Origin of the sequence: Sunxiuqinia indica (assembly GCF_009847015.1) — a bacterium.
GTDB lineage: Bacteria > Bacteroidota > Bacteroidia > Bacteroidales > Prolixibacteraceae > Sunxiuqinia > Sunxiuqinia indica.
This window is the reverse complement of record NZ_WVEM01000004.1, coordinates 288,358-346,028: the sequence shown is the minus strand read 5'-3', so window position 1 is coordinate 346,028 and position 57,671 is coordinate 288,358. Positions and strand designations below refer to the sequence as shown.

Here is a 57,671-nt window from a genome sequence, read left to right as displayed (position 1 = left end):
GTGTTCAATTCGGCCTGAAGCATTCAGGCGTGGTCCAATTTTAAAAACAATATCGCTCACCGAAATGTCTTGCCCCACAAGACCCGACATTTGGATGATGGTTTTCAATCCGAGGCTGGGGTTCGAATTTAACTTGCGAAGCCCGTAATAGGCCAAAACCCTGTTTTCTCCAACTACCGGAACAATATCGGAAGCAATACTGACAACGACAAGATCAAGTAAATCGTAGAGCTCAACAATCGGGACATCATTTTTTTGCGTGTAGGCCTGAAGCAGTTTAAAGCCAACTCCGCATCCGGAAAGCTCTTTGAACGGATAGTTGCAATCCGGGCGCTTGGCATCAAGCACTGCAACTGCCTCGGGAATGACATCATCAGGGTTGTGATGATCGCAAATGATAAAGTCAATACCGCGATCTTTGGCATTTTTTATTTTTTCAACCGCTTTAATTCCACAATCCAAAACAATAATAAGCGAAATCTTTTCTTCCTCTGCAAAGTCAATGCTTCTTGGCGAGATACCGTAACCTTCCGAGTAACGATCAGGAATATAATAGTCCAGATTTTTAATCCGGCTGCGTAAAAACTGGTACATCAAAGCGACCGAGGTTGTTCCGTCAACATCATAGTCGCCATAAATCAATACTTTTTCTTCGTTTTCAATGGCGCGTTCAAGTCGTTCAACAGCTTTGTCCATGTCCTTCATCAGGAATGGATCATGTAAATCGGAAAGGCGTGGTCGGAAAAAAGATTTTGCTTCGGCGTAAGTTGAAATTCCTCGTTGTGCTAACAGGTTTCCAATAACCATATTTACGTTGAGGGCAGCAGATAAATGCTTGATAACATTGGCATCGCCTTGAGTTTTAATGTTCCAGATTTTATCCATTCTTGCTGATTACTTCTTCCTCGTTTTGGGTGCACAAATTTAATTTGTCAAAGATAAGCAATGCTTGGCGATCTGGAAAACGAAAGCACGCCATATCGTTGACATTCTGTTAACAATAAAGCGATATTCGAATCTAAATTTCACCCATTCAAATCATTAGACTCGTTATAAAATTATCAATAGTAAGGTAATAGTCTCAAAATGTTGATTATGTTATATTTAGTTTGAGGTGGACTTTGGAATGTAATCAGCATTTCTTTGTTATATTTGCACCTGATTTTTTTAAGAAATATTTCAAACTGAAAAGTACCCATGAGTATAGCAGAGCTTAGCGAGCAAGAGGTGATCCGCAGAAATTCATTGGCCAGATTGCGCGAGTTGGGAATTGAACCCTACCCGGCAGAGCAGTATCCGGTGAATACGAAAGCAAAAGAGATAAAAGACAATTTTGACCCTGAGAAGGAGAATTATCAGGAGGTTGTATTAGCGGGGCGGATTATGAGTCGCCGAATTATGGGGAAAGCTTCATTTGCTGAATTGCAGGACGATTCAGGTCGTATTCAGATGTATTTTAACCGGGATGAAATTTGTCCGGGGGATGACAAAACCTTGTACAATGAGGTTTTCAAAAAGCTGTTGGATATTGGTGACATCATTGGCGTGAAAGGATTTGCGTTTACCACACAGGTAGGAGAGAAATCCGTTCATGTTAAAGAGTTTACGGTATTAGGGAAATCACTTCGTCCGCTTCCGATTGTAAAGGAAAAAGAAGGAAAAACCTACGATGCATTTACGGATCCGGAACAACGTTACCGTCAGCGGTATGTCGATTTGGTGGTTAATCCACAGGTGAAAGATGCATTTATCAAGCGCACAAAAATCATTAACACCATGCGTGAGATGTTTAACGAGTGCGGTTATTTGGAGGTGGAAACACCAATTTTGCAGGCCATTCCCGGAGGTGCAGCTGCGCGTCCGTTTATTACCCATCACAATAGTTTAAATATTCCGCTGTATTTGCGAATTGCCAATGAGCTTTACTTGAAGCGTTTGATTGTTGGTGGTTTTGAGGGTGTGTATGAATTTGCCAAAGACTTTCGTAATGAAGGAATGGACCGGACTCATAACCCGGAATTTACAGCCATGGAAATCTATGTCGCGTACAAAGATTATAAGTGGATGATGGATTTTACGGAAGAAATGGTGGAGCGTGTGGCTTTGGCACTTCATGGAAAAACCGAGATTCCTGTCGGCGATAAAATGATCGATTTTAAGCGTCCTTATCCTCGCGTGACCATGCGAGAAGCTATTTTGGAGCACACAGGACATGATATCGACGGAAAATCGGAAGCCGAACTTCGTGAAATTTGTAAAGCATTAGATATTGAAACTGACCCAAGCATGGGAAAGGGAAAATTGATTGATGAACTTTTTGGTGAAAAATGTGAGCACAATTACATTCAGCCAACCTTCATTATCGACTACCCGATTGAAATGTCGCCACTCACCAAGAAGCACCGTGACAACCCGGAGCTGACCGAGCGTTTTGAGTTGATGGTAAATGGAAAAGAATTGGCCAATGCCTACTCGGAGTTGAATGATCCGATCGATCAGCGCGAGCGTTTTGAAGATCAGATGAAGCTTTCGGAAAAAGGAGATGATGAGGCCATGTTTATCGATCAGGACTTCCTGCGTGCCTTGGAATATGGTATGCCTCCAACATCGGGAATGGGAATTGGAATTGACCGACTGACCATGTTTATGACCAATAACATGTCAATTCAGGATGTATTATTCTTCCCACAAATGAGACCGGAGAAAAAAGCTGCCGTTGACACGGACGAAATGTTCGTAGAAATGGGTATTCCTGCCGAATGGGTTGAAGTTGTTCGCAAACTTGGATTTCAAAAAACGGAGGCTTTGAAAGAAGCGAAACCAGGAAAATTTTTCAATGACCTTTGTGGTTTCAATAAAAAAAACAAACTTGGGCTAACAAACCCTTCAATGGATGATGTAAAGCAATGGCTGGCATAGCCGGAGCTACTGATTATGTATGTAGAACCCAAAATAGCGATTATCGGAGGTGGAAGCTGGGCAACAGCTTTGGCAAAAATATTACTGAACAATGTTGAAAGCATTAATTGGTATCTCCGAAGTAGTGAGAATATTGAGCAATTCAAACGGTATAGGCACAATCCAAACTATTTAAGAGGGGTTGAATTTGATATTGATCAAATCGTTTTCTTTAATGACATCAATCAAATTATTGAAGACTCAGATGTGTTGGTGTTAACGATTCCTTCGGCTTTTTTACATGATTCACTTAAGGATCTGACAGCCGATATCAGTAATAAATTCATCGTGTCAGCCATTAAAGGAATTGTTCCTGAAACCAACCAGATTATTGCAACCTATTTAAAAGAAAGCTATAAAGTTCCGTACGACCGGATTGGTGTGATTGCCGGGCCCTGTCATGCAGAGGAAGTGGCACTCGAACGTTTGTCGTACCTGACAATTGCCTGTCCGGATATCAAGCGGGCTCGCGATTTTGCATCCAGATTAGAATGCCCTTATATCCGTTCGCATGTTTCCGACGATATCTTTGGAACAGAGTACGCATCGGTATTAAAAAATATTATCGCCATTGCCTCGGGCATTGTGCATGGTTTGCGCTATGGTGACAATTTTCAGGCAGTACTTGTAGCCAATGCCATTCAGGAAATTAAACGTTTTGTCGATAAGGTACATCCGATAACCCGCGATATTAAGAGCTCTGCCTATCTGGGCGATTTACTGGTAACTGCTTATTCTCAGTTTTCGAGAAATCGCACGTTTGGTGCAATGATTGGAAAAGGATACACCACCCGAACCGCTCAGATTGAGATGCACATGGTGGCTGAAGGCTATTATGCTACCAAGTCAATTCATGAGATTAATGAGGAATTCAAGGTGAAAATGCCTATTTGTGAGGCGGTGTACAATATCCTTTATGAAAATGTTCCACCCTCAATTGAGATCAGAGAATTGACCGGAAAATTGAGATAAACTGCGGAGAATATTGTCTGCTGGTTTTCCTGTTACATGCCATTCGGTTTATCATTAAAATAGTTCACCCTAAGCCTCTACACGTCAACCCATAAAAAAGAGGTACTCCATCTGGAATACCTCTTCATTAATCAGATCAAAATTTCGTTATCGCATTTCTTTATATGCATTGATCAATCCATTGGTTGATGCATCGTGTGTCGAAACAGATTCTTCATTTGTTAATTCAGGAAGAATATTGTTGGCCAGCTGTTTCCCCAGTTCGACACCCCACTGATCGAAACTGTAGATGTTCCAGATAATCCCCTGAACAAATATTTTGTGTTCGTACATGGCAACCAAAGCACCCAGTGTATGTGGTGTTAGTTTTTTAAATAGAATGGAGTTGGTGGGGATATTTCCCTGGAAGATTTTAAAATTCTTTAATGCCTGAATTTCTTCGTCCGATTTTCCGGCCGCTTTAAACTCGGCCACGACCTGAGCTTCCGTTTTTCCGACCATCATCGCCTCGGTTTGTGCAAAAAAGTTCGCTAACAACTTCGGATGATGATCACCAAGTTGATTGTGGCTAATCGCCGGAGCCAGGAAGTCGCAAGGAATTAACTTGGTTCCCTGGTGGATCAGTTGATAAAAGGCATGCTGACCATTGGTACCCGGTTCGCCCCAAATAATCGGGCCGGTTTGATAGTTCACGGGCTCTCCGTTACGATCGACATATTTTCCGTTGCTTTCCATGTTTCCTTGCTGAAAATAAGCCGAGAAACGATGCATGTACTGGTCGTAAGGAAGGATTGCTTCCGTTTCGGCACCATAGAAGTTGTTATACCAAACGCCAATTAAAGCTAATATGACCGGAATGTTTTGATCAAAATCAGTTGTTTTAAAGTGATTGTCCATGGCATGTGCTCCTTCAAGAAACTCGACGTATTTATCGAAACCAATAGCACAAGCTACTGATAAGCCGATGGCCGACCAAACCGAATAACGACCACCTACCCAATCCCAAAAGCGGAACATGTTTTTGGTGTCAATACCAAAGGCAGAAACCGCTTCGGCATTTGTAGACAATGCTGCAAAATGATTTTTTACAAATGACTCATCGTTAGCAGCATTCAAAAACCAACTTTTAGCACTGTTGGCGTTGGTCATGGTTTCTTGCGTGGTAAAGGTTTTGGATGCGACAATAAATAAAGTGGTCTCAGGATTAACCAACTTTAAGGTTTCAGCAATGTGTGTGCCATCTACATTCGATACAAAATGCAGATTTATATTTTCCTTTTTGTATGATTTTAAGGCCTCAATGACCATCAATGGACCCAGGTCGGAACCTCCAATGCCAATATTTACAATATCGGTAATGGCTTTGCCGGTATATCCTTTCCAATCACCTGAAATGATGCTTTCGGAAAAGTTTTTCATTTGCTCCAATACCTCATTAACTTCAGGCATTACATCTTTGCCATCAACCAAAATGGGCGTATTGCTGCGGTTACGCAAAGCTACATGAAGCACCGCGCGATCCTCAGTGACATTGATTCGTTGACCCGAAAACTCGCTGGTGATGGCTTCTTTCAAACCACACTCTTCAGCCAACTGTAACAACAACGACAACGCTTTGTCATCCAATCGGTTTTTAGAGAAATCCAACAGGATATCTTCAAACTTTAATGAGTATTTCTCAAAACGTGAAACATCATTGGTAAACAGGTCTTTTATTTGAGTGTTTTTAAACGAAGCATAATGCTCCTCCAGAGCCTTCCATGCTTTTGTTGTTGTGGGATTTATTTTTGGTAGCATATTGAGTGATTTTAGTTGTTATTTAATACAATAGTAGATGTCTGTTTTGCGAGCGATTACAAAGATAAAAAAAGCATTTTAGATTCAGCCCATTCTGTTTGGGCGATCAGCGATTCAGCATTTAATTTACCCTGATAGATGTTTTAATGTATGGCGATTTTTTTGAATCGCTGGTTCTTTTTGCTGTTGTTGGGGCGTTGCCCCAAACCCCCCCATTACTTTTTTGCCTTGATACCAAAAAGTAATCAAAAAAGATCAAGTCAAAGTTATCCTTCCTCGCTCGTCAGGATTTTTTCTTTCCGGCGCACTGCCCGGGATACCCGCCAAAAATCCTTCCCTCCTTCGCCGGCCCGGGCTACTTTGACAGGCCGTCGCCTTTTCACCTTTCGGTGAAGCGGGGGACTTGGCTGACCCAAGCTATGTGCTGGTCATCCTGAACTCGTTTCAGGATCTTTCAGCGGGTTACGATATCTTGACTCTTGGTTCTAATATCTAATATCTTGTTCTCTTTGCTTATGTTGGGGCGTTGCCCCAAACCCCAAATACTTTTTTGTCTTGATACCAAAAAGTATTCAAAAAAAATCAAGTCAAAGTTATCCTTCCACGCGCGTCAGGATTTTTTCTTTCCGGCGCACTGCCCGGGATACCCGCCAAAAATCCTTCCCTTCATCGCCGGCCCGGGCTACTTTGACAGGCCGTCGCCTTTTCGCCTAATGGCGAAGTTGGGGACTTTGCTATCCTTAGCAGAAGTGAAATCCGCAATACTTATGGTTGAGTAGCAGCAGGATCGTATCTGTGGTCAGCCAGCTCAAACAGTTCGGTAACTATTCATTACGAACAACAAAATCGACCTTTTGCTCATTTATTTACAAGGCGCTATTGTTTATTTAGTTCAATAGCGTTATCTTGGTTCACGATTCAGGTTCAGCACCCCATAATCAATAGCACAGGCGAGGAATACCGATAACAACCGAAGAACCGGGGCAGGGTTGAGCAGAATCATCGGTTAACAGCTACCGGAAAAGAGAACGCTATTGACAAACAAGTCGGCATGGCCGGGCAAAAAATAAAAACAGATCTACTCAACCATTGCTGCGGTAGTGGTTATGCCGGAGAATTATCCGACAATTAATAAGAAGGCCGCCTGTGCCGTGGAAAGCTTTCAGGCGACCCCCTGTGATAACAAATTACCAATTATCAACATTCAAAGTTATGAGTTTAAATGAATCAAAAAAACGCGATTTTGTTTCCCAGTTAATTGTTGTTCTGGATCAAAACGCACAGTTACTAACCGACAAGGGCTTCGACCCAACGGCGAAAATCGATCAGCTAAAAGCAGAGCTGACTGCGGCTGATGATGCCGAAGGAAAACAACTTGAAGCAGCTGCAGCTGCCAAAGATGCCACCAAATTAGCGAATGAAACGCTTGACACAGCTTACACCGATGGTTCAGCGACAGTAGACCTGATCTCCGGATTACTTGGCAAAAGCGACAACCTGGTTCTCGAAATCAAAAAATTGCGCAGAAGCAACAACTCGAAACCCAAACCGAGCCCAATTCAACCGTAATCCGTGTAAATCCGCTTCAGCGATGAGGCGGATTTTTTATGCTCTAATGCCGGGAAACGATAACCGAAAACCCGGTTCACCGGGGTTCTTGCCAGCTACAAAACAGGCATGAAATACACACGCTGCGCAAGAGCTTCATCGCTCTGCCACACAGAATAGACATGTTGCTCTTTGGGATAATAGACATTCTCGAACGCAGAATGATTATTCCATAGGAAATATCGATGATTCCGAAGAAAATAATCTTGCTGACCTTTGGAATGGTCTTGCTGACCTTTGGAATAGCTTTGCTGCCATACGGAATTATCTTTCTGCGCCGTGTCAGAAGGCCTCTGCGCTATGGAATGAGAGCAATTCCCAACATCAAAAAACAACGGATGGCTTATGGGTAAAGGGTTTTGGAGAAATTGACTCCCGGATGAGTTAAAACGCATACCCGTCAAACGCTTTCACCGCCATACCATTTCCTCCCGAAAAACTGATCCCACCTACTCGTTTCCGCTTCGCTCAAACGAGAGGAAGCTAGGAGTACCGGCGTAGCGAGAGTATCAAATTTGTTTTGTAAATTGGAGCATGATAAAACTGAGAGGAATTGTTTTTTGTATGCTGGTATTTTTAGCGATAGATATGAATGCACAGGATATCAGTTCAGCGAATGAAGTCATCCTTAACGAATGTTTTCAGATGATTGATTTGTTTGAGAAGAAAGATATGCAAGGGGTTGAATCGATGCTCAATGAAAAATATCACATGGGTTATACCGACTCGGAGCTTGACAGCCTATCGAAAAAGTATGATGAAGTGAAGGCGCAATACGGTGCTATTGATGCCGAAAAAGTAAGTGTTGCCGAAAGTCTTGGAGAAGAGGAGCAGGAGGAAATTGAGAAGCGCGTTTCCGTGTTGTTTCATTTTGGTTCGAATGAGAAGAGCAAGTTGAGTTTTGATTATCAACTCAAGGATAGCCACTACTCTTTAAAGTCGATAACGTTTTTTACGGTTGAAAAGGAAACGATGGATCAAACACCTGAAGGATCATGATTTACCGCTGGCCCTCGTTTCCGCTTCGTTCAACCGAGGGGCAGTTTGTGACCCCGGCCCTGGCGGACTCCATTTTAACCGATCGAACGATCTTCCACAGCCGGCCATTCCATCGCCGGGTGTGTTTTAGCGGCTCAGCGTTACGCTCACCTTCTCAATTTGCCCGCCCATTGGAGGGTTCATTTTCGAGATTTTGACCCGCGCATGTTCAATAACGGAAAACCCGGCATACAACTGATTTAAAATACGGGTGGCGACGTTTTCGAGCAAATCAGAAGTGATGGCCATTTCTTGCTTAATCAATTCATACACCTTTTGGTAGTCCAGGGCATCTTCCAATCGATCCGATTTTCCGGCAGCTTCACAGTCGGTTTCGATACTGACATTCACAATAAATTTGTTCCCAACTTCTTTTTCAATCGGATAATGCCCGTGGTAGGCATAAAATTCCAATCCTTCCAGATCAATTTGTCCCATTTTATTCTAAATAGATTTTCAATGTAAATTGTTGGGTGCAAAATTAAGTTTTCTTTGCTACTTTTTCATTTTATAGGCACTAAAAACCATTTGTGCAGAATCATTTTATATTTTTGTTTCTTTAAATTAATTGATGACTTCTATGAGCGAAAAAACTCCTGAAAAAGATGCGGTGGTGAAAAAGAATTTTATCCGCCAGATTATTGAAGAAGAATTGAAAGAAGGGAAGAATGATGGAAGGGTGCATACCCGCTTCCCGCCGGAACCAAACGGATATTTGCATATTGGGCACGCGAAGTCAATTTGTCTGAACTTTGGAACTGCTCAGGAGTATGGAGGAATAACCAATTTGCGATTTGACGATACCAACCCCTCGAAAGAGGAAACCGAATATGTTGAATCGATCAAGAAAGATGTTCGTTGGCTGGGCTTCGATTGGGGAGAACGTGAGTATTTCTCATCGGATTATTTTGATAATTTGTATGCGTTCGCTGTCAAGCTAATAAAAGCGGATAAAGCCTATGTGGATGATCAGGATGCTGAAACCATCAGTGCCCAAAAAGGAACACCAACACGACCAGGATTTGAAAGTCCGCACCGGGAGCGTTCGGTCGAAGAAAATCTGGATCTTTTTGAGCGGATGCGTGGTGGCGAATTCAACGAAGGCGAAAAAGTGTTACGTGCAAAAATAGATATGGCATCGCCCAATATGCACATGCGTGATCCTATTTTGTACCGGATCATGAAAACGCCTCATCATCGCACAGGAGATAAGTGGTGCATTTACCCGATGTATGACTTTGCGCATGGTCAGGGCGACTATTGGGAAGGAATCACTCATTCGATTTGCACCTTGGAATTTGAAGTTCACCGTCCGTTATACAACTGGTTTATCGATCAGTTGAAAGAAGGGGAGTACAGACCCCGTCAGATTGAATTTGCCCGCTTAAACCTCACCTACACGGTGATGAGTAAGCGTAAGCTGCTTGAACTGGTCAAAGAGAACTACGTCAATGGATGGGACGATCCGCGTATGCCGACCATCTCCGGATTGCGACGTCGGGGATATACTCCGGAATCAATCCGCAATTTTGCCGACCGCATTGGTGTTACCAAAGTGGACGGAATGATTGACGTTGCTTTGTTGGAGCACAGTGTGCGTGAAGATTTGAATAAAAAGGCGCAGCGCGTAATGGGTGTACTAAATCCGTTGAAAGTTGTTATCACCAATTATCCCGAAGGTCAGGTTGAAGAGCTGGATGCGGTTAATAACCCCGAAAACCCGGATGCCGGAAAACGCAAAGTGCCTTTCTCGAAGGAAATCTATATTGAGCGCGATGACTTTATGGAAGATCCACCGCGCAAGTTTTTCCGACTGGCTCCCGGGCGTGAGGTGCGCCTTCGGTACGCGTATTACCTTACGTGCAACGAAGTGATAAAAGACGAAAGCGGCGAAATTACAGCCTTACACTGTACCTACGACCCTGAAACCAAAGGCGGTAATTCACCTGATGGACGGAAAGTGAAAGCAACATTGCACTGGGTGTCTGCCAGCAATAATGTTGAGGCTGAAGTTCGCTTGTACGATCGTTTATTTTTAGACGAAGAGCCTGATGGACACAAGGATCGTGATTTTAAAGAATTTCTGAATCCTGATTCGTTAACCGTTTTAAAGAAATGCTACCTGGAGCCATTTGTGAAAGATGCGAAACCATTGGATTCATTCCAGTTCGAGCGATTGGGGTATTTCAATGTTGACCCGGACAGCTCAACGGATCAGTTGGTGTTTAACCGCACGGCTCCTTTGCGGGATAACTGGTCAAAATTTAAAGGGAAATAGTTGATATTGAAATCAAATACAGGCGAGACCATTGAGTTCTCGCCTTTTTAATGATCGAAATTGCTTCTTACCGATTATTCACTTCCATTAACCGATCATCTTTTCTCAGGAATACCTGGAATTGCTAGTTTTACCGTAGAAATTAAAGGTCGTGCATCATGGAAACATATCATCACTGCAGGTCAGAAAGACATCATGCAAGAGAACGAAAGTCACGCGGTTCTTTTCTGGGAACCGTTTTAGTAGTTATCGGAATTCTTTGGATTTTAAAAGAAATCGGCTGGCAACTTGGCTTGCCGGGCTGGCATGTCGTTCAAGATGCCGGAGCCAGCTTCCTGAATATTTTCCACTTTGGAGCTATTTCAGTTACCTGGCCGGTTATTTTGTTGCTCGTTGGTGTTTTACTCATTGTAGGGCGAAGGCTAATTGGTGCACTATTTTTGGTGTTCGCCATTTTGTTTTTGCTACCTCACCTCATCATTCCCGGAATTTTACTGGTACTCTTTTTTCCCCTGATTCTGATTATTTTGGGAATTGTGTTGATTAGCAAACTTTTTTAGCATTTTTGAGCTGAATTTTACTTGTGCGAAGAATTGAATCTGAATTTATTTTCGAAGGATACAAAGGCTGGATATTATGAAGGATAGAGAAAGAGGAAATAAAAGATATTACTTTGGGCTGATACTCATCAGTATAGGAGCAATCCTGATTTTGGAACGATTGAACCTGATTCCCTGGAGTATTGCTGACTTGCTCATATCATGGCAAACGTTGTTAATTGCAATTGGCGTATTCTCCTTGCTTGGAGGTAACCGAACAGGAGGAACCATCATGATTGCCATTGGAGGTATTTTTCTGGTTCCTGAACTTGTTGATATACCTCATGAAATACGCAGGCTTTATTGGCCTTTATTGTTGGTTGGTGCGGGAGTCGCTTTAATTTATCGGCACAAGGGGTGTAAATCGCGGATAGAGCATGGCGTGGGTCAGCAGGACCTGAATCAGTTTGATGATTTTGTGATTTTTGGTGGGCGCGAAGTTTTCATCAATTCGCAGGATCTGAAAGGAGGCCGGTCGACATCGATCTTTGGTGGAATCGAGTATGATTTGAGGCAAGCCACACTTTCGCCTCAAGGTGCTTATATCGATACTATTTCCGTGTTTGGAGGCTGCAGTATAAAGGTGCCGCTGGACTGGAATGTTCGCAATGAGGTCACTACTATTTTTGGTGCTTTTACCGATAAACGAGGCGATACCTTCCGACATTCGCATTACGATCCATCAAAGACACTGGTCATTCGAGGTTTTACAGTTTTTGGAGGTTTTGAAGTGAAGCATGTATAATTGAACCGATGAAGCACCCTTTCATTAATAATAAAATACTGATGCTCTATTATGGGGTGTTTTGGTTGGTTATTGGGGTGAGCAATATTTCAATTCAATACTTTTGGTATGGAACCGATCTGATTAGTTCCAGCTTATCGGCTTTCATTTACTTTGTTATTTACCCGGTTCTGGGAGCCAGTATTTGGTTTATCATCAAATACAACAGTTTAGAAGAAAATGAGCTGACCTGGGTTCTTCTTTATCATTTAATTGGGGCTTCAATCTTAAACGCCATCTGGATTTACCTGGGCTTTATCAGTATTAAGGTCATCGACTCCGGAAACCTCTATTTGCTATATGATACCTTGCCCGGCCGGATCTTTTCGGGTTATGTGATGTACGTTATTTTCGTGCTGTTTTTTCTGGCCATCAACTACTATCAAAGTCTGAAAGAAAAGATCAAGAAGGAAGCAGAGCTGAAATCATTAATCCGCGAAGCTGAGCTAAGTGCCTTGAAATCACAAATCAATCCCCACTTTCTTTTCAATAGCTTGAATTCGATTGCTTCGCTAACGATGAGCTTTCCTGAAAAAGCACATGAAATGGTGATCAACTTATCCCGGTTTATGCGTTATGCTTTGCAGCATGACCAGGACGAAACCGTTTCGTTGAAAGATGAACTGGAGAATATAAAACTGTACCTGAGTATTGAAAAAGTGAGGTTCGGGAAAAAATTAAATCCTGTTTTTGAAGTCGAAGAAAGTTGTCATAACTTTCAGATTCCGAATATGATTTTGCAACCATTATACGAGAATGCCATCAAATATGGGGTGTACGAAGCAACGGAGCCTGTTAGCATAACAACAAGCTGTGCGACCGAAAATGGAAATATGTTGATTGTTATTGAAAATGATTACGATGCGGAGAGCATCAGAAACAGGGGAGAGGGAATCGGCCTTCGGAATATCAGACAACGATTGGAACTTATTTACGGAACCTCTGAACTTATTCGAATTACGGATTTGAAGACAAGCTTTAAAATTGAATTATTACTACCCAAAAAAATACCGGTATGAAACGAGCATGTAAAGGCCATTACACACAGGAGAGTCATTATAAGCGAGTTCCATCGAGTACCGTTGAAAATATTAAATTATAATGAGATGAAAGAAGAACTAACAGCATTAATTATAGAAGACGAAGAATTGGCCAGAAACCTGTTGAAGTCGTATTTAAAAGATCATCCCAAACTCAACTTGATTGGTGAGTGTGAAAATGGCTTTGAAGGCGTGCAAAAAATCAATGAGCTCAAGCCGGATCTTGTTTTTCTAGATATTCAGATGCCGAAAATTACGGGGTTTGAAATGTTGGAGTTGCTCGATCATAAACCTGAAATTATTTTCACAACCGCCTACGACCAATATGCCTTAAAAGCATTTGATTACAGCGCTGTCGACTATTTGCTGAAACCATTTTCGAAAGATCGGATGATGGAAGCCATCGAAAAAGTTGCCGACCGGATTGGGAATAATGAAAGCACCGGTGATAAGCTGGAGCAACTCAGCAGCTATGCGGTTAATGAATACCTGGAGCGAATTGTCGTGAAAGATCGTCATAAAATAAACATCATTCCGGTTGATCAGGTGCGCTACCTCGAGTCGATGGATGATTATGTGTTGATTTACACCTCAGCCGGACGCCATATGAAGCAAAATACGATGAAGTACTTCGAGGCGCACTTGAACCCGAAAGACTTCATCCGAATTCATCGTTCGTACATTGTGCGGGTTGAGTGTATTGCCGAAATTCAGCAATATGAAAAGGAATCGTACATCGTCATTATGAAAGATAAAACCAAATTGAAGGTGAGCAAAACCGGGTATAAAAAAATAAAAGAGGCACTTCATTTTTAAAAGAATTGAGCCGGAATGGTTCATTGGTTTAGTTTTAAATTAGTTTTATTTCAAAGTCCTGTTATAGTTGCAGGACTTTTTTACTTTTACCAGCTTAAAATAACAACATGAAGCGGATTCTCCTGTTTGCGATATTTAGTATTCCTTTCGTCGGTTTTGCTCAAAATGAAGTTAAGCCGGAAGGAGATAAATTGTTGTGGTTTGTTGCTGTTTTCGTTGCAATTCCACTGTTATATATTATTCTGAGTCGGGTCTTTAAGAAACCGAATAAGCTAAAAGGCAAGCCCGTTTCTGTTAAAAATAGTCAATTGAAAATTGAACTGTTGAAAGATCGTAAGTTCAAACCCAATGTGCTGACATTGAAAATCACAAACAACAGTAAAAAGGATATCGATTTGAAGGCGCCAATACTGACGTTTCGGAAAATATGGACGAAACGTAAGTTCAAGTTAAAAGGGATTAACCGATACGTAATTTACCCACTTTTTCTTGAAGCCGGGAAAACGCATGAACTACGCATCGACTTAAGTGTTTTTTATAATCACGATCGAAAGCTAAAACGGTATTTCTGGTCGAAAATTCGGGTGTTCGATACAAACGGGAAAAAATATTCATCTTCCTACATCACCCTTCAAAAAAGTTTATTTTCATAAATGAGAGACTGGACATTTAATCATATCGATTTTTCAATCTACCCTTATTACCGAGGTGATGACTTGGGTGTACTTTATTCACCTGAAGAAATTCTTGTCAAGCTGTGGACTCCGGCAGCAAAGGAAGTCGAGTTCCGGTTGTACGAGAAAAGCTCGGGTGGTAGCCCTTTCCGGATCGAAAAAATGGCTGCAACACCAAACGGGGTTTGGCAGATTCGACTGGATGGCGATTTTAAAGGTCGTTATTTTACCTTCCGGGTAAACGACGGTGAGTGGTTGAATGAAACGCCGGGTGTAGATACAAAGGCTGTTGGCTCAAATGGGAAACGCGGTTTAATCTACGATCCACAGGAAACGAATCCCGAAGGTTGGGAACACGATCAACCGCTCGAACCCAAAAATCCGGTGGATGCCGTTTTGTACGAGTTGCACGTGCGTGATTTTTCAATAGCCCCATCATCAGGAATGAAGCAAAAAGGCAAGTACTTAGCTTTTACTGAAACTGGAACAAAAACACCCCGACAGCTAGCTTCAGGCATTGATCATTTAAAAGAGTTGGGAATTACGCATGTTCATTTGCTTCCGGTATACGATTTTTTTACGGTCGATGAAAATTATCCCTATCTGAAATACAACTGGGGGTATGATCCTCTTAATTACAATGCACCCGAAGGAAGTTATGCCACCAATCCCGACAATATTTCCAGAATCAAGGAGCTGAAACAGTTGGTTCAGGCTTTACACGCTGCCGGTATTGGCGTGGTGATGGATGTTGTATATAACCATACCGGCTATACCCGACGCTCGTGGTTTAATCAAACGGTGCCGGGCTATTATTACCGGCAAAATAAAAACGGGAAGTTTGCCAACGCCAGCGGATGTGGAAACGAAATCGCTTCGGAGCGGGCAATGGTTCGCAGATACATTATCAATTCGCTGAAATACTGGGCTTCGGAATTTCATCTGGACGGTTTCCGTTTTGATTTGATGGGGATTATGGATATTCAGACGATGAATGAAATCCGGTGGCATTTAGATGAGCTTCGCCCCGGCATTCTGTTGTATGGCGAAGGGTGGGCGGCAGACTATAGTCCGATGGATGAACGATACCGGGCCGTGAAACATCACGTGGTCAATTTAAATGGAATAGCCTGCTTTAACGATGATATGCGCGATGCTATAAAAGGAAACAACTTTGATGAGAAAAGTCGTGGTTTTGTAAATGGTCGGACCTTAAACGAAGAAGCAGTCAAGTTTGGGGTTGTTGCGGCTTGTTATCATCCGAGTATTGTTTACGGTTATGTTGAAAGTTCGAAACATGCCTGGGCAAAAGAACCCTGGCAGTGTGTTAACTATGTGTCGTGTCACGATAACTTTACCTTGTACGATAAATTGCGAATGAGCTGCCCCGATGCCACTGTGGAGGAATTGAAGAAAATGCAAAAGCTTGCCGGAGCGCTAATTTTAACGTCGCAAGGCATTCCGTTTTTACATGCCGGAAGTGAATTTTGCAGAAGCAAAAAGGGGAACCACAATTCTTATAAATCACCGGATTCGATTAATCAGATTGACTGGAACTTAAAAGATGAGCACGTTGATGTGTTTAACTATTATAAAAAATTGATTGAATTGCGTAAGAAGATTGGTGTTTTCAGGATGCAGTCGGCTGATGAAATCCGCAAGTATCTGAACTTCTCACAAAACTATCAGCCCGGAGTTTTGGCTTATTCTTTTTTAAATTGTCAGAACGAATTTAACTGGAAAACAATTCAGCTCATCTTCAATGCGAAAAAGGAACCTGCAATAATGGAGCTTGATGAGCACGATTGGCATGTGATTGCCCGTGAAGATGAAATCTGTTACGACGGGATTGATTGCCTGATTGATCGAAAAGCCATTGTTCCGCCTACATCGATGATGATTTTAGTAAAAGGGTATTAGAAAATCGCCAATAGCAGGTCGATATCTTTACTGGCAATATGGAGCTTGTCACCCAAGTCTTTGTTGGTTAAAATACCGTTGTAAATATACACACCTTTTCGGATTCCATTCGACTGCTTAATGTAATTCTGTACACCACCACTTTCGCCAATGGCAATGATAATAGGAGTCAAAACATTACTTAAGGCAATAGAAGCAGTACGAGCCACAATCGAAGCTACATTATGCACACAGTAGTGAATAACGCCGTGTTTGACGTAAGTCGGATTTTTAAGGTCGGTTGCCTTACTGGTTTCAAAGCATCCACCTTGGCTGATATTCAGATCAATAATTACGGAGCCTGGTTTCATACTTTTCACCATTTCTTCAGACACTCTAAAAGAAGGGTTGGAATTGAAAGACATGGCACCTAAAACGACATCAGCCGATTTTAACGCTTTTCGTATTACATTCGGGTACAAGACCGAAGTAAACACCCGTTGTCCCAGCTTCGACTCCAGCTCTTGCAGGTTAAACATATTATCATCGAAAATTTTAACCGTTGCTCCTAAACCAAGGGCTGCACGGGCTGCATATTCGGCAGCTGTGCGGGCTCCCAAAATAACCAGTTCTGTTGGTGAGATTCCGGTTACCCCACCTAAAAGGACTCCTTTCCCATTTCTGGAATTACTGAGGTATTCGCTGGCTAAAGTAATTGATGTTGCTCCCGAAATCTGGCTCATCAGTCGTACAACAGGCAAACATTTGTTTTCGTTTTCCATGTACTCGTAGGCAATGGTTGTCACCTTCTTTTTCATGAGTTTTTGAACCGTTTCCTGGCAATGCGTGCTGAGGTGCATATTTGAGATGAGTGTTTGATGACCTCTCAATAAATCAACTTCCTCGGAACTAAAGGGAGCAACACGAATAATAACGTCGCACTGAAAAACTTCTTCATGTTTATCCACCACAATAGCTCCAGCTTCCCGGTATTCTTCGTCAGAATAACTGGATGCTTTCCCTGCATCAGTTTCAATATAAACTTCGTGGCCGTACGAAACCATCAATTCAACAGCTTCGGGTGTGAGTGGAATACGGTACTCAATTTTTGAAAAATCGGAAGGAATACCGATGGTAATTTTCTTTCCTCGCCTACGAATTTCCAACATCTCTTCTTTGGGTAGAAGCAGAGATTTTATTTCCGGGAGTTGTTTTTTTTCAGTCATTCAGGAGAAATTTGACGTTCAATTTACTCTTTAAAAGTATTTTTTCAAAAAGATTTAGACGATATTAGCTGTAAGCTGCCTTCTTGAAGGGTCAAGAACTTCAATTTTTACTTCAACAATATTTTCGGGCAGCAAGGGCTCAATGTTTTCCGGCCATTCCATCATGCAATATTTACCACTATACAAATAGTCATCAAAGCCAATGTCCAGAGCTTCTTCAATGTCTTTTATCCGGTAAAAATCGAAATGAAAAATCCGCTCGTTTGTCGATGTACTGTACTCGTTTACTAACGCAAAAGTAGGACTGGTTATCGGATCAACCGAACCCAACTGGCGGCACAAGGCTTTGATAAAAGTCGTTTTTCCTGCACCCATTTTGCCATAGAAAGCAAAAATCCGTTCATTTGGAAAATGATTGAGTAAGGATTTTGCAGCTGTTTGAATTTCTTCAACTGAATTAATGTGAATTGAAAACATGCTTTTTCGTTCTAATTGATGCAAATTTAAGTAAAGTTCGTTTTAAAAAAGACAAAGGCTGATCTTTGTTCGATTTATGTTTTGAAAAATTGTGTTACTTTTGATGCAAATACAATTCAATCGATCATTATGAATCTGCCAGAAAACTTAAAGTACACAAAAGAGCACGAATGGGTTCGTGTTGAAAAAGACAGTGTTTATGTTGGTATTACCGACTTTGCTCAAGGAGAATTGGGGGACATTGTTTTTGTTGAAATAGAAACTGAAGGAGAAGATTTGCCAAAAGGTGAAACCTTTGGTACTGTTGAAGCTGTAAAAACTGTTTCAGACCTTTTCATGCCTGTTGGTGGTAAGGTTGTTGAATTTAATGCGGCGTTGGAAGATGAGCCAGAATTGATCAATAAGGATCCATACGAGAAGGGCTGGATGATTAAAATTGAAATGAGCGATACAGCTGATTTGGATGACTTGATGGATGCCGCAGCCTATAAGGCGATGCTGGAAGCTTAATTTTTGATAATTTCGCTGCCTTTTTATTTAAGGAAGGCAATCTTACGATATTAATCCCTGAGGAATTTTTCCTTGGGGATTTTTTTTGTGGTTTGCATTTGACTTTTTTTAGTCGGGAGTAAAAAGCTTTTTGTATTCGACAGTGGCGATTGAAAACAGGCACAAAAAAAATCCGGCACAATGTCCGGATTTTCGTTATTTGAGATTAAATTATTTTCTACAATGATTTGGCAACTTCAATTTCATGGAAGGCTTCAACCATGTCACCTTCTTTAATGTCGTTATATCCTTCAATGTTTAATCCGCATTCGTAACCTTTTTGTACTTCTTTCACATCGTCTTTAAAGCGTTTAAGAGATCCTAAAGTACCAGTGTAAATCACAATACCATCACGAATTAGACGAACTCTGGAAGAGCGCATGAATTTTCCATCGCGAACAATACAACCTGCAATCGTTCCTACTTTCGTAATCTTGAAAGTCTCCAAAATTTCAGCTGTTCCCAGAATTTCTTCTTTAATTTCCGGAGAAAGCATTCCTTCCATGGCCGATTTGATTTCGTTGATCGCATCGTAGATGATTGAATACAAGCGGATGTCGACTTCTTCTTTTTCAGCTAACTTACGAGCTTGCAAACTAGGTCGAACCTGGAATCCAACAACAATTGCATCAGAAGCTGTTGCCAGCATAACATCTGATTCGGAAATGGCACCAACCGCTTTATGAATTACATTCACTTGAATTTCTTCGGTCGATAGCTTAATTAATGAATCAGACAGTGCTTCGATTGATCCATCCACGTCACCTTTAACAATCAGGTTCAGTTCCTGGAAGTTTCCAATAGCAATACGTCGTCCAATTTCATCAAGTGTAATGTGTTTCTGTGTACGTAATCCTTGTTCGCGTGCCAACTGCTCACGTTTGTTTGCAATTTGTCTGGCTTCACGTTCGTTTTCAAACACGTTGAATTTATCTCCTGCCTGTGGAGCTCCATCCAGCCCAAGGATAATTACCGGCTCCGAAGGACCTGCACTTTCGATTCGTTGATTTCGTTCGTTGAACATGGCTTTTATATGGCCATAATATTGACCGGCAAGCATAATATCGCCTTGGTGTAAAGTTCCATTCTGAACCAACACGGTGGCAACATATCCACGTCCTTTATCCAGAGATGATTCAACAATTGTTCCGGTTGCCCGTCTGTCTTTATTCCCTTTCACTTCAAGCATCTCTGCTTCCAGCAGTACTTTCTCAAGAAGCTCGTCGATGTTAACACCGTTTTTGGCCGAGATGTCCTGACTTTGATACTTTCCTCCCCATTCTTCAACAAGGTAGTTCAAGTTAGCCAGTCCTTCTTTTATTTTTTCCGGATTAGATCCTGGTTTGTCAATTTTATTAATCGCAAAAACAATAGGAACGCCTGCTGCTTGCGCGTGATTAATAGCCTCTTTTGTTTGAGGCATGATATCGTCGTCAGCTGCAACAATAATAATTGCAATATCAGTAACCTGTGCACCACGGGCACGCATTGCTGTAAATGCTTCGTGACCGGGGGTATCCAGAAACGTAATCATACGTCCGTCTTCCAGACTTACGTGGTAAGCTCCGATGTGTTGGGTAATCCCTCCGGCCTCACCGGCAATTACGTTGGCATTTCGGATGTAGTCAAGCAAAGACGTTTTACCGTGGTCAACGTGTCCCATCACCGTTACGATTGGAGCACGTGGGTGGACTTCATCCGGTTCGTCATCCTCTTCAACACCGTCTAAAATATCGGCACTGACAAACTCAACGTCGTAACCAAATTCTTCTGCTACAATTTGCATGGTCTCTGCATCGAGGCGTTGGTTGATTGAAACAAACAGGCCAAGGCTCATACATGATGAGATAATTTCGGTAACTGTAACATCCATCATGGTTGCCAATTCCGAAACTGACACAAATTCAGTAACTTTTAATATATTTTTTTCCGCACTTTGCTTTTCGACTTCAGCAGCTGCTTTATCACTTGCAGCTTGTCGTTTATCGCGGCGGTATTTTGCACCTTTTGATTTTTGTTTGCCTGAAGTAAGACGCGCTAACGTATCTTTAATTTGCTTTTGTACATCTTCTTCAGTAACCTCTTTTTTGATGACTCGGCGCTTGCCCTTTGCTCCTCCGGGCGCTTGTTGCCCGCGGCCACGTTTTTCAACATTTATACGAGGTCCGGCACCGGGGTCTTTTTGAATCCGGCGACGTTTTTTCTTGTTTGCTTGAGCATTGTTGTCGCTGGAAGAAGCAACGGGTTTTTTCTTAATGTCGATTTTTCCAACCACGTTCGGGCCCGAAAGTTTCTGGACATTTGTTTTGTGGTCTTTTCCTTTTTCTTGCTGCCCCTGACGTTTTTGTTTTTCGCGCTCTTTACGCTCGTCCTCTTTTTGTTTTTTCGTTTTCTTAGTGGGGCGGGTTTTTTGGTTGATCGAAGAAAGATCGATTTTCCCTACTACTTTTACTTCATCAACTTTTTTATTAGGGACATTTGTTTCAAGTGCTTCGGTATCCTTTTTAGGAGCTACTTCTTCTTCTTTAGGAGCTGCAGCTTCATCTTTTTTATCCTCAATTTTTTCTTCTACTTTCTCGGGAGTTGGCTTTGGCTCTTCCTTTTTTGTTTCGGCTTTCGGAGTGGCAATTTCCTCTGGCTTTTCCTGTTGTGGCTTAGGCTCTTTTTCTTCGTTTGCTTTCTTGTCACCTTTTTTGATAACAGTAGGTTTACCTTCCCGCTTCGGAGGGTTCATACTTTCTAAATCAATTTTGCCAACAACCTTGGGCTTGTTCGTTTCCGGAAGTTCTTCTTTTTCTTCAGTTGGTTGGGGCTTTGGCTCAGGCTTCGTTTTAGGAGCCTCTTTCTTAGGAACGTTCATGTTCTTAATACGAACTTCTTCCACTTCCTCTTCTTCCTCGAAATCCTCAGTGTCTGATTCTTCTGTAGAGGCGTCAGTATTGTCGAGTGAAATAGATTCATTTTTATGACGGTGACTCATCAGGTTTATTTTTTCTGACTCTTTTTTCAGACTGATATCACTTTTATACTCTTTTTCGAGCATGTGGTATGCATCTTCTGAAATTTTAGAGTTTGGATTTGTGTCAATTTCAAATCCCTTTTTATGTAAAAACTCAACAATTGTATTGATTCCCACATTAAATTCTCTTGCTACCTTACTAAGTCGCGTACTTTTTTTGCCAATTGCCATATAATCCCTATCTATTTTTATATCTTTTTTTTAAGTTCTTACGCCCAAAAACTATGCAATTTTAAATCCAATTTATTTAAATCCCAATAGTTTGATGTTATTTGTTTCTAATTACTCAAATTCAGAGCGTAAAATCTTTAACACATGATCAATTGTCTCCTCTTCCAGGTCGGTACGTTTGATCAAGTCTGCACGGCTTAATCCCAATACATTTTTAGCTGTATCGCACCCAATTGATTTTAGCTGATCCAAAATCCAACCTTCAATCTCATCAGAAAACTCATCCAGATTGACATCTTCGTCATCGGTAGCCATTTCACGGTATACGTCAATTTCGTAACCGGTTAGTTGGCTCGCTAAACGAATATTTAAACCTCCTTTACCAATAGCCAGCGAAACTTCTTCTGGTTTCAGGTATACGTCGGCGCGTTTAGCTTCATCGTTTAACTTGATCGAGGAAATTTTAGCCGGATTCAATGATCTTTGGATGAACAACTGAACGTTGGTTGAATAGTTGATCACGTCAATGTTTTCATTTTTAAGTTCGCGGACAATGCCATGAATACGAGATCCTTTCATCCCAACACAGGCTCCTACCGGATCAACACGTTCGTCATATGACTCAACAGCCACTTTCGCACGTTCGCCCGGAACACGAACAATCTTTTTGATCGTTATCAAACCATCAAAAATCTCAGGAACTTCCAACTCAAATAAGCGCTCCAGGAATACTGGAGATGTTCGGGATAAAATAATTAGTGGGTTGTTGTTTTTTAATTCAACTTTATAAACGACAGCCCTTAAATTATCTCCTTTTCGAAAGTAGTCCGATGGAATTTGTTCTGTTTTTGGAAGAATCAGCTCGTTGCCTTCATCATCTAAAACAAGAATCTCTTTTTTCCAAACCTGATAAACTTCACCGGTTACAATGTCGCCAATCTTACTTTTGTATTTACCGTAGATGTGGTCTTTTTCCAACTCCAGAATTCTACTGGCTAGGTTTTGACGCAAATTCAGAATTGCCCTTCTTCCAAAATCGTGCAATTTTACTTCGTCGGTTACTTCTTCACCAACTTCGTAGTCTGTGTCAATTTTTTTGGCTTCGGTAAGTGTAATCTGAAGATTTGGATCTTCAATTGCACTATCTTCAACAACCTCACGGTTGCGCCAAATTTCAAAGTCGCCCTTGTCGATATTTATAATGATGTCGAAGTTCTCGTCGGTTCCATATGCTTTTTCCAAAACATTGCGAAACACGTCTTCAAGAACACTCATCATCGTGACCCGATCAATGTTTTTCAGGTCTTTAAATTCAGAAAAGGTATCGATAAGATTAATTGTATCCATCTTGCCCTCGATTTAGAATTTTATTATGTTTTTAACTGTTTTCGCTTCGTCAAACGCTATACGATGAACTCGGGTAATAAGTTGCTTTTTCTTATGCCCCTCAACTCGCTCACGTTTTGTCGATTCCAATTCAAATCCATCCTGGTCAACGGTTTTTAGAATGCCTTCAAGTTTCTCCCCAGTTGTAAGCACCACTTCCATTTCCTGGTTCAGGTTTTTCACAAACTGACGTTGAGTTTTTAAAGGTTGCCCAAGTCCTGAAGAAGAAACCTGCAGTTCAAAATCTTCTTTCTCCCGATCCAGATTTTCTTCAACCAGCCGACTAATTTGAACACAATGGTCAATTGTAATCCCATTTTCACCATCCAATGTAACCTGTATCTGATTACTAGGAGTAACATCAATTTCAACGATGAACTGGTCTTCAGTTAGTTCGTCTTCAATGAGTTGGGCGATTTTGTTTCTGTCGATCATAAATTTCAAGTAACTAAAACAGGGGACTTTGGGTCCCCTGCAAACGGTATTGATCTTCCAATTGTCAGCGCAAAATTAGCAAAAGGAATCGAAAACTCAAAATGTGAAAGTTAATGATCATCAGTATTTCGGCACATTGCTAAAATAGCTGATTATTTGTAGATTGAGAGAGAACAAAAAAGTTTCTTATTTTTGCCGTCGCACATTCAAATAAAACAGCCGATAGCTATTGAAAACAAATAAGAGAAAGATTATCAACGATCCGGTTTTTGGGTTCATCACCATTCAATCAGAGTTCATCTACGATCTCATTGAGCATCCTTATCTCCAACGGTTGCGTCGAATTAAACAGCTCGGACTTTCCAATATTGTCTTCCCGGGAGTTAATCACACTCGTTTTGAGCATGCTGTCGGTGCTTATTATTTGATGCAGCTGGCGATCTCCAGCCTTCAAATGAAAAAAGTGAACATTACAGAAGAGGAGGCCGAGGCGGTAAGCTGTGCTATTTTGTTGCACGATATCGGGCATGGACCATTTTCTCATGCACTGGAACATTCCTTGGTTGATGGGATTTCACATGAGATGATCTCTCTTTTGATGATGGAAGAGTTAAATCGGCAGTTTGGCGGGAGATTGGATCTGGCTATTCGAATATTTAAAAATGAATACGAAAAGAGGTTTTTGCACCAGTTGGTAGCCAGTCAATTGGATATGGATCGGTTAGACTATTTGAGACGAGATAGCTTTTTCTCAGGAGTAACAGAAGGGGTCATTGGCTCAGATCGCATTATAAAAATGCTGAATGTGCGCAACGACAGTTTGGTGGTTGAGTACAAAGGAATCTATTCGATAGAAAAATTTCTGATTGCCCGAAGGTTAATGTACTGGCAGGTTTACTTGCATAAAACGGTTTTGTCGGCCGAGCACATGCTGGTGAAAGTACTTCAGCGTGCAAAAGAGCTTGTGATGGGTGGACACGATTTGTTTGCTACGCCGGGGCTAAAAGTATTTTTGGAAAAGCGGGTTACCATTGACTGTTTTGTGAATCAGTCGGTTGATGAGAAGAAGAATCTGTTAGAACTTTTCGTAGAATTGGATGACAGTGATTTGATTTCGGCCATGAAACAGTGGCAAAATCACGAGGATAAAATATTGGCCTATTTGGCGGGTGCAGTCATCAACCGTAAGCTTTTTCGCATAAAAGTTAAAAACTCGCCTTTTGCTCCTGGAAAGATTGAGAAGATCAAAAGTCAGATTCAACAGCGATGGGGGGTGGCTGACGATGAGTTAGATTATTTCCTTATTCATGACTCGATTACCAATAGCGTTTATGCTTCAGAAGGTGACAAGATTAATATTTTAATGAAGAGTGGGAAAGTGAAGGAAATAAACGAGGCGTCAGATATCAATTTATCGACTTTGTCGCACATGGTTCGTAAATATTTTGTCTGTTATCCGAAAGAATTGGACATTAATTAATTTAAACCTATTTTTGCACCGCTGCAAGAAATAAATTATGGAATTTAAAGCACAAAACATCGCTGAGTTTCTGAACGGAACGATTGAAGGTGATGAGAATGTTAGCGTAAACAATGTTTCGAAAATTGAGGATGGAAAAGCGGGAACACTGGCTTTTTTGGCAAATCCGAAATACGAACGTTATATATATGAAACCAAGGCTTCTATTGTCTTGGTTAATACCAGTTTTAAGCCCGAGCAAGACGTTAAGACAACACTGATTCGAGTGGAAGATCCTTACCAGGCATTTGCCTCTTTGCTTGATTTATACGAGCAAGCGAAGAAAATGAAAACAGGTATTGAACAGCCGTCATTTATGGATGATTCTTCGAAGGTTGGAGAGGATATTTTCTTCGGAGCATTTGCGTATCTGGGAAAGAACTCCACACTCGGAAATAACGTCAAAATTTACCCGCAAGTATACATTGGTTCTGATGTTACCGTTGGAAATAATACCATTATTTATGCCGGAGCTAAAATCTACGATGGCTCTGTAATTGGTAACAATTGTATTATTCATGCCGGAGCTGTAATCGGATCCGATGGATTTGGTTTTGCACCAACACCTGATGGAGCTTACAAAAAGATCCCGCAGGTCGGGAATGTGATTTTGGAAGATGATGTTGAGGTTGGAGCAAACACAACAATTGACTGCTCAACGATGGGCTCAACCATTATTCGGCAAGGCACCAAGTTGGACAACCTGATTCAGGTAGCCCATAATTGTGAAATCGGTGAAAATACGGTAATCGCAGCACTTGTTGGAATCGCAGGCTCAACGAAAATTGGGAAAAATTGCATGTTTGGAGGTCAGGTCGGAATTGCAGGCCATTTGACCATTGGAGATAATGTAAAAATAGGAGCTATGGCTGGTGTTTCTAACGATATTAAATCCGATCGGACAGTCCTTGGTGCACCGGCGATGGATCATGATAAAGCTTTAAAAACCTACGTTGTTTATAGGCGCCTTCCACAATTGCGCGATCAGGTTAATGATTTGCAAAAGGAAGTAAAAGAACTAAAATCGAAATTAGGCAAAGATTAAGTTTAAGAAATCGACTTGGGAATGACAATTAAGCAGAACACTTTAGCCCGCGAATTTTCATTGAGCGGCAAAGGATTACATACGGGAGTGCAGGTAAATATGACTTTCAAACCAGCTCCCGAAAACCATGGAATTAAATTTCAACGCGTAGATCTTGAAAATCAACCCACTCTGGAGGCTGACGCTAATTTAGTGATTGATACTTCAAGAGGAACAGTTATCGGAAAAGGAGATGCCCGTTTGAGCACCATTGAACATGCAATGGCTGCACTTACAGGAATGGATCTGGATAATGTGTTGATTGAAATTGACAATGAGGAAGTTCCTATTCTGGACGGTAGTTCGAAGCCTTTTGTTGAGGCTATTGAAAAGACCGGAGTAGAAGAGCAAAATGCCGAACGGGAGTATTTTGAAATTACGGAGAAGATCGTTTACAAAGACCCCGAAACGGGAGCCGAAATAATTGGCCTTCCGGATTCAGAGTATAATTTGAATGTGATGATCTCGTTCAATTCCAGTGTGTTGAATAATCAATTCGCAGTACTGGAAAAAATGAGTGATTTTAAATCTGAAATTGCTGCATGCCGTACATTTGTTTTTGTTCGCGAATTGGAATTTCTTCTTCAGAATAATTTGGTGAAAGGTGGCGACCTGGATAATGCCATTGTAATAATGGATAAGGACATAAGCCAGGAAGAGCTAAACCGACTGGCTGATTTATTCAATCACGAACATGTTGAAGTTAAAAAGGAACAAGGAATTTTAAATAATCTTGATCTTCAGTTTGAGAACGAATGTGCCCGCCATAAATTATTGGATATTGTTGGCGATTTGAGTTTGGCAGGAAGACGAATTAAAGGCCGTATTATTGCTACAAAACCCGGGCATAAAGTGAATACCGAATTTGCTAAGCTACTGAAAAAGGAAATCAGAAAATTTGATGCAGAGAAAGAAATTCCTCGATACAACTGTTCGCAAAAACCATTGATGTCAGTAAACGACATCAAAACATTTTTGCCACACCGGTTCCCCTTTTTGTTGGTTGACAAAATCGTAGAAATTAAAGATAATTATATTGTAGGAGTTAAGAATGTAACGGCTAATGAACCTTTTTTTCAGGGGCATTTCCCTGACGAACCAATAATGCCAGGAGTTTTATTGATCGAGGCGATGGCTCAGTGTGGAGGTTTATACGTTTTACACGATAAAAAAGAGAAGTACTCAACCTACTTTATTCGAGTAGATAATGTTAAATTTCGGCAGAAAGTTGTTCCGGGAGATACACTTCTATTTAAAGTTGAGTTAGTTTCGCCAATCAGAAGAGGAATTGCCAATATGAAAGGAACAACATATATTGGTGATAAGATTGTTGCTGAAGGCGATTTTATGGCACAGATAGTAAAGGCTTGAAGAAATTATTGAAAACAATTATAGCATGAAACAACCATTAGCTTACGTACATTCAGAATCAAAGGTGGCTGAGAACGTGGTGATTGAACCATTTGTTACCATTGATAAGGATGTCATTATTGGGGAAGGTACCCGTATTGGTTCTAATGTAACCATTATGCCTGGAACCCGAATTGGTAAGAATTGTCGAATTTTCCCCGGTGCAGTTATTGGTGCTGTTCCTCAGGATTTAAAGTTTAAAGGCGAATATACAACAGTAGAAATTGGAGATAACACAACCATTCGGGAGTGTGTAACAATCAACAGAGGAACAGCAGCCAGAGGAAAGACTGTGGTTGGTAGTAACTGCTTGATTATGGCCTATGTTCACATTGCTCATGATTGTGTTGTGGGAAATAATGTGATTATCGTTAATAGCACGCTTTTGGCCGGTGAGGTAATTGTTGACGATTGGGCAATTATTGGTGGAATGTCTGGTATTCATCAGTTTTGTCACATCGGTTCGCATGTAATGATCTCTGGTGGATCATTGGTGCGTAAAGATGTTCCTCCATTTATAAAAGCGGGACGCGAGCCTCTTTCCTATGTTGGAATTAACTCAATCGGTTTGCGCAGAAGAACTTTTAATAATGAAAAGATTCGGGAGATACAGGAAATTTATCGGTATATCTATCAGAAAGGATTGAACACAGCACAGGCTGTCGAAATCATTGAAGCAGAAATGTCGGCAACTCCTGAACGTGATGAAATTCTGTTATTTGTAAAAGACTCGAAACGTGGAATTATTCGTGGTTATTACCCCGATTGATTTTCACTTTAATTAAAATATGGGGAACCCGGTTTTAACCGGGTTTTTTTGTGCAATTTTCTCAGTGCCAGTTTGTGTTTTTTGCAGGCTACTTCACCTCGCAGGCATTTGCAATTTTCAGATTAAACACCGAAGGGTATTTTTGCATCAGTTGTTTCATGCAGTTGTTCAGAACCGGCATCACAACATCGTAATTTCCCCCAATCTGAGTACTCATCATTCCCACTGCAAGCGATAGATTTTCATGTTGTTTAAGTAGTTCTACCAATTCGAAAACCGGTTGGTCGTAATTGGTCACAAGCGGATAGTAACTTATTTCTACTGTGATGTGCATTGTTTTTGCTTTTGAACAACAGCTGCCATAAATACACCTGCTATTGTTGGTTGACTGTTTCTTTGATCGAGTAATTTCAAATTCGAAGAAAGATAAACACTTTCAGTGATTGTCGGTTTGCCAATTGATGATAGCTGTTTATAAAGTATTGATTGGGTCATAAAATCCCCGTGTTTATAAACCGGATCCTGATTTTTGATTTTACCTAAGGTTGAATCGGCATTCAAACATCCTGCGATTAACCATCCGTCAGGTTTTAGCACACGTTTAATTTCGGATATAGCCTGAGGAATATCGCCGCAAAACTCCAATGCCGTGATCACCGCAACCTGATCAAAATGGTTATCAGGAAAAGGTAATTGTAAAACATCAGCATTGAATAGTTTTACATTCGGAATCGATTTTGCTCGAATCTGTTGCAGCATGGCTTCTGAGATGTCAGTAGCTGTAATCTGAAACCCCAGTTGGCTGAAAAAAGATGTCCAGTGTCCAGTTCCACAGCCTATCTCCAAAAGCTTACCAGGGATTATGGGGTTTATTAAATCTTGAATGGCTTGTTTTTCGAGAGCGTCAATTTCTTCACCTTGCTCGGTTGTGTAATAGGAATCATACTCCTGGGCGACTTCCTTTTTTTCAAAAATATTCATATAAACAAGGGAATTGAATTTTGATTTCAGAATTTGAATTAGCACGAGTTCAAATCGCAATGAGCCTAAAAATTTAATAAGTTGAATTGAACTTCGCTTTGATTACCCCTTTTACTTCTTGCATGTCCATGTTCTTGCCAAGCTCGCGTTCAAGAGAGGTTACACCATAAGTAATAAATCCACAAGGGTTGATGTAGCTGAAATAACGCATATCGGTATTTACATTTAAGGCAAATCCGTGCATGGTGACATATCGGCTAACACGAACTCCAATGGCGCAAATCTTGCGTGATTTGGCAGGAATTTCAGCGTCCAGCCAAACACCGGTTGCCCCTTCTTTTCGACTTCCTGTAAGGTTGTAATGAGCTAAAGTGGCAATAATGGCATCTTCCATTTTTTCGATGTATTCACGAACCCCTATTTTATAATATTCCAAGTCAATAATAGGGTAGCCAACCAGTTGCCCGGGGCCATGATACGTGATGTCTCCCCCTCGGTTGATTTTGTAATAAGTGGCATTAATCTTCTTCATGAAATCGTCATGAATCAGTAGGTTGTGCTCGTCGCCACTTTTCCCGAGCGTGTATACATGCGGATGTTCTACCAGTAAAAAGCGGTTTTTTTCACTTGGGGCATCTTTTGCTTTTTTGTCCGCCTGGACTTCGGCAAGGATTTCTTCCTGATAATCCCAGCAAACTTTATAGTCTTTTCGACCAAGATCTTCGTAATTAAAATCAGCCATCTTCGGTTGTAAATTCTAAATTAATGAATGTCAAAATTGTTTAGGTGCACATTGCTTTGCCCATATTTTGACTTATGCTTTAAGCCAGCGCATGTTGTTCGGCACGGTAACTTGAGCGAACCAACGGACTGCTTTCGACAAAAGAAAAACCCTTTTCCAATCCAATTGTTCGATATTTTTCAAATTGTTCGGGGGTGATGTATTCCACAACCGGAATATGTGCTTTTGTCGGTGCCAGGTATTGGCCGATGGTCATTACTTTGCAACCGACTTTTAGCAAGTCATCCATCGTTTGAACGATTTCAGACTCCGTTTCCCCAAGTCCGAGCATGATTCCTGATTTTGCAACAGCTCCTGATTCAGCAATTGTCTTGATCACTTCCAGGCTTCGACGATATTTTGCTGCGCTGCGAATGTTCGGTGTTAGTCGTTCTACTGTTTCGAGGTTATGCGAAATGACTTCCGGTTTTGCTCTTGCAACCTGCTTTATTAATTCTGTTTTGCCTTGAAAATCAGGAATCAGCACTTCCAATTTGGTGTTCGGGTTTAATTGTTTGACCTCAGCAATTGTGTTAGCCCAGGCTTCAGCTCCCAAGTCGGGTAAATCATCGCGATCAACAGAGGTAATTACAGCGTGTTTGAGTTGCATAATCCGGACTGACTCAGCGACTCGCTTTGCTTCGTTTGGATCAACCGAAAGTGGTTTTCCGCTAGTTACTCCGCAAAACTTGCAATTTCGGGTGCAAATTTCTCCCAAAATCATAAAGGTTGCCGTTCCCCGATTCCAGCATTCACCAATATTAGGACAATTACCGCTCGTGCAAATCGTGTGTAATTCATGCTTGTTAACCAGGTTTTTCACCTTGGAATAACTTTCGCCTTTTGGGAGTTTCATTTTCATCCATCGTGGCAAGCGCTGTTGGCTCGAATGGGCTTCTCTCATGATTCTTGGAATTTTGCCATAAAATTAGTCAAATCCAACTTCCTGAGAAATGATATCTGAACAAACTCTGTGGACTTGCCCTTTTTTTTTATGGTGGCATTAAAATAGACATCGACTTCAGAACAAATTTTTTGATTCTTTCATCTTTTCTCATCCAGCGTTTGTTATTTTTGTAGACTATGCAAAAACAGATAAAAAGACGACTGTTATTTATTGGTATCTTGGCTGCGCTGATAATGCCATTCACTGGCTTTGGTCAGCAGATAAAGATGGATGCCAATAAGATGCAATTGGCAAATCAATATTACAGGAGCCGGGATTTTGAAAAAGCTGCTGTGCTTTATCAGGAAATCTATGGCAGCTCAGGCAGTCAGCATTATTTCAATTTGTACCTGAACTGCTTGATTGAAATGGGCGATTTTGAACAAGCCGAAACGGATATTGAAAAACAATTGCGAAAGCGAAATAACGATCCGTATTTATATGTGCAGTGGGGTTATTTACTGAAACAACAAAACTTGCTGGAAGCAGCTACCGAAAAATTTGATCAAGCAATTCAGCTTGTTTCGAATAACAAAACCGATTACATCCAGTTGGCCAATGCTTTTTTAAGTCGGCGGGAGTATGAATATGCCCAGCAGACTTATCAGTTGGGACGAAATAAGTTGAATAACGAAGCTTTTCATTACGAGTTGGCACGAGTTTATCTCTATCAGCGCAACTATGAGTTGATGTTTCAGGAGTACCTGGAATTGTTGAAAGATGATGAAACAAACTTAGTTCGGGTTCAAAGTAGTATGCTGACAGCTTTTCGAATGGATGTCGACAATTCCTTGCGCGATGAATTCCGAACCGCACTACTTCGGCGTATTCAGCAAAACCCAAATGTGATTGCATACAATCATCTGCTGATCTGGTTATTCGTGCAGGAAAAGCGTTTCTCGCAAGCTTTGCGTCAATCGATTGCCTTAGATAAAAGAATAGGGGAAGGCGATGGACAAATCGCTAATTTGGCTCGTGTTGCAGCAGGTAATGACGGTGTTGATGAAGCAATCAGAGCTTATAATTATCTTATTGAAAAAGGAACAGAAGGGGAATTTTATCAGGAGGCATACAGTGGGAAAATGCAAATGCTGTATCGCCAATTTGTCGATCAACCAAAGGAATATCGTCATTCAGAAGTATTGAAAGACCAATTTGAAGAAACATTTAAAGTCATTGGATTTACCACCGAAACAACGCCTTTGGTAATTGATTATGCCCATTTTTTAGCGTTTTATCAGAATCGGATTGAAGAAGCGACAGAATTAGTTGAGCGACAAATGAAACTCGGCGGTTTAAGCGTCTTGAACCGGGATCAGCTAAAAAATGAGTTGGCAGATATTCATGTGCTGAAAGATGATTTGTGGGAAGCTATTTTGTTATATTCACAGATTATCGATGCCAATAAAAATAATCCTCTGGGAGACGAAGTTAAACTCAAAAAGGCCAGATTAGGTTATTTTATGGGAAACTTAAGCTGGGCACAGGCTCAATTGGATGTGTTGAAAGCCAGTACCTCCAAATTGATCGCTAATGATGCTCTGGAACTATCTGTTTTTATCAGCAATAATATCGCGTTAGATACCACAACTGCCGCCATGGAATTGTTTGCCAAAGCTGATCTGTATAGCTTCCGTAACCAGGATTCGTTAGCGTGGGTTACGCTAGATTCAATTGAAAGTAAATACAGCTACAATAGTTTGTTGGATGATGTTTATTTCAGAAAAGCAAAAACTTTAATCAAGCAGGGAGAGTATAATCGGTCTGTTGGTTTTTTAATGAAAATAAAAAATGAATTTGCATATGATCTTCTGGGAGATGATGCCATGTTTTTGCTGGGTGAGATTTATGAAACTCAGCTGAATAAAAAAGAAGAGGCCGCCGAACTGTTTAAAGAGATATTGACTCGATACCCCGGAAGTATCTATGTGGAGGAAGCAAGGAGTAGATATCGTCGGTTGCGTGGCGAAGTTCCTGTAGAGCAGGAAGCACCTTTGCCGTTTGAACCTGAAATCAACTGAAGTTAAATTCGCGATGAATCAATTTGGTACGTGGATTTTTATAATTTTAAAAATTAATTGAAAACTGAATGGCATCAATTCTAAAGTATTCAATATAACGTGATAGGAGTTGTACTAAATGAAAATAAATAAACTTGAAAAGCTTATTCACTTATTGCTCTTGGGGGTACTCTTTTTTGGTATCTCCTGTTCCAAGGATGAAGTGATACCGGAAGATGAGATAATTGAAGAAGAAGTTGTTGTAGAAAATAGCCTAACCTATATTTATGATGTTTTTAACGACCATTATTTTTGGCTTGATGAAGTGCCGGAACTTGATCCAAATACCTATTCTTCAAATGAGGAACTACTTGATGCGCTAAGGTATGATGAGGTTGATCGTTGGAGTTTTGTTACTGACTTAGATGCTTACCTGGCGTTATATGAAGAGGCGGAAACTAAAGGGTATGGTGTAGGTATGTCATTAGATCCGGATAACAAGCTGATGGTTCGATTTACCTACAAGAATGCACCAATGGGCCTGGCTGGAGTCGACCGTGGTTGGGAAATCCATAAAATTAATGATACTGCCGTTACTGATTTGCCGGATATCCTTGGCGCATTTGATACCGATAGTCCTGTGAAATTTACTTTTGTTGATTTGATGGGAGATACTGTTTCCAGCACAATGACACGAACCGATTACAATATGAATACTGTTTTGCATACCAGCGTTATAGAAACCGAGAGTGCAAAAGTTGGTTACCTGGTATTCGAAAGTTTTTTAGATCCTTCGAAGGCTGAACTGATCGAGACTTTTACTTATTTTAAAGAACAGAATATTAATGAGCTGGTTATCGACCTGAGATACAATGGGGGAGGGAGTTTTTATATCGCATATCAGTTAGCTACACTAGTTGGAGGGAATGATATTTTAAATAAGCCTCTAGCGTCTTTTATTTATAATCAGAATCATACTGATGAAAATGTTACCTATAGAGTGCTGGAGGCAGATGCTCGTTCAGTGAATCTTGATCGGTTGTTTTTTATAACAACCGAAAGCTCTGCATCTGCTAGCGAGTTTGTCATCAATTCAATGTTCCCGTATAAAGAGGTTGTTTTGGTGGGTGAAAAAACCCATGGGAAACCGGTTGGAATGCAAGTGTTTGCGTCCGAAGATTATAATTTGGCTCTTGCTCCGGTTACTTTCCAGATTGTAAATGCCAATGAAAACGGACATTATTTTGGTGGAATTCCGGTAGATTATCCCGAAGTCGATGATATTTACCATGCATGGGGCGATCCTGAAGAAGCTTGTTTGAAGCAAGCACTTAATATTATTGAAGGTAACGATGTTGTTGTCATGAAGTCCGCAAAACTGAAACCACGATCACTACCCTTGAAACGTGGCTTACAGGAAATTACAGGAGCGTATTAATGGCAGTTACCTCGCAGCGTATATTAGGAATTGATCCGGGCACCATTGTGATGGGGTATGCCTTGATTGAAATCGTTGACAATAAGCCAAAGATTCTACACACGGGGGTTGTAAAAACCGGAAAGTATAAAGACCATTACTTACGGTTGAAACACATTTTTGTGCGCACTCAGCATTTAATTGATGAATATTTGCCTGATGAGTTAGCTATTGAATCTCCATTTTTTGGGAAAGATATACAGGCGATGTTGAAGCTGGGGCGTGCTCAGGGAATTGTCATGGGCATTGCGCTGGAAAGAGATATTCCGGTTTTTGAATATGCTCCACTGCGTGTTAAACAGGCGATAACAGGAATGGGGCGGGCAGCAAAAGAGCAAGTCGCTTTTTTCTTACAAAACATGTTTAACGATGATGAGCTTCCCAAGGAACTGGACGCCACCGACGCGCTGGCCGTTGCTGTTTGCCATTACCTGCAATTGAAAAGTCCGCTAAAAGGAAAGTCCTATAAAGGATGGGGTGACTTTGTAAAGAAAAACCCGGGAAGAGTGAAATAGCGGTTCTTGGCGATTAGATAAAAAAAGCCATCCCTTAATCAGGATGGCTTGATTGATTTATTTACTCTCGATTATTCGATTTTAGCAGCGATTTTGGCTCTTACATTTTCAAATTCTTCCTGGCTCATTTCCACTTTGTCCGAAAAATTTAGCAAGTCGCGTTCCGATTGCATGGGGACTAGATGAATATGAGCATGAGGAACTTCAAGACCAAGAACCATGACGCCGACTTTTACACACGGAATCGCTTCTTTCAATCCGGTGGCAACTTTTCTTGCAAACTGGTTTAAGCCAGTGTAAGTCTCTTCGTCAAGGTCGAACAGGTAGTCAACTTCCTTTTTCGGGATAACTAAAGTATGTCCTTTGGCTGTTGGCGAAATATCTAAAAAGGCCAAAAAGTTTTCATCTTCAGCAACTTTATAAGCAGGAATTTCGCCGTTCACAATTTTGGTAAAAAGACTAGCCATAACTTTGTTTTAAAGTGCAATGTCAATAATTTCGAAAGGAATTATTCCGGATGGTACCTGGATTTCAACAACATCGCCCACCTTTTTGCCCAACAAGCCTTTAGCGATTGGAGTTTCAATTGAAATCTTACCTGATTTTAAATCCGCTTCGTGCTCCGACACAATGGTGTACTTCATTGTGGCATTATTCTTTTTGTTCTTAATCGTTACTTTATTCAGAATCTGAACGGATGAAGTGTCAATTTTTGACTCATCAATAATACGTGCATTAGCAATTTTGCCGCGTAGCTGAGCAATTTTTGCCTCAAGCATTCCCTGAGCATCTTTGGCTGCATCGTATTCCGCATTTTCAGATATATCTCCTTTTTCGATCGCCTCACCAATTTGCTTTGAAATAGACGGACGTTCAACATTCATTAAGTGTTCGAGTTCCTTTTTTAACTTATCTAACCCTCCTTGGGTGATATAGGTCACTTTTCCCATTGTAATTTACTTTTTATAATAATATGTGACTTGGCTTTATATAAAAGAAAAAAGAATTCCGAACGAGCGGAACTCTTTAGTGCTACAAAGCTATATAAAATTTTTAATATTTGCGAAAGCAGTTAGCCCGAAATGGATATAAAATATTGTTTATTAATTGGTTCTAATATTTTCTGTTGATAATCTCAGAATATATAACAGCTTTTTTTAATGAAAATCCGTTCATGATTGATTCTCTTGTGGTTTCTTGTGTTTCGTCGTATTCTTCTTCTCCAATAGCTGCTCCAATATTGTCGTCAATAGAACCACTAATTTCTGTTTTTTTCATTAATGATGATTGAAGTGGTTTATGCGGCACTCTTTTTTCGGGCTTCTTCACCTCTGGTGTTTCTGTTTTTACAGGGACTTTATCAACCTGAATTTCTTCCTCCTGAAAAACAGGATCATCAAAGATTTGTTCAAAAAAAGATGGTTCATGATGTTGTTCATCGCCGTCTTGTTGTTCTTGCATGGCTTTCTTTTTCTTGTTTTGGTTTAAAGCACCTACAATAGAAAGCACGATTGCAATGATTATGAATATGTAATCTTCCATTTTATATTAATTTTGCTGAAGGAATGACAAAATAAATTTGCCATTTCGTTGTTTAGCTTTTATAAAGGTATAAAAAATGAATGGCATAAAACGATCAGTACGTAAGTTGTTTTTCTTGCTCCTGCTTATTTTGTCGATTACTCCGGCATGTAAAGACGACTTCGATTCGGCCATTCCGTATGTTAACGTTAATTATTCTGTCAACCTTGTTAATTACAATGCGCTGAATACGGTTGGATTTCCTGTCTTTTTTTATGGAGTTGGATATGGAGGTATCGTGGTAATCAATAACGGAGTCTCGTTTTATGCATACGATGTAACTTGCCCGTATGAGGTCGATTTTCAGTGCCGGATTGAAGCCGATGGTGTAATTGGAACATGCCCGTGCTGTAGTACGCAATATAACTTGCTGGATGGCGGATATGTCATTAGCGGACCTTCAGCTGAACCATTAAAGCAATACAGGGCCAGCCTTTCTGCAAATCGCTTGTACATTACGAATTAAGAAGCTAACATATCTGGTGTAAGTCCTTGTTTTTTATCTCCAATAAGTAGATACGGTCGAAGGACGAATTGAAACTCCAGTTGCATAGTTTGTTGCGGTAGTGAAAGTTTAGTTTCCCATGGAAAGACTGAATGTGAATCAGAAGCCAAAGCTCTACTGGTTTCACTTTTTGGTAGAGGTATATTTTTTCTTCTTTAGCAGAAATCGTATTCTCAATGTGTTGAAACAGTAAATCCGGATTTTCGAAATGTCCCTGGTTTTCGTAAAAAGTTTGTCCGCGGAGTTCTGTCAGCTCTATCCCAATGGCTTTTTTTGGATTAAGACGCAATAGAAAATCAGGTGATTCATTCTGAATCACTTTACCTTTTGGAAAGTCATCAATTAAATTCTTAAAAAGCTGAAATACCTTCTTTTCATGTCGCTTTTTGTCAGACATGTCCGAAGATACAAAAAAAAGCAGCCCGAAGGCTGCTTTATAATATCAATTAATAACGATAATGTTCTGGTTTGTAGGGTCCTTCTTCCGGCACGCCTAAGTACTCTGCCTGATCTTTCGAAAGCTTGGTAAGCTTCACTCCCAGTTGCTCAAGATGTAGGCGGGCAACTTCTTCATCCAAATGTTTTGGAAGACGGTATACATCGGTTTTGTATTCGTTTTTCCAAAGTTCAATTTGGGCCAGAGTTTGGTTGGTAAACGAGTTGCTCATCACAAATGAAGGGTGTCCGGTAGCACATCCCAGATTTACCAAACGACCTTCAGCCAGCAAGTAGATTGAATGACCATCTTCGTAAGTGTATTTATCAACCTGAGGTTTGATGTTGAGTTTTTCAACGCCAGGCCATTGTTCAAGTTTAGCAACCTGAATTTCATTATCGAAGTGGCCAATGTTGCAAACAATTGCTTGATCTTTCATGCCGGCCATATGCTCGGCTGTGATAATGTCTTTATTTCCGGTTGTTGTCACATAAATGTTTCCTTCATCCAGTGCTTCTTCCATGGTTTTTACTTCAAAGCCTTCCATGGCAGCTTGCAATGCACAAATTGGATCTATTTCGGTCACGATTACACGGGCGCCATATCCTTTCATCGATTTGGCACAACCTTTACCAACATCGCCGTAACCGGCAACAACAACAACTTTTCCACCTATCATTACGTCTGTCGCACGTTTGATGCCATCAGCCAAAGATTCGCGACAGCCATACAAGTTGTCGAATTTGGATTTTGTAACAGAATCATTGACATTGAAAGCAGGGAACAATAAATTGCCTTTTTCCATCATTTGGTACAAGCGATGAACTCCTGTTGTTGTTTCTTCCGACACTCCTTTGATTTCAGGTGCTGTCCGATGCCAACGTTTGGGATCTTCCTGGGCAATACGCTTCAGGATTTTGTTGAGTTCAATCTCGTCTTCAGCATCAAGTTTAGCATCCAATATGGAAGGAGTATCCTCTGCGGCATAACCATGGTGGATCATAACAGTAGCATCGCCACCATCATCAACAATCAAGCTTGGGCCTTGTCCGTTTCCAAAATCCAAAGCACGTTCGGTGCACCACCAGTATTCGGCCAACGTTTCACCTTTCCATGCAAAAACGGGCACTCCTGACGCTGCAATGGCTGCCGCTGCGTGATCTTGCGTGCTGAAAATGTTGCAGCTCGCCCAACGAACATCGGCTCCCAGTTCAACCAGGGTTTCAATTAAAACAGCTGTTTGAATAGTCATGTGCAACGACCCCATAACGCGGGCTCCTTTAAGCGGCTTTTCGGCAGCATATTTTTCACGAACCGACATCAGTCCGGGCATTTCTTTTTCAGCAATTTCAATTTCTTTCCTTCCGTAATCAGCTAAAGAAATATCAGCTACTTTATAATCAACTTTCTGTTCTGTCATTGTTGTCATAATGTCTTCAATTTTAGAGGTGCAAAGATAGTTATTTCAGCTAAATAACCACACTGAAACTATTTTGTTTAATTCTTATTAACAGACGAGTGGGGTCTGGAATCGAAGAATTAGTCTCGGTCTATTTTAGGGTTTTGAAGAATTTCTTTACATTGACTTTATCCAGTTCCAGTTGGGTACGCAAACCATCAATTGACCCGAACTTTTTTTCCTCTCGTACTCTGGAAATGAATTTCAGTTCAACTTCTTTGTTGTAGATATCTTGATTAAAATCAAATAAGTGCACTTCTATGCTGCGGTGATCAGCGTTATTGTTAATGGTTGGGCGTGTGCCAATATTAAGCATACCTTGGTGGGCGGTACCATCAATAAGTAGTTTAACTGCGTAAACACCAAAGCCGGGAATAATTTTATGAGGATCAGAGGCTTCAATATTAGCAGTGGGGAATTGGATTTTTCTTCCTAGCTTTTGTCCCTCCACAACTTTGCCGTGCAAGCTGAATGGATATCCCAAATGTTTGTTTGCTCTATCAATAGTGCCATTCTCCAGCGACTCGCGTATCTTCGTAGAACTAACCCGAATGTCGTCAGACATGAGCGCATCAAGTTGTTCGAGTTGAAAATTGAAAGCCATCGAAAGCCCTTGAAGCATTTCAAAATCTCCTTTACGATCTTTACCAAATCTATGATCGTGACCAACAACCAGCGTGTGGATATTTAATTGTTTCACCAAGATAATCCGAACAAAATCAGTATAACTTAGCTCAGAGAACTCTTTGGTGAATGGAAAGATGATTAAATGATCGATGCCCGCCTTTTCAAGTAGTTCAATTTTTTCATCCAGCGTAGTTAACAGGCGAAGGCTGCCTTTTTGCTTGTTAAGCACCAGCCTTGGGTGTGGCGAAAATGTAAAGATGACAGATTCACCTTTGTTTCGTTTGGCAATTTCCTTTAATCGGTCAATAACTTTTCGGTGCCCCAGATGAACACCGTCAAAAGAGCCCACGGTGAGTACTGGTTTTTTTACATGAAATTGGTCGATGTCTCGATAAACTTTCATTTAAGCCTAATTTTCAACTGTCAAAAGTAGCACATTTTTGTTTTTTATCGCAGTTATATCTGAAAACAGGTGCAACTTCCAAAAGAATTCACACATCTCCTGTATTTGATTTGTAAATTATTATTTTTACCCACCGATAAAAACTGATAAAATATCTGAAACGTGAAAAGAATAATTGTATTCGTTATTTTAATTGCTGCCTTTGCTGTAGCATGTGATGATTCAACACATTACAAAATTTCAGGAACGATAACCAATGCTGAAGAAAAATACATTTATCTGGATGAATTGAAAGTCTCCTCTTCAGAAGCTGTTGATTCGGTAAAAATTGGTAAGAATGGGAAGTTTGAGTTTGACGGGGTTGTTCATCATCCCACTTTTTTTCTGCTTAAGTTGAGCGAGAAGAATTTTATTACTTTGCTGATTGATTCGGCCGAACAAGTTGAGGTTGCAGGCGATGCCGCCAACTTTTCGCGCGATTATCGGGTTAGTGGCTCCGAAGGTTCGTCTTTGGTTCAGGATTTGAATCAGCAACTAAGTGAAACAAAACACAAGCTGGACTCAATTGCTTCTTTGCATGTCATGTTTCGAACAGATCCAAATTATACGGAATTGAAAAAGAAATGGGATAAAGAATACAGTGATGTTGTGCAAAATCAACGAGAATATTCACAAAACTTCGTTAATGCACATCCGTTTTCTATGGCTAACGTGTTAGCGCTTTATCAAAAGTTCGACAATGATAACTTTGTTATTCAGGATTTACAGTCGTTAAAAACAGCTGCATCTGCATTGAATTCTTTTTATCCGGAATCAGAGCACGTGAAAGCTTTATATGCAAACACCATCAAGTTGATGAAGGATGAGCGGAACGCTAAAATGCAGCAATTTATTCAGGAACAAGGCACGAATAGTCCCGAGATTCTTTTGCCGAACCCAGATGGGAAGGAGGTTGCTCTTTCTTCGTTACAGGGAAAATATGTTTTACTTCAGTTTTGGGCGTCTCAAGATCGTGGATCACGCATTATGAATCCTGTGTTAGTTGAGCTTTACAACAAATACAGCCGCAAAGGTTTTGAAATCTATCAGGTTAGCTTAGATCAAAATCGTTACGAGTGGGTCGATGCCATTGACAAGGATGGGCTAAAATGGACTAATGTAGGCGATATGGAAGGTAGTACGAAGGCGGTTTCTAATTACAACGTTCAGGAGTTGCCATACAATTACCTGTTGGATGAAGAAGGGGTGATTATAGCCAAAAACGTTAAAGGGCCAGCTTTAGATAAATTATTGAAAGAGCTTTTGGATTAGTTTTTCAGTCCGTCTTTTTTGAATTTTATTTTCTGATAACTTATTTTTTACTGGTATATTTGTCAGGTTTTTTTACACAAGAACAGCTACACATTGACGAACTCAAAAAGCAAAATATATTTTGTTTCCGACATTCATTTAGGAGCCCCGGCACTTGATAACAACAGGGAACGCGAACAAAAATTTGTTGCCTGGCTTGACGACATAAAGCAGGATGCGGCAGCTCTTTTTTTGTTGGGTGATATTTTCGACTACTGGTTTGAATACAAAAAAGTAGTCCCTCGGGGGTTTGTGCGCACCTTAGGAAAAATAGCAGAGATCGCTGATTCCGGTATCCCTGTTCATTTTTTCACAGGAAATCATGATGTTTGGGTGTTTGATTATTTGCCTTCGGAATTAGGCGTGCAGATTCATCGCTCCGAGATGCGTATTTCCTTCTCCGGGAAGAAATTCTTTTTGGCACATGGTGACGGGCTTGATCCTTACGATAAAGGCTACCATTTCCTGAAAAAGTTATTTACCAATCGTTTTTTGCAGTGGATGTATGCACGAATTCATCCGAATCTGGGAATTTATCTGGCTCACAAATGGTCAAAAAAGAGCCGTTTAACGAAAGGAATGAGCGTTCCGTTTCATGGCGAAGATAAAGAAGGGCTTCTCCATTTTGCAAAATCGGTGCTTGAAGATGAAGAAGTTGACTATTTTATTTTTGGTCATCGGCATTTGTTATTAGATTTGCCCCTTGAAAAAAAATCCAGATACATTAATTTGGGCGACTGGATTACACATTACTCCTATGGAGTTTTTGATGGCGAAAAATTTGAATTGAAAAAATATAAAGGTCCGGGCGAAAAGCCTATGAATTGATTGTTATGGCTAAGAAGTTATACACAAAGATTATTGGAACAGGAAGCTGTATTCCTGAACAGGTAATAAAAAATGACTATTTTTCTGATTACCGTTTTTATGATCCTTCCTCGAAGAAACCTTTTGAGAAGACCAATGAAGAGATCATTCAAAAATTCCATGAGATTACCAATATTGAGGAGCGTCGATGGGTGAAAGATGACCAGGTGGATTCGGATATTGCTGCTGAGGCAATAAAGGATGCTTGTGATTCTGCAGGTATTGAGTTGGATGAGCTGGAATTTATAATCATTGGACACAATTTTGGAGATGTTCAGAAAGGAAGAACACATATGGATGTGTTGCCTTCGTTGGCTAACAAAGTAAAAGGTAAGCTTGGACTGAAAAATCCGGCCTGTATTTGCCACGATGTAATATCGGGATGCCCAAGTTGGACTCAGGGAATGATTGTGGCCAATGCCTATATTAAGAGTGAAACGTACAACAAAGGAGTTGTTGTCGGTGCCGATGTGCTTAGCCGAATTGCAGATCCTCACGACCGAGACACCATGATTTACGCTGATGGAGCCGGAGCAACTGTTGTTGAAGGCGTTTGGTCTGAAGAACCTATTGGTATTTTAGCCCAATCTAGCCGATCCGATTCAATTCCATTTGCCAATCTTCTGACAATGGGCGACTCTTTGAACCCGGATTATGACAGAGATGATTTGTTTATCAAAATGGCCGGACATAAGTTGTATGTGTACGCCTTAAATCATGTCCCCGGCGTGGTGAAAGACAGTATTGAGAAGGCCGGATTGCAGCTAAGCGACATCAAAAAAGTGCTTATTCACCAAGCCAATGAAAAAATGGATGAAGCAATATTGAAAGGTGTTTTCAAGCTTTATAAGGAAAAGGATATTCCAAAAGGAATTATGCCGATGAGTATCGATAAGCTTGGAAATTCGTCGACTGCTACTGTGCCGACCCTGCTCGATCTAATTGTAAAAGGTAAACTGGAAAATCAAGAGATTAACGAAGGAGATTATATTATTCTTTGTTCTGTAGGCGCAGGTATGAACATCAATTCCATCATTTATAAGTGGTAAACGAATCAATTACAATATTTAGAAGCTGCTTCAAGAAATTGGAGCAGCTTTTTTTATTTAATGAAACGACCATGATCAAAATTTGTCACACAGGAGGACGATCGTTTGGTAGTTTCATGCCTTGGTGCACGTTACACAAGCGCTATAGCGGGGGTAGGGGAAACAGCACTGCCTAAAATTGAAAAATAGAGTATATGAAAAGTTGATAGTTAATTTTAGTACATAATAAACTATAATCTTACAGTGTTGTTCTGTTAATATATATGACTGTTTTCCTATGTTTCATAGATAAAATAGATCATGATAAAATAGATGTGATTTAATATCCTCTTAAGGAAAGTTTTATGGCATGTTGGTGAAGTTATTAATGGGCATTTTTATGCAGATTTTGATTTATTCGAATGAAGCGAAATTTATTAAAAAAATACTTATTTTATTTTCTTCCTATTTTTCTAGTCTTCTTTATTTTAATAGGGAGTATTTCTTTTTATGTATATCATGATGAGAAAGATAGAATTCTTGAAGCACATGTTAATTACTATACTGACTATCTCTCGCAACGAAACGATCTGATACGCTCGTTATTTACATCGTCAATTAATGATTTAGAATTTTTGGCAATTAATACTTCGGTGATTGACTATATGAGTTTGGATAACTCTTCTTCCAAAGTGGAGCTTTTAGACGTTATGGAATCATTGGCCAATCAGAATTGGAATTATAAGCAGATTCGGTTCATTGATTTTTCGGGTGTTGAACGAATTCGACTGAACTGGGTTAATGATGAGCTTGAGGTTGTGTCACCCGAGCGTCTTCAGAATAAGAGTGGGCGAGATTATTTTGAGAAGACCAGTAAGCTTCCTGAGGGTAAAATATATGTTTCACCTATTGATTTAAATATTGAAAGGGGCAGGATTGAGCTTCCACATCAGCGTGTTATAAGGTTTGGGACACCCATTTATAGCCGCGACAGTGACTTGGTTGGTGTTGTTGTTATCAACCAGTATCTCAATGATTTATTTGAATGGTTGACAAAAAACGATGATACGTGGGAACGTGATTTTATGCTTTTAAATTCAAATGGTTATTGGTTAACATCTTCAGATGATCAGTTTCAGTATGGGTTTATGTTTGATGATAAGCTAAATGAGAATTTTATGAATTATTATCCGGAAGTATGGCAATTGCTTGAAAACAACAAAGTCGGGAATATCATTCAGGATAATAATTTGTTTGTTTTTCGTCATTTTTCGTTGGACTATGATTTAAAGAATAATATGATATTAGAAGATAATGAGATAATATCGGATCCTGCTAATAATTGGATTACAGTGATTAGAATCAGGCTAAGCGAATTGCCCGAATTGAATGAAATTCGACGTTTGTTTATATTAAGCCTGATAGCCTCATTCTTGATTATTTGCGGTATTTCGTACCTTCTAAGTCATTTGTTAGTTAAGCGAAATCAGTTAGTAGCACAATTAAGTCATTTAAATAATTCATTAGAAAAACAAGTGCAAGCCCGCACGGCAGAGTTGCTAAGAAGTAATGAAAATCTTGAAATAGCTAATGACGAATTAGAATCTTTTGCTTACTCAGTTTCTCATGATTTAAGAGCCCCGTTAAGGCGGATTATAAGTTTTTCAAAACATATAACTACGAAATTTGAAGGTAAACTATCAGCAGATGAATCTGTTTACTTAAGATATATTGAAGAGTCAGCAACCGAAATGAATCATTTGATTCAGGAGCTATTGAGTTTTTCGAGGATTACGCGAAGTGATCTTAATAAGAGAAACTTCGACATGAATATTTTAGTTGCGGAATGTAGGAAAACTGTGGAAGATGATTTTTCGAGTCGCGTTATTGCTTGGGAAATCAAATCTCTCCCTAGTGTTTTTGGAGACCCTGCCCTGCTGCGTCAGGTATGGATAAATTTATTAAATAATGCCATCAAATACTCCTCTAAAACTGAAATTTCGAAAATTGAAGTTCGCTGCACGACAACAGAGAAAGAGCATATTTTTGCAGTAAAAGACAATGGAGTGGGCTTTGATGAAAAGTATAAGGATAAACTGTTCTCAACATTTCAACGGCTGCATTCGGCCGAGGAATTCGAAGGCGTTGGTGTTGGCTTGGCCATAGTCCGAAAAATCATAATCAGACACGGTGGCCGCATTTGGGCAAAAAGCAAACCCGGGGACGGCGCTACATTTTTTTTTAGTTTGCCCGTTGTATAATGGTTACTAAGTGTGCTAAAAGATGCAATTTTAGAAGCACTAAGTAAGTTTTATTAACCGACGCTAAGTTGAGAGTATGTTACTGATGTGATTTTGTTTTATTGTATATTTTAAATAATATTTACCATTAAAACTTCATGAAACCTAAAAGTATCAAACAACGGTTACACCTTATTTACCTGGAAGACTCTCCAATGGATGTAGCCATCGTACGAGATATTTTGGAGGATGAATTCGAATTGGATTTTGTTAGTGTTGCAACGAAGAAAGAGTTTGAAAACCAATTGACAACTTCCGCCGGTTTCGATATTATCCTTTCAGATTATGAACTCCAGGGTTTTGATGCAAGAGAAGCTTTGGGAATCGCAAAATCATGTTGTCCTGATATCCCTTTTATCTGTATCTCAGGTACTATTGGGGAGGAAAATGCGGTAGAACTCCTAAGATTAGGAGCTGTCGATTATATTTTGAAAGACCGAATGGCTAGGTTGGTTTCATCTATAAAGAGAGCTATTCAAGAAGAAAAAGAAAAGAAAAAGCTCGATTTTGCACAACAAGAGATAAAAGAGCAGAATAAAGAGTTGTTGAAAGCCAAACAAAAAGCTGAAGAGAGCGATCGGTTGAAATCAGTTTTTCTTTCTAACATGAGTCATGAAATAAGAACCCCGTTGAACGGTATTTTGGGATTCTCAGAACTTCTTGTTATCAGCAACGATTTTCAAAAAAGAGAAAAATACGCCTCAATAATACGTGAGTCATGCCAGCAGCTCACTCAAATAATTGATAGCGTTCTTGATATTTCACTAATAGAATCTAACCAGATTCAACTAACAAAAACAGACGTAGATCTTCAAAAGACTTTTTCGTACGTTCATACGATGTTGTCTCCTGATTTTGAAAGAAAAGGGATTCAATTAGTACAAAATGACATTCCCAATACGAATTATGTTTTATTTACCGATGAAAGGAAATTGACACAGATTTTACTGAATTTGATTAAAAACGGATTGAAATTTACCAATGAGGGATATGTTGAGTTTGGTGTTGATGAAACCGAAAAAAGCTATGTCTTTTACGTGCGTGATACTGGAATTGGTATTGAGGATGCAGAGAGAAAGGTGATTTTTGAGCGGTTTAGACAGGCTGACGAAGGGAGTGCGCGTAACTTTGGTGGTGCCGGACTGGGATTGCCGATATCGAAATCTTTTGTCGAAATATTAGGGGGCGAAATTTGGTTTAAATCAAAACCTGGCAAAGGATCTACGTTTTACTTTACCATACCAAAGACTCAAGAATAATCCTATCCGGAATATTTACCATTTGATCTCGGGTATATTTTTTTCAGACAGAAAGGCATTTGTTTTACTGAAATGATTATTTCCAAAGTAACCCCGGCTGGCCGACAGCGGTGATGGGTGAACCGATGTTAAAACCAGGTGTTTGCTTTGGTCGATAAATTCACCTTTTTTTATTGCATAGCTTCCCCACAAAATAAACACCACATGCTCTTTTTGCTCATTGATTTTATGAATCACAGCGTCTGTAAATTCTTCCCATCCTTTTTTCTGGTGCGAACCAGCTTGCCCGGCACGAACAGTCAGTGTCGCATTTAAAAGAAGAACTCCTTGCTTGGCCCAATTGGTTAAATTGCCCGATTGGGGAATTGGTTTTGCAACATCATTTTGCATTTCCTTGAAAATATTTCGTAAGCTGGGCGGAAATTTAATGCCATCGTTTACCGAGAAACACAAACCATGAGCCTGACCGGGGCCATGATAGGGATCTTGGCCGAGTATAACAACTTTTAACTGGCTGAACGGGCATTGATCAAAAGCATTGAAAATGAGCTTGGCAGGAGGGTAGACATTTGAGGTTCGGTACTCTTCATGTACGAATTTCGTCAGATTTTTGAAATAATCTTTTTCAAATTCGTTGGTTAGAACTTCTTTCCAGCTTGCTTCTATTTTTACATCCATGAGATCCGTTTTACTTTGCAGAATCTAAAATAGCACTCAATTTTCAAATAGCAAATTCTGATAACTAAATTGCTTTCTCAATAGTATTCTTCTTTGTACTTTAGTTTTCAAAATACTGAAATATGGAATTTGTCTATCTGATTGCTGGGGTGGTTATTGGCGTTATTGTTGCCTTGTTGATGTCGAAATTGAAATCGAAAGGATCAGAAAATGACATGTTATCAATTCGTAATGATTACGAAAAGGTAAAAGTTCAACTAGAAGAACGCGTCACTTATTTGCAGGCAGATAAAGAACAACTTACACAGAAGCTGGAAACTTCGGAAGTGGAAAATGAGCAACAAGCCCAGCGATTAGCCAGGGCGGAAGTGGAATTTGCCAATTTACAGGAAAAGTTAATAACTCAGAAGCAGGAGATGGAATCGCTTCAAAAGAAATTTACAACTGAATTTGAAAACATAGCCCATAAAATATTAAAACAGAACACACAGGATTTTACAGAGGTGAATCAAAAAAATATCAGTGAAATTCTGAGTCCCCTGCGAGAAAAAATTCAGTTGTTTGAGAAGAAAGTAGAAGACACTTATGAGAAAGGTTTAAAAGATCAGACTGACCTGAAAGCCGAGTTAAAAAAACTGCATGATTTGAACCTGAAGATTAGCGATGAAGCCAATAACCTGACCAAAGCACTGAAAGGCGATGTGAAGAAGCAGGGAAACTGGGGAGAGGTGATTTTGGAGCGGATACTTGAGCGCTCGGGATTGACAGAAGGACGTGAGTTCGAAAAGCAGTTTAGTACGATTGGCGAAAATGGTTCACGCCTGCAGCCTGATGTGGTAATCCACTTGCCGGAGCAAAAGCATATTATCGTTGATTCGAAAGTGTCGTTGGTAGCGTACGAACGTATGGTGAACTCCACCGAAGAGGTGGAGCGATTGAAGCATATCAAGAATCACCTGTCAAGTATTAAAAGTCATGTCAAATTACTGAGTGACAAGCATTATCAAAGCGCTCAGGGGATAAATAGTCCCGATTTTGTTTTACTTTTTGTACCAATTGAATCGTCGTTCAGTGTGGCCATTGAGGCTGATCAGGATTTGTTTTCCTACGCCTGGGACAACAAAGTTGTCATCGTTAGCCCGTCAACTCTGCTTGCTACTTTGCGCACAATCGCCTCCATTTGGCAGCAGGAAAATCAAACGCGGAATGCCATGGAAATTGCCCGTCAGGGAGGTGCCCTTTACGATAAATTTGTCAATTTTATTGGCGACCTCGAAAAGATTGGAGTCAATATTGAACAAACCCGTAGAAACTATGATTTGGCGATGAATAAGTTGAATGACGGACGTGGAAACTTGGTTCGCTCAGCCGAAAAACTTCGGGAGCTTGGAGCTAAGGCCAGCAAAGAACTACCAAAAAAGTATTTAGATGAATAGTTCTATTTCTTTAAAAATATCACCAGCGGTTCAATAAACCGATCAAAAGCTTCAATGTGCGGAAGATGTCCAATATTATCCAATTCAACCAATTCGCAAGTTGGAATTTTTTGCTGTGTTTGTCGCCCCAGCTGAGGATAACGTCCCATGGTTTTCCGAACTTCCGGACTAACCAGAGGTTTACCCAGTGCTGTTCGGTCGCGCTGACCGATGATAAGCAAGCTCGGAGCTTTAATGTTTTCGAATTCGTAACAAACCGGCTGGGTAAATATCATGTCGTAGGTTAGGGCGGCGTTCCATGCTATTCGCGGATAATCGATATTGAGAGTCCATCCTGCCAGAAGGTTGACCCATTCGTCGTATTCGGGCTTCCATTGATTGTCATAGTAGCTTTCGAGCTGGTACTTTTTGATGGAAGCATAGTCTTTCCCTAATTCGTTTTTATACCACCATTCCACTGGTTTATAAGGCACTTTTAGTTTCCAGTCTTCCAAGCCGATTGGGTTTACCAGAATAAATTTATCCGTTATTTCGGGGTACATTAAAACAAATCGAGTGGCAACCATGCCTCCCATCGAGTGACCCAAAACGCTGATTTTTTCGATTTTCAGGCTGTCCAGAATAGCTTTTGTGTTTCTTGCTAGTTGTTGAAAAGTGTATTGATAATGTTCGGGTTTTGAAGACTTCCCGAATCCAATTTGGTCGGGAATAAATACTCGAAACCCTTCTTTGGTAAGGTACTCTGCGGTTTGCTCCCAATAGGCTCCATTAAAATTTTTACCATGAAGCAGCATAATGCTTTTCCCGTTTGCATGCTCGGGCAGAACATCCATATAGGCCATTTGGTAGTTTTCACCCTGACTGTTGATGGTGATGTAATTGACATCAAATGGATAGTTGTAATTTTCAAGGTTTAATCCTAATACTTTTAGGCTGTCGGATTGACCAAAACTGAGGTTTGTAGTTAATAATAAGATAAAAAGAGATATAATCGAATTTAGCTTCATATTCATAATTTTCCGGTGTTTGATTAATTTAACAGGAAGAAGAAACAATGGTTTAGAAATGAAGCTATTTAACTTTTAATAATTGTTAAATAAATAATTTTAAGCTTTCGAAAGCAATTCCTTATTCAGTTGATCTCGATTATCAAACCCATTGCGAATCGCAAATAGCAATTGCAGAATATTGCTCAGCAGGCTATTGAAAAAGATAATAATCATCACCATTATTTGATATTTCACAGCAAGCATAGGATCAGATCCGCCCAATATTTGCCCCGTCATTACTCCCGGAAGAGAAACCAAACCTACAGTTGCCATAGTTGCCAGGTTGGGCGCCATTGCAGTTCGGATAGCCTCTTTCAAAAACGGGCGGGCGGCCTCATTCTTTGTTGCTCCATTGGCCAGTAAAAAAAGGTACGTTTTTTCTTCTTTTTGAGCAATATTGAAGAATGATTTCAAGGCGACAATATTTGTTTTTAGGGTGTTGCCGAGCATGAGTCCGGCAATTGGGATCAAGATGTTTGCTTGAAAAATGTGATCGATCTGGACGATGGCCAGATTGAAATAGAAAATGGTAAAGAGAGTAGGCAACAGCATGGCTGTAAAAGTAGGGAACAACAGTTTTTTTAATCGGAGAGACGAATTTCGAATGCCAGAAAGAGCAGCAAAGAGTACCATCAGTAGTATGTAGGCTAAATTGACAAAGGCATTGTCTAGCAAAAATATATACTTTAAGTAAACGCCCACAAAACCTAATTGAATCAACATCCGTCCAACGGCAACGAGAAGTTTTTGATTAAACCCAAGCTTCAGTCGCCAAATAATTAGTAAGGTCGGGGCAATTAGCAACAGCCCTAGTAATAATCCACTTATTGAAATATCGGCTGCATTCATGCGATAAAGCTGGTTATCGTTTTCATTGGTTCGATTTGCCAAACAGGATCGTGACTTACGCAGATGACTGTTTTGTTCGTGTTGGCAACAAAGTCGATGAAGCGCTGTTTCTGCTTTTCATCCATGGCTGATGTGGGTTCATCGAGCAGTAAAACCGAACGGTCTAAAAGTTGGATCAAAGCCCATCCTAAACGTTGACGCTCGCCGCCCGAAATGATACTGGTATTTTTGTTGAGTATTTCATGGGCGAGGTTGAATTCGTCCAGCTTTTCAATTAGTCGCTCTTCTGAAAAGTTAATGTGACGGTTTGCTTCAAAATCAAAGATGTCCTTGAAAACTTCGCTTACTTTTCCATTCGGGAAATCCACATCCTGACTTAAATAGGCAATCTGCCTTCTTACTTTATGGATGGTCTCCGTTGTTATTACTTTTTTATTGAAAAGAATTCTGCCTTCATCCGGAGCGTTAAAGCCCAAAATAAGCCGGAGCAGGCTGGTTTTTCCGGTTCCTGATTCTGCTGCCAGTAGCACTTTATCTCCTTTGCTTATGCGAAGGTTGAAGTTTTTGAGTAACTGCTTATTCCCCAATTGTAGGGACACATTCTTGAATCGTATCATGGAAGAATAAGAAAAGTAAGACAAAAAAAGCCGGATCAAGTCCGGCTCTGAATTTATATTAGCTTGCTTTTAGTCGATGTGTATTGCTTCGGTCAATTCTCTCTTGTGCATACTCTTTGGAGATGACAAGCTCTCTTATGCCGTCAGAAGGACTGTCGAACATGGCATCAAGCATGATGCTTTCGCAGATTGATCGAAGCCCGCGCGCGCCCAACTTAAACTCTACTGCCTTGTCCACAATAAATTCCAACGCCTCTTCTTCAAATGTCAGGTCAATCTCATCGAGTTTAAACAGCTTAACGTATTGTTTGATGATTGAATTTTTAGGTTCAGTCAAAATATTTCGTAAAGCATGTCTGTCGAGTGGTTCCAAATAAGCTAAAACCGGCAGTCGGCCAATAATTTCAGGAATCAAACCAAAACTTTTCAAGTCTTGAGGTGAAATATACTGCAGCATATTTTCTCGGTCCAAATTATCAACCAATTTTTGAGCCCCAAAACCTACCACTGCGGTATTCAATCTTTTTGAAATCTTTTTCTCGATACCATCAAAAGCTCCACCACAAACAAAGAGAATGTTTTTCGTGTCTACCGGAATCATTTTTTGTTCCGGATGCTTTCTTCCTCCCTGTGGAGGAACATTGACAGTGGCTCCTTCCAATAGTTTCAAAAGGCCTTGCTGAACGCCTTCTCCTGAAACATCACGGGTAATGGATGGATTGTCGCCTTTACGGGCTATCTTGTCCAGCTCATCAATAAATACAATGCCTCGTTCTGCTGCTTCAACATTGTAATCGGCAGCTTGCAATAAACGAGTTAGCAGGCTTTCAATATCTTCACCCACATAGCCAGCTTCGGTCAGTACAGTAGCATCAACAATTGTGAAAGGAACATGCAGCATTTTTGCAATAGTACGAGCTAGTAAGGTTTTACCTGTTCCTGTTTGTCCAACCAAAATAATGTTCGACTTCTCAATTTCAGTTTCGTCGTTCGAAACTTTCTGAGTTAAACGTTTATAGTGATTGTAAACGGCTACTGATAAAGTCCGTTTAGCCTGATCTTGACCAATCACATATTGATCAAGGAATTCTTTAATTTCTTTGGGCTTTAAAAGCTTCAATCCATTGAGATCGAATTCGCTATCTTTTTTAAATTCCTCTTCAACTATGGCATAAGCCTGTTCAATGCAGTGGTCGCAAATATGACCGTCCATTCCTGCAATCAACAGGTTCGTGTCTTTTTTCTCTTTTCCACAAAAAGAACATTTATCCATGGTTTTCCCCTTCTTCCTCTTCTATTCGTTTTTCAATAATATATCGTCAATCATGCCGTATTCTTTGGCTTCCTGAGCCGTCATCCAGTAGTCGCGATCTGAGTCTTTTTCAACTTGTTCGTATGAATTGTCTGAATGTTTGGCAATAATGTCGTACAATTCTTTTTTCAATTTTAAAATCTCACGGGCTGTAATTTCAATATCCGAAGCTTGTCCTTGCGCACCACCCATTGGCTGATGAATCATGATTCGCGAATGCTTCAATGCTGAACGTTTTCCTTTTGTTCCGGCTGTTAAAAGTACAGCTCCCATTGATGCTGCCATTCCGGTGCAAATTGTGGCAACGTCCGGTGAAATATATTGCATGGTGTCGTATACACCCAATCCTGCATGTACGGATCCTCCCGGGCTGTTAAAATAAATCTGGATGTCTTTGCTGGGGTCGGTTGATTCGAGGAAAAGAAGCTGTGCCATAATAATGTTGGCAATGTAATCGTCGATTGGTGTTCCCAAAAAGATGATACGATCCATCATCAAACGAGAGAAAACATCCATCGATGCTACGTTCATTTGCCGCTCCTCGATAATGTATGGAGTTAAACTATTTGTAAACAACGAATCGTAGCGATGCATTGTTAAGCTGCTGATTCCCATGTGCCCCTGGGCATATTTTTGAAATTCTTTTTTATCGCTCATGTTTATATTTCTGGTTAAAAAAAAACTTTGTAAAGTCTGGTTTTTCATGACTTAGCCCTGCGTGAACAGCTAAAGTCGAAAACCAGTTTTTACAAAGTTAAAAAATTATGCTACTCGCTAGCTAGCAGCACTGTTAATTTTCTACTTTTCCAATAATTTGTTAAAGTCTTCCTGGCTAATTTCTTTTTCGTCAATGCTAACGTTTTCTTTGATGACGGCCATGATTTTATCTTCTTGAACGCGTGTGGTGATGCGTTGTTTTTCTTCTTTGTTTTGAAGGATTTGTTCGCCAAATGCGTTCAACTGCTCATCGGGCATGTCGAACATTCCGTATTGCCGGAATTGCATTGCTGCAACTTCCTTGGCCATTGCCTGAATATCTTCCTGTTTGATTTCAATTTCATTGTCTTTGGCAATGCGGTCTTTAATTAATTGCCAACGCAAATCTTTCATGAAATTATCAAAATCATCTTCTATTTGCTGGTCAGTCAATTCGTTGTTGGTTGTTTTCAACCAACGTTTTAAAAATTCTTCCGGCAATTCCATCTCAATTTTTTCAATTAAGATGTCGCGGCTATCGATAGTGAATTTGTAATCGCTTGAGTATTTCAGTTGTTCCTCAAGATCAGCTTTCAATTTATTGCGGAATTCTTCTTCTGTTTTGATCTCTGTATCATCACCAAAAGCTTTTTTGAACAGGTCTTCGTTTACTTCAGCCTTCTTAAATCGAAGTATTTCAGTAAGCTTGAATTTAAAGTCACCTTCAACGTTTTCAGCTTCTTCGTGAGAAATATTCAGCATGTGACCGACTTCGTGACGGTTATCGTAAACCTTGATCGGATCGAATACGATGGTGTCTCCGGCTTTTTTGCCAATAATTTCTTTCTTAACCTCTTCGTCTTTCATTACATCAACGGCAATGACAACTTGCTCAGCTTTGATTCCGTCTTCCAATTCGTTGCCTTCGGCGTCAAGCTGTACAAAGTTTCCGCGGATCGTATCTTTATCTTCAACCGTCTCAGCAGCTTCATTTGCACCAAATTTGCTGGTGTACTGATCAACTTGTTGGTCGATCATTTTATCATCAGCCTGAATCAGGTAGTAGGGATATTTTTTGCGTTTGTCAAATTTCACTTCAACTTCAGGAGCAACAGCAATATCGAATGCGAATTCAAAATCTTGTGCTGTTTCAAAGTCAAACGAAGGTGTCTTATCTTCATTTGGAAGCGGTTCTCCAAGGATATTTAATTTTTCTTCAACGATGAATTTTGATAAGTTTTCAGACAACATTTTATTGACCTCTTCAGCAAGGATTGCTTTTCCATACATCTTTTTAATCAAGCCTGCAGGAACTTTGCCGGGTCTGAAACCTGGCATGTTAGCTTTTTTACGGTATTCTTTCAATTGCTCGGCAACTGTAGCTTCGTAGTCGTTTTTCTCGATCTTTACAGTAACAATCGAATTTAGGTCGTTGATGTTCTCTCTTGTAATATTCATATAATTCCGCTTAAGAAATGGAAAATGTTCAAATTATCAAACAGTTAACTCTTTTTGTCAAGTTTAACTTATGTCTATAATCAATAAAAACCGCATGCTTCGATAATATAATCAAGCATTGCGGTTGTATTTTTCAATTTGTGCGGGCGAAGGGACTCGAACCCCCACGTCAAAGACACTAGATCCTAAGTCTAGCGCGTCTACCAATTCCGCCACGCCCGCGAATTGCGGTGCAAATGTATGTTATTTTTTTTATAACACAAACGAAGAAATAAAATTTTTAGATTTTTTTTGTTGAGGTGAGGTCGTTTTACCGAAGTGTAAAATTTTGCCCCAAATAAACACGGCGCACATCTTCATCGTTAGCTAAATCTTCGGCTGTTCCTGCTTTCATAATCGACCCTTCGAATAAGAGGTACGAGCGGTCGGTGATGGACAGTGTTTCGTGTACGTTATGATCGGTGATCAGTACGCCGATGTTTTTTGCCTTGAGCTTATTCACAATTTCCTGAATATCTTCAACGGCAATGGGGTCAACTCCGGCAAAGGGTTCATCCAGTAATATAAATTTGGGGTCAATGGCCAATGCTCGGGCAATCTCAGTTCTCCGCCGTTCGCCCCCCGACAATTGGAAGCCCTTGCTTTTTCGAATATGCTGTAGCCCAAACTCCTCAATTAAAGACTCCAGTTTTTCCTTTTGGTATTCTTTGGTGTAATCGGTCATTTCGAGAACCGCCTTCAAATTATCTTCAATGCTTAATTTCCGAAAAACAGAAGCCTCCTGAGCCAGGTAGCCTATCCCAAGCTGAGCCCTTTTGTAAACCGGAAGTTTTGTAATGTTCTTCGTATCCAGGAATACTTTTCCTGATAGCGGCTGAACCAGTCCGACAATCATGTAAAAAGAAGTTGTTTTTCCAGCTCCATTTGGTCCGAGCAGCCCAACAATTTCGCCTTGTTCCACTTCAAAAGACACTCCTTTTACAACTGTTCGTTTCCTGTATTTCTTAACTATATTGTCGGCTCGTAATTTCATGTGTCTATTGTTGTATGATTTTTATTGCAACACTTGAGCCTGCCTATGATATTTATGCCCCCGTGTGTTTTTAATTTTACATGCTCGTTTTACAATATTCAAACGCTTAATTTGATGAACTATTATAGCGCCTCCATATCCTCTTCAGCTTTTTTATTAACCCGTTTCGAAATTACAATTCCAATTTCATACAAAAAAACCAATGGTAGACATACCATGATTTGGCTGAAGACGTCGGGTGGAGTGATGATCGCGGAAAGCAATAATAAGGCAACATAGGCATGTCGCCGGTAGCTTTTCATCAATGACGGCGTTAATATTCCGATCTTGCTTAAAAAATAAACGAATATCGGAAGTTCAAAAATTACGCCGCTAGCCAAACTGATAGAGGTAACTGTTCCGATGTAGGAGCGCATATTGATTTGATTGGTTACTTCGCTGGATATTGAATATGATCCTAAGAAATGCACCGAAAGCGGGACAATTAAAAAGTAACCAAACAAAACACCTATTATAAATAATACTGACATGTAAAACACTGCACCTCCCGAATGACTTTTTTCTTTATCGTAAAGAGCCGGGCTAATAAATCGCCAAACCTCAAAAAAAACATAAGGTGATGCAACGATCAATCCTGCGATGATCGAGGTCATAATGTGGGTCATGAAGTTATCGGCCATTTTCAGGCTGATTAGCTGTAATTCCTGGGTGTTTATTCTAAGCGAATCCATTCCTGTAAGCTCCGCTAAATTTGCAAACATCCGGTTGGTCCAAAAGTCGGGTGTCTTCGGATTAAATATGACGGTGTCGAATATGAAGTCTTTATTTAGAAAAGCTAATACTGCAAAAAAAACAATGGATAAAAAAGCTCGAATAATGTGCCATCTTAATTCTTCTAAGTGATCGAGAAAGGACATCTCAACCTCTTTTTCTTTTTTGTGCTTTTTCTTTTTTGTGCTTTGTTGTTCTGTAAAATCGTTGTCGGTCATTGCAGGCTATTTAGTTCAGTCAAAAAAGACCATCTCTCTTTTTTTTTATGTGCACAAATATAGTTGATATTCATGATTAAGCTTTTAATTAAGGAGCTAATTTTTTTTGTGCGATGTTAAATGTCTTTTTTTGATAAAAAAACCTTGGATTATGAAGCAGATTTTATATACCTTAGATTTTGCGATTGTGAAAGAAAAAATATTAAAGTACATAAATACAGGCTTTTATGAACACTGAGCTTAAGTTAACCGATCAGCTCCAAAAGTACTTTGGGTTTGACCGGTTTAAAGGGCGGCAAGAAGAAGTTATCGAGAGTGTACTCGATGGTAACGATTCTTTTGTGCTGATGCCTACAGGAGGAGGAAAGTCATTATGCTATCAGTTGCCGGCATTGATAATGGAAGGGACTGCCATTATTATTTCGCCGCTAATTGCATTAATGAAAAATCAGGTGGATTCTATTCGTAGTTTTGGAACTGATGATGGGATTGCTCATTTTCTAAATTCGTCATTGACGAAGGCTGCTACAT

The 57,671-nt window shown here is 40.2% G+C and carries 54 protein-coding genes and 1 tRNA gene (2 of these 55 only partly in view); 27 read left to right on the top strand and 28 right to left on the bottom strand.

All coding sequences use genetic code 11. From position 1 onward, the window contains the following. Positions 1–885: the 5' portion of a single-stranded-DNA-specific exonuclease RecJ gene (gene recJ, locus GR929_RS08505; RefSeq protein WP_159518749.1), read on the bottom strand. Its footprint begins 837 nt before the window's first position; the window shows 885 of its 1,722 coding nt (coding positions 1–885); the start codon lies at positions 883–885; its stop codon lies off the left edge, out of view. 312 nt (positions 886–1,197) lie between these two features. Here recJ and lysS point away from each other — a divergent pair, with 312 nt between their 5' ends. Both lysS and GR929_RS08495 read left to right on the top strand, forming a co-directional pair. Next, a complete protein-coding gene (gene lysS, locus GR929_RS08500; RefSeq protein WP_159518747.1) occupies positions 1,198–2,919 on the top strand; it encodes a lysine--tRNA ligase in 1,722 nt (573 codons plus the stop codon). A 15-nt stretch (positions 2,920–2,934) separates the two neighbouring features. Next, on the top strand, positions 2,935–3,930 hold the full coding sequence (locus tag GR929_RS08495) for an NAD(P)H-dependent glycerol-3-phosphate dehydrogenase (RefSeq protein WP_159518745.1): 996 nt from the start codon (positions 2,935–2,937) through the stop codon (positions 3,928–3,930). 147 nt (positions 3,931–4,077) lie between these two features. On the opposite strand, the gene pgi is transcribed toward GR929_RS08495, so the two are convergent. Beyond that, positions 4,078–5,727 (bottom strand): glucose-6-phosphate isomerase, encoded by a 1,650-nt coding sequence (gene pgi / locus GR929_RS08490; protein WP_159518743.1) that lies wholly within the window; start codon positions 5,725–5,727, stop codon positions 4,078–4,080. A gap of 1,212 nt (positions 5,728–6,939) precedes the next feature. On the opposite strand from pgi, the gene GR929_RS08485 reads away from it, so the two are divergent. Continuing rightward, positions 6,940–7,296: a hypothetical protein gene (locus tag GR929_RS08485; RefSeq protein WP_159518741.1), complete on the top strand. Its 357-nt coding sequence runs from the start codon at positions 6,940–6,942 to the stop codon at positions 7,294–7,296. 573 nt (positions 7,297–7,869) lie between these two features. Further along, complete coding sequence (locus GR929_RS08480; protein ID WP_159518739.1) at positions 7,870–8,334, top strand: hypothetical protein; 465 nt, start codon at positions 7,870–7,872, stop codon at positions 8,332–8,334. Between the two features lie 126 nt (positions 8,335–8,460). Here the strand turns inward: GR929_RS08480 and folB are convergent, their stop codons facing one another. After that, complete coding sequence (gene folB / locus GR929_RS08475; protein ID WP_159518737.1) at positions 8,461–8,811, bottom strand: dihydroneopterin aldolase; 351 nt, start codon at positions 8,809–8,811, stop codon at positions 8,461–8,463. A gap of 142 nt (positions 8,812–8,953) precedes the next feature. Here folB and GR929_RS08470 point away from each other — a divergent pair, with 142 nt between their 5' ends. The 7 genes from GR929_RS08470 (at position 8,954) to pulA (ending at position 16,484) form a co-directional block, all read left to right on the top strand. Beyond that, positions 8,954–10,651: a glutamine--tRNA ligase/YqeY domain fusion protein gene (locus GR929_RS08470; protein WP_159518735.1), complete on the top strand. Its 1,698-nt coding sequence runs from the start codon at positions 8,954–8,956 to the stop codon at positions 10,649–10,651. A gap of 158 nt (positions 10,652–10,809) precedes the next feature. Next, entirely contained in the window at positions 10,810–11,211 is a 402-nt protein-coding gene (locus tag GR929_RS08465; RefSeq protein WP_159518733.1) for a hypothetical protein, read from the top strand. Positions 11,212–11,287: 76 nt separating this feature from the next. Continuing rightward, positions 11,288–11,995 carry a LiaF transmembrane domain-containing protein gene (locus tag GR929_RS08460; RefSeq protein ID WP_159518731.1) on the top strand — a complete coding sequence of 236 codons (708 nt, stop codon included), beginning with the start codon at positions 11,288–11,290 and terminating at the stop codon, positions 11,993–11,995. An 8-nt stretch (positions 11,996–12,003) separates the two neighbouring features. Next, a complete protein-coding gene (locus GR929_RS08455; RefSeq protein ID WP_159518729.1) occupies positions 12,004–13,053 on the top strand; it encodes a sensor histidine kinase in 1,050 nt (349 codons plus the stop codon). An 87-nt stretch (positions 13,054–13,140) separates the two neighbouring features. Beyond that, positions 13,141–13,890, top strand: a complete 750-nt coding sequence (locus GR929_RS08450; RefSeq protein ID WP_159518727.1) for a LytR/AlgR family response regulator transcription factor — start codon at positions 13,141–13,143, stop codon at positions 13,888–13,890. A gap of 107 nt (positions 13,891–13,997) precedes the next feature. Continuing rightward, a complete protein-coding gene (locus GR929_RS08445; RefSeq protein WP_159518725.1) occupies positions 13,998–14,543 on the top strand; it encodes a hypothetical protein in 546 nt (181 codons plus the stop codon). Then, positions 14,544–16,484: a type I pullulanase gene (gene pulA, locus GR929_RS08440; protein WP_159518723.1), complete on the top strand. Its 1,941-nt coding sequence runs from the start codon at positions 14,544–14,546 to the stop codon at positions 16,482–16,484. Here the strand turns inward: pulA and GR929_RS08435 are convergent. Together GR929_RS08435 and tsaE are read right to left on the bottom strand one after the other, a co-directional pair. Further along, positions 16,481–17,689, bottom strand: a complete 1,209-nt coding sequence (locus tag GR929_RS08435) for an alanine dehydrogenase (protein WP_159518721.1) — start codon at positions 17,687–17,689, stop codon at positions 16,481–16,483. The two genes, pulA and GR929_RS08435, sit on opposite strands and share 4 nt — an antisense overlap. 54 nt (positions 17,690–17,743) lie before the next feature. Next, on the bottom strand, positions 17,744–18,166 hold the full coding sequence (gene tsaE / locus GR929_RS08430) for a tRNA (adenosine(37)-N6)-threonylcarbamoyltransferase complex ATPase subunit type 1 TsaE (protein WP_159518719.1): 423 nt from the start codon (positions 18,164–18,166) through the stop codon (positions 17,744–17,746). Between the two features lie 129 nt (positions 18,167–18,295). Between tsaE and gcvH the strand changes: the two genes are divergently transcribed. Next, positions 18,296–18,676 (top strand): glycine cleavage system protein GcvH, encoded by a 381-nt coding sequence (gcvH, locus tag GR929_RS08425; protein WP_159518717.1) that lies wholly within the window; start codon positions 18,296–18,298, stop codon positions 18,674–18,676. 217 nt (positions 18,677–18,893) lie between these two features. On the opposite strand, the gene infB is transcribed toward gcvH, so the two are convergent. The 3 genes from infB to rimP all read right to left on the bottom strand — a co-directional run bounded on the left by infB (position 18,894) and on the right by rimP (position 23,726). After that, entirely contained in the window at positions 18,894–21,905 is a 3,012-nt protein-coding gene (gene infB / locus GR929_RS08420) for a translation initiation factor IF-2 (RefSeq protein ID WP_159518716.1), read from the bottom strand. Between the two features lie 111 nt (positions 21,906–22,016). Next, a complete protein-coding gene (nusA, locus tag GR929_RS08415) occupies positions 22,017–23,252 on the bottom strand; it encodes a transcription termination factor NusA (RefSeq protein WP_159518714.1) in 1,236 nt (411 codons plus the stop codon). A gap of 12 nt (positions 23,253–23,264) precedes the next feature. Next, positions 23,265–23,726, bottom strand: coding sequence for a ribosome assembly cofactor RimP (gene rimP, locus GR929_RS08410; RefSeq protein WP_159518712.1), 462 nt, complete (start codon positions 23,724–23,726; stop codon positions 23,265–23,267). Positions 23,727–23,955: 229 nt separating this feature from the next. Between rimP and GR929_RS08405 the strand changes: the two genes are divergently transcribed. Genes GR929_RS08405 through lpxA form a run of 4 tightly spaced genes read left to right on the top strand, consistent with a single transcriptional unit; the run spans position 23,956 to position 28,508 of the window. Continuing rightward, the gene (locus GR929_RS08405; protein ID WP_159518710.1) at positions 23,956–25,206 is read left to right on the top strand and encodes an HD domain-containing protein; all 1,251 of its coding nucleotides are present in this window, start codon (positions 23,956–23,958) and stop codon (positions 25,204–25,206) included. A gap of 37 nt (positions 25,207–25,243) precedes the next feature. After that, positions 25,244–26,290 (top strand): UDP-3-O-(3-hydroxymyristoyl)glucosamine N-acyltransferase, encoded by a 1,047-nt coding sequence (gene lpxD / locus GR929_RS08400; RefSeq protein ID WP_159518709.1) that lies wholly within the window; start codon positions 25,244–25,246, stop codon positions 26,288–26,290. 21 nt (positions 26,291–26,311) lie between these two features. After that, positions 26,312–27,700 carry a bifunctional UDP-3-O-[3-hydroxymyristoyl] N-acetylglucosamine deacetylase/3-hydroxyacyl-ACP dehydratase gene (locus tag GR929_RS08395; protein ID WP_159518707.1) on the top strand — a complete coding sequence of 463 codons (1,389 nt, stop codon included), beginning with the start codon at positions 26,312–26,314 and terminating at the stop codon, positions 27,698–27,700. Positions 27,701–27,725: 25 nt separating this feature from the next. After that, the gene (gene lpxA, locus GR929_RS08390) at positions 27,726–28,508 is read left to right on the top strand and encodes an acyl-ACP--UDP-N-acetylglucosamine O-acyltransferase (protein WP_159518705.1); all 783 of its coding nucleotides are present in this window, start codon (positions 27,726–27,728) and stop codon (positions 28,506–28,508) included. 88 nt (positions 28,509–28,596) lie between these two features. On the opposite strand, the gene GR929_RS08385 is transcribed toward lpxA, so the two are convergent. The 4 genes from GR929_RS08385 to lipA all read right to left on the bottom strand — a co-directional run bounded on the left by GR929_RS08385 (position 28,597) and on the right by lipA (position 31,174). Beyond that, positions 28,597–28,842 carry a thiamine-binding protein gene (locus tag GR929_RS08385; protein ID WP_159518703.1) on the bottom strand — a complete coding sequence of 82 codons (246 nt, stop codon included), beginning with the start codon at positions 28,840–28,842 and terminating at the stop codon, positions 28,597–28,599. After that, positions 28,827–29,489, bottom strand: coding sequence for a class I SAM-dependent methyltransferase (locus GR929_RS08380; protein ID WP_159518701.1), 663 nt, complete (start codon positions 29,487–29,489; stop codon positions 28,827–28,829). The genes GR929_RS08385 and GR929_RS08380 overlap by 16 nt, the downstream gene beginning before the upstream one ends. 73 nt (positions 29,490–29,562) lie before the next feature. After that, complete coding sequence (gene lipB / locus GR929_RS08375; protein ID WP_159518699.1) at positions 29,563–30,231, bottom strand: lipoyl(octanoyl) transferase LipB; 669 nt, start codon at positions 30,229–30,231, stop codon at positions 29,563–29,565. A gap of 79 nt (positions 30,232–30,310) precedes the next feature. Beyond that, the gene (gene lipA / locus GR929_RS08370; protein ID WP_159518697.1) at positions 30,311–31,174 is read right to left on the bottom strand and encodes a lipoyl synthase; all 864 of its coding nucleotides are present in this window, start codon (positions 31,172–31,174) and stop codon (positions 30,311–30,313) included. A 179-nt stretch (positions 31,175–31,353) separates the two neighbouring features. Between lipA and GR929_RS08365 the strand changes: the two genes are divergently transcribed. From GR929_RS08365 to ruvC, 3 genes are all read left to right on the top strand, one after another. Further along, positions 31,354–33,237, top strand: coding sequence for a tetratricopeptide repeat protein (locus tag GR929_RS08365; RefSeq protein ID WP_159518695.1), 1,884 nt, complete (start codon positions 31,354–31,356; stop codon positions 33,235–33,237). 118 nt (positions 33,238–33,355) lie between these two features. Then, on the top strand, positions 33,356–34,654 hold the full coding sequence (locus GR929_RS08360) for a S41 family peptidase (protein ID WP_159518693.1): 1,299 nt from the start codon (positions 33,356–33,358) through the stop codon (positions 34,652–34,654). After that, on the top strand, positions 34,654–35,208 hold the full coding sequence (gene ruvC, locus GR929_RS08355) for a crossover junction endodeoxyribonuclease RuvC (protein ID WP_159518691.1): 555 nt from the start codon (positions 34,654–34,656) through the stop codon (positions 35,206–35,208). The genes GR929_RS08360 and ruvC overlap by 1 nt, the downstream gene beginning before the upstream one ends. 71 nt (positions 35,209–35,279) lie before the next feature. Here ruvC and GR929_RS08350 read toward each other — a convergent pair whose 3' ends face one another. The 3 genes from GR929_RS08350 to GR929_RS08340 all read right to left on the bottom strand — a co-directional run bounded on the left by GR929_RS08350 (position 35,280) and on the right by GR929_RS08340 (position 36,750). After that, complete coding sequence (locus GR929_RS08350) at positions 35,280–35,675, bottom strand: HIT family protein (RefSeq protein ID WP_159518689.1); 396 nt, start codon at positions 35,673–35,675, stop codon at positions 35,280–35,282. 9 nt (positions 35,676–35,684) lie between these two features. After that, positions 35,685–36,158, bottom strand: a complete 474-nt coding sequence (gene greA, locus GR929_RS08345; RefSeq protein WP_159518688.1) for a transcription elongation factor GreA — start codon at positions 36,156–36,158, stop codon at positions 35,685–35,687. Between the two features lie 163 nt (positions 36,159–36,321). After that, positions 36,322–36,750 carry a hypothetical protein gene (locus GR929_RS08340; protein WP_159518686.1) on the bottom strand — a complete coding sequence of 143 codons (429 nt, stop codon included), beginning with the start codon at positions 36,748–36,750 and terminating at the stop codon, positions 36,322–36,324. 76 nt (positions 36,751–36,826) lie between these two features. Between GR929_RS08340 and GR929_RS08335 the strand changes: the two genes are divergently transcribed. Beyond that, positions 36,827–37,255 carry a Rieske (2Fe-2S) protein gene (locus GR929_RS08335; protein ID WP_159518684.1) on the top strand — a complete coding sequence of 143 codons (429 nt, stop codon included), beginning with the start codon at positions 36,827–36,829 and terminating at the stop codon, positions 37,253–37,255. 4 nt (positions 37,256–37,259) lie between these two features. On the opposite strand, the gene GR929_RS08330 is transcribed toward GR929_RS08335, so the two are convergent. The 3 genes from GR929_RS08330 to GR929_RS08320 all read right to left on the bottom strand — a co-directional run bounded on the left by GR929_RS08330 (position 37,260) and on the right by GR929_RS08320 (position 40,219). Continuing rightward, positions 37,260–37,691, bottom strand: coding sequence for a hypothetical protein (locus GR929_RS08330; RefSeq protein ID WP_159518682.1), 432 nt, complete (start codon positions 37,689–37,691; stop codon positions 37,260–37,262). Between the two features lie 49 nt (positions 37,692–37,740). After that, a complete protein-coding gene (gene ahcY, locus GR929_RS08325; RefSeq protein ID WP_235934165.1) occupies positions 37,741–39,159 on the bottom strand; it encodes an adenosylhomocysteinase in 1,419 nt (472 codons plus the stop codon). Positions 39,160–39,280: 121 nt separating this feature from the next. Then, complete coding sequence (locus tag GR929_RS08320; protein WP_159518680.1) at positions 39,281–40,219, bottom strand: bifunctional riboflavin kinase/FAD synthetase; 939 nt, start codon at positions 40,217–40,219, stop codon at positions 39,281–39,283. Between the two features lie 162 nt (positions 40,220–40,381). On the opposite strand from GR929_RS08320, the gene GR929_RS08315 reads away from it, so the two are divergent. The 5 genes from GR929_RS08315 (at position 40,382) to GR929_RS08295 (ending at position 47,023) form a co-directional block, all read left to right on the top strand. Further along, positions 40,382–41,530, top strand: coding sequence for a TlpA disulfide reductase family protein (locus tag GR929_RS08315; protein WP_159518678.1), 1,149 nt, complete (start codon positions 40,382–40,384; stop codon positions 41,528–41,530). Between the two features lie 93 nt (positions 41,531–41,623). Beyond that, positions 41,624–42,397 (top strand): UDP-2,3-diacylglucosamine diphosphatase, encoded by a 774-nt coding sequence (locus tag GR929_RS08310; protein WP_159518676.1) that lies wholly within the window; start codon positions 41,624–41,626, stop codon positions 42,395–42,397. A gap of 5 nt (positions 42,398–42,402) precedes the next feature. After that, positions 42,403–43,485 carry a 3-oxoacyl-ACP synthase III family protein gene (locus tag GR929_RS08305; RefSeq protein ID WP_159518675.1) on the top strand — a complete coding sequence of 361 codons (1,083 nt, stop codon included), beginning with the start codon at positions 42,403–42,405 and terminating at the stop codon, positions 43,483–43,485. 401 nt (positions 43,486–43,886) lie between these two features. Next, positions 43,887–45,725 carry a sensor histidine kinase gene (locus tag GR929_RS08300; protein WP_159518673.1) on the top strand — a complete coding sequence of 613 codons (1,839 nt, stop codon included), beginning with the start codon at positions 43,887–43,889 and terminating at the stop codon, positions 45,723–45,725. Between the two features lie 137 nt (positions 45,726–45,862). Beyond that, entirely contained in the window at positions 45,863–47,023 is a 1,161-nt protein-coding gene (locus GR929_RS08295; protein WP_159518671.1) for a hybrid sensor histidine kinase/response regulator, read from the top strand. A 15-nt stretch (positions 47,024–47,038) separates the two neighbouring features. Here GR929_RS08295 and GR929_RS08290 read toward each other — a convergent pair whose 3' ends face one another. After that, positions 47,039–47,701: a uracil-DNA glycosylase gene (locus GR929_RS08290; protein WP_159518669.1), complete on the bottom strand. Its 663-nt coding sequence runs from the start codon at positions 47,699–47,701 to the stop codon at positions 47,039–47,041. Between the two features lie 122 nt (positions 47,702–47,823). On the opposite strand from GR929_RS08290, the gene rmuC reads away from it, so the two are divergent. Beyond that, the gene (rmuC, locus tag GR929_RS08285) at positions 47,824–49,137 is read left to right on the top strand and encodes a DNA recombination protein RmuC (protein WP_159518667.1); all 1,314 of its coding nucleotides are present in this window, start codon (positions 47,824–47,826) and stop codon (positions 49,135–49,137) included. 2 nt (positions 49,138–49,139) lie between these two features. On the opposite strand, the gene GR929_RS08280 is transcribed toward rmuC, so the two are convergent. From GR929_RS08280 to tatC, 9 genes are all read right to left on the bottom strand, one after another. Then, the gene (locus GR929_RS08280) at positions 49,140–50,150 is read right to left on the bottom strand and encodes an alpha/beta fold hydrolase (protein WP_235934163.1); all 1,011 of its coding nucleotides are present in this window, start codon (positions 50,148–50,150) and stop codon (positions 49,140–49,142) included. Between the two features lie 93 nt (positions 50,151–50,243). Next, entirely contained in the window at positions 50,244–51,077 is an 834-nt protein-coding gene (locus tag GR929_RS08275) for an ABC transporter permease (protein WP_159518665.1), read from the bottom strand. Next, entirely contained in the window at positions 51,032–51,652 is a 621-nt protein-coding gene (locus GR929_RS08270; protein ID WP_159518663.1) for an ABC transporter ATP-binding protein, read from the bottom strand. The genes GR929_RS08275 and GR929_RS08270 overlap by 46 nt, the downstream gene beginning before the upstream one ends. A gap of 58 nt (positions 51,653–51,710) precedes the next feature. Then, positions 51,711–52,925, bottom strand: coding sequence for an ATP-dependent Clp protease ATP-binding subunit ClpX (clpX, locus tag GR929_RS08265; protein WP_159518661.1), 1,215 nt, complete (start codon positions 52,923–52,925; stop codon positions 51,711–51,713). Between the two features lie 21 nt (positions 52,926–52,946). After that, a complete protein-coding gene (clpP, locus tag GR929_RS08260; protein ID WP_159518660.1) occupies positions 52,947–53,621 on the bottom strand; it encodes an ATP-dependent Clp endopeptidase proteolytic subunit ClpP in 675 nt (224 codons plus the stop codon). 141 nt (positions 53,622–53,762) lie between these two features. Further along, complete coding sequence (tig, locus tag GR929_RS08255; protein ID WP_159518658.1) at positions 53,763–55,118, bottom strand: trigger factor; 1,356 nt, start codon at positions 55,116–55,118, stop codon at positions 53,763–53,765. A gap of 141 nt (positions 55,119–55,259) precedes the next feature. Further along, positions 55,260–55,340 (bottom strand) — tRNA-Leu (locus tag GR929_RS08250). Between the two features lie 88 nt (positions 55,341–55,428). Next, a complete protein-coding gene (gene lptB / locus GR929_RS08245) occupies positions 55,429–56,151 on the bottom strand; it encodes an LPS export ABC transporter ATP-binding protein (RefSeq protein WP_159518656.1) in 723 nt (240 codons plus the stop codon). A 122-nt stretch (positions 56,152–56,273) separates the two neighbouring features. Continuing rightward, a complete protein-coding gene (gene tatC / locus GR929_RS08240; RefSeq protein ID WP_159518654.1) occupies positions 56,274–57,140 on the bottom strand; it encodes a twin-arginine translocase subunit TatC in 867 nt (288 codons plus the stop codon). 227 nt (positions 57,141–57,367) lie between these two features. Here tatC and recQ point away from each other — a divergent pair, with 227 nt between their 5' ends. Continuing rightward, positions 57,368–57,671, top strand: the start of a protein-coding gene (gene recQ / locus GR929_RS08235) for a DNA helicase RecQ (RefSeq protein WP_159518652.1). Its footprint extends 1,883 nt past the window's final position; the window shows 304 of its 2,187 coding nt (coding positions 1–304); it begins with the start codon at positions 57,368–57,370; the stop codon falls past the right edge of the window.

What these genes read in the sequence shown, in the direction of transcription:
- lysS (WP_159518747.1), top strand. Translation starts at nt 1,198, where the DNA reads ATGAGTATAGCAGAGCTTAGCGAGCAAGAGGTGATCCGCAGAAATTCA.
- GR929_RS08495 (WP_159518745.1), top strand. Translation starts at nt 2,935, where the DNA reads ATGTATGTAGAACCCAAAATAGCGATTATCGGAGGTGGAAGCTGGGCA.
- pgi (WP_159518743.1), bottom strand. Translation starts at nt 5,727, where the DNA reads ATGCTACCAAAAATAAATCCCACAACAACAAAAGCATGGAAGGCTCTG.
- GR929_RS08485 (WP_159518741.1), top strand. Translation starts at nt 6,940, where the DNA reads ATGAGTTTAAATGAATCAAAAAAACGCGATTTTGTTTCCCAGTTAATT.
- GR929_RS08480 (WP_159518739.1), top strand. Translation starts at nt 7,870, where the DNA reads ATGATAAAACTGAGAGGAATTGTTTTTTGTATGCTGGTATTTTTAGCG.
- folB (WP_159518737.1), bottom strand. Translation starts at nt 8,811, where the DNA reads ATGGGACAAATTGATCTGGAAGGATTGGAATTTTATGCCTACCACGGG.
- GR929_RS08470 (WP_159518735.1), top strand. Translation starts at nt 8,954, where the DNA reads ATGAGCGAAAAAACTCCTGAAAAAGATGCGGTGGTGAAAAAGAATTTT.
- GR929_RS08465 (WP_159518733.1), top strand. Translation starts at nt 10,810, where the DNA reads ATGGAAACATATCATCACTGCAGGTCAGAAAGACATCATGCAAGAGAA.
- GR929_RS08460 (WP_159518731.1), top strand. Translation starts at nt 11,288, where the DNA reads ATGAAGGATAGAGAAAGAGGAAATAAAAGATATTACTTTGGGCTGATA.
- GR929_RS08455 (WP_159518729.1), top strand. Translation starts at nt 12,004, where the DNA reads ATGAAGCACCCTTTCATTAATAATAAAATACTGATGCTCTATTATGGG.
- GR929_RS08450 (WP_159518727.1), top strand. Translation starts at nt 13,141, where the DNA reads ATGAAAGAAGAACTAACAGCATTAATTATAGAAGACGAAGAATTGGCC.
- GR929_RS08445 (WP_159518725.1), top strand. Translation starts at nt 13,998, where the DNA reads ATGAAGCGGATTCTCCTGTTTGCGATATTTAGTATTCCTTTCGTCGGT.
- pulA (WP_159518723.1), top strand. Translation starts at nt 14,544, where the DNA reads ATGAGAGACTGGACATTTAATCATATCGATTTTTCAATCTACCCTTAT.
- GR929_RS08435 (WP_159518721.1), bottom strand. Translation starts at nt 17,689, where the DNA reads ATGACTGAAAAAAAACAACTCCCGGAAATAAAATCTCTGCTTCTACCC.
- tsaE (WP_159518719.1), bottom strand. Translation starts at nt 18,166, where the DNA reads ATGTTTTCAATTCACATTAATTCAGTTGAAGAAATTCAAACAGCTGCA.
- gcvH (WP_159518717.1), top strand. Translation starts at nt 18,296, where the DNA reads ATGAATCTGCCAGAAAACTTAAAGTACACAAAAGAGCACGAATGGGTT.
- infB (WP_159518716.1), bottom strand. Translation starts at nt 21,905, where the DNA reads ATGGCAATTGGCAAAAAAAGTACGCGACTTAGTAAGGTAGCAAGAGAA.
- nusA (WP_159518714.1), bottom strand. Translation starts at nt 23,252, where the DNA reads ATGGATACAATTAATCTTATCGATACCTTTTCTGAATTTAAAGACCTG.
- rimP (WP_159518712.1), bottom strand. Translation starts at nt 23,726, where the DNA reads ATGATCGACAGAAACAAAATCGCCCAACTCATTGAAGACGAACTAACT.
- lpxD (WP_159518709.1), top strand. Translation starts at nt 25,244, where the DNA reads ATGGAATTTAAAGCACAAAACATCGCTGAGTTTCTGAACGGAACGATT.
- GR929_RS08395 (WP_159518707.1), top strand. Translation starts at nt 26,312, where the DNA reads ATGACAATTAAGCAGAACACTTTAGCCCGCGAATTTTCATTGAGCGGC.
- lpxA (WP_159518705.1), top strand. Translation starts at nt 27,726, where the DNA reads ATGAAACAACCATTAGCTTACGTACATTCAGAATCAAAGGTGGCTGAG.
- GR929_RS08385 (WP_159518703.1), bottom strand. Translation starts at nt 28,842, where the DNA reads ATGCACATCACAGTAGAAATAAGTTACTATCCGCTTGTGACCAATTAC.
- GR929_RS08380 (WP_159518701.1), bottom strand. Translation starts at nt 29,489, where the DNA reads ATGAATATTTTTGAAAAAAAGGAAGTCGCCCAGGAGTATGATTCCTAT.
- lipB (WP_159518699.1), bottom strand. Translation starts at nt 30,231, where the DNA reads ATGGCTGATTTTAATTACGAAGATCTTGGTCGAAAAGACTATAAAGTT.
- lipA (WP_159518697.1), bottom strand. Translation starts at nt 31,174, where the DNA reads ATGAGAGAAGCCCATTCGAGCCAACAGCGCTTGCCACGATGGATGAAA.
- GR929_RS08365 (WP_159518695.1), top strand. Translation starts at nt 31,354, where the DNA reads ATGCAAAAACAGATAAAAAGACGACTGTTATTTATTGGTATCTTGGCT.
- GR929_RS08360 (WP_159518693.1), top strand. Translation starts at nt 33,356, where the DNA reads ATGAAAATAAATAAACTTGAAAAGCTTATTCACTTATTGCTCTTGGGG.
- ruvC (WP_159518691.1), top strand. Translation starts at nt 34,654, where the DNA reads ATGGCAGTTACCTCGCAGCGTATATTAGGAATTGATCCGGGCACCATT.
- GR929_RS08350 (WP_159518689.1), bottom strand. Translation starts at nt 35,675, where the DNA reads ATGGCTAGTCTTTTTACCAAAATTGTGAACGGCGAAATTCCTGCTTAT.
- greA (WP_159518688.1), bottom strand. Translation starts at nt 36,158, where the DNA reads ATGGGAAAAGTGACCTATATCACCCAAGGAGGGTTAGATAAGTTAAAA.
- GR929_RS08340 (WP_159518686.1), bottom strand. Translation starts at nt 36,750, where the DNA reads ATGGAAGATTACATATTCATAATCATTGCAATCGTGCTTTCTATTGTA.
- GR929_RS08335 (WP_159518684.1), top strand. Translation starts at nt 36,827, where the DNA reads ATGAATGGCATAAAACGATCAGTACGTAAGTTGTTTTTCTTGCTCCTG.
- GR929_RS08330 (WP_159518682.1), bottom strand. Translation starts at nt 37,691, where the DNA reads ATGTCTGACAAAAAGCGACATGAAAAGAAGGTATTTCAGCTTTTTAAG.
- ahcY (WP_235934165.1), bottom strand. Translation starts at nt 39,159, where the DNA reads ATGACAACAATGACAGAACAGAAAGTTGATTATAAAGTAGCTGATATT.
- GR929_RS08320 (WP_159518680.1), bottom strand. Translation starts at nt 40,219, where the DNA reads ATGAAAGTTTATCGAGACATCGACCAATTTCATGTAAAAAAACCAGTA.
- GR929_RS08305 (WP_159518675.1), top strand. Translation starts at nt 42,403, where the DNA reads ATGGCTAAGAAGTTATACACAAAGATTATTGGAACAGGAAGCTGTATT.
- GR929_RS08300 (WP_159518673.1), top strand. Translation starts at nt 43,887, where the DNA reads ATGAAGCGAAATTTATTAAAAAAATACTTATTTTATTTTCTTCCTATT.
- GR929_RS08295 (WP_159518671.1), top strand. Translation starts at nt 45,863, where the DNA reads ATGAAACCTAAAAGTATCAAACAACGGTTACACCTTATTTACCTGGAA.
- GR929_RS08290 (WP_159518669.1), bottom strand. Translation starts at nt 47,701, where the DNA reads ATGGATGTAAAAATAGAAGCAAGCTGGAAAGAAGTTCTAACCAACGAA.
- rmuC (WP_159518667.1), top strand. Translation starts at nt 47,824, where the DNA reads ATGGAATTTGTCTATCTGATTGCTGGGGTGGTTATTGGCGTTATTGTT.
- GR929_RS08280 (WP_235934163.1), bottom strand. Translation starts at nt 50,150, where the DNA reads ATGAATATGAAGCTAAATTCGATTATATCTCTTTTTATCTTATTATTA.
- GR929_RS08270 (WP_159518663.1), bottom strand. Translation starts at nt 51,652, where the DNA reads ATGATACGATTCAAGAATGTGTCCCTACAATTGGGGAATAAGCAGTTA.
- clpX (WP_159518661.1), bottom strand. Translation starts at nt 52,925, where the DNA reads ATGGATAAATGTTCTTTTTGTGGAAAAGAGAAAAAAGACACGAACCTG.
- clpP (WP_159518660.1), bottom strand. Translation starts at nt 53,621, where the DNA reads ATGAGCGATAAAAAAGAATTTCAAAAATATGCCCAGGGGCACATGGGA.
- tig (WP_159518658.1), bottom strand. Translation starts at nt 55,118, where the DNA reads ATGAATATTACAAGAGAGAACATCAACGACCTAAATTCGATTGTTACT.
- lptB (WP_159518656.1), bottom strand. Translation starts at nt 56,151, where the DNA reads ATGAAATTACGAGCCGACAATATAGTTAAGAAATACAGGAAACGAACA.
- tatC (WP_159518654.1), bottom strand. Translation starts at nt 57,140, where the DNA reads ATGACCGACAACGATTTTACAGAACAACAAAGCACAAAAAAGAAAAAG.